The 57,671-nt window shown below is 49.4% G+C and carries 37 protein-coding genes and 1 pseudogene (2 of these 38 cut by a window edge); 16 read left to right on the top strand and 22 right to left on the bottom strand.

Annotated features, from left to right (window positions below; translation table 11 throughout):
• From QZ311_RS04185 to QZ311_RS04170, 4 genes are all read left to right on the top strand, one after another.
• Positions 1 to 466, top strand: partial view of an NADH:ubiquinone reductase (Na(+)-transporting) subunit D gene (locus QZ311_RS04185; RefSeq protein ID WP_297064376.1) — the 3' portion only. 164 nt of this gene lie to the left of the window's left edge; 466 of the gene's 630 nt are visible here — the last part of the coding sequence; its start codon lies off the left edge, out of view; it ends in the stop codon at positions 464 to 466.
• Positions 467 to 504: 38 nt separating this feature from the next.
• Positions 505 to 1,122 (top strand): NADH:ubiquinone reductase (Na(+)-transporting) subunit E, encoded by a 618-nt coding sequence (nqrE, locus tag QZ311_RS04180; RefSeq protein ID WP_297064373.1) that lies wholly within the window; start codon positions 505 to 507, stop codon positions 1,120 to 1,122.
• A gap of 40 nt (positions 1,123 to 1,162) precedes the next feature.
• Entirely contained in the window at positions 1,163 to 2,428 is a 1,266-nt protein-coding gene (gene nqrF, locus QZ311_RS04175) for an NADH:ubiquinone reductase (Na(+)-transporting) subunit F (protein ID WP_123614272.1), read from the top strand.
• A 419-nt stretch (positions 2,429 to 2,847) separates the two neighbouring features.
• Positions 2,848 to 3,453, top strand: a complete 606-nt coding sequence (locus tag QZ311_RS04170) for a TlpA disulfide reductase family protein (RefSeq protein WP_297064368.1) — start codon at positions 2,848 to 2,850, stop codon at positions 3,451 to 3,453.
• A gap of 77 nt (positions 3,454 to 3,530) precedes the next feature.
• Here the strand turns inward: QZ311_RS04170 and QZ311_RS04165 are convergent, their stop codons facing one another.
• The 6 genes from QZ311_RS04165 to QZ311_RS04140 all read right to left on the bottom strand — a co-directional run bounded on the left by QZ311_RS04165 (position 3,531) and on the right by QZ311_RS04140 (position 10,687).
• A complete protein-coding gene (locus QZ311_RS04165; protein WP_297064365.1) occupies positions 3,531 to 4,055 on the bottom strand; it encodes a hypothetical protein in 525 nt (174 codons plus the stop codon).
• A gap of 498 nt (positions 4,056 to 4,553) precedes the next feature.
• Positions 4,554 to 5,153: a nitroreductase family protein gene (locus QZ311_RS04160; protein WP_297064362.1), complete on the bottom strand. Its 600-nt coding sequence runs from the start codon at positions 5,151 to 5,153 to the stop codon at positions 4,554 to 4,556.
• Between the two features lie 18 nt (positions 5,154 to 5,171).
• The gene (locus QZ311_RS04155; RefSeq protein WP_297064359.1) at positions 5,172 to 6,608 is read right to left on the bottom strand and encodes a sialate O-acetylesterase; all 1,437 of its coding nucleotides are present in this window, start codon (positions 6,606 to 6,608) and stop codon (positions 5,172 to 5,174) included.
• A gap of 17 nt (positions 6,609 to 6,625) precedes the next feature.
• On the bottom strand, positions 6,626 to 8,212 hold the full coding sequence (locus tag QZ311_RS04150; protein ID WP_297064357.1) for a glycoside hydrolase family 43 protein: 1,587 nt from the start codon (positions 8,210 to 8,212) through the stop codon (positions 6,626 to 6,628).
• 76 nt (positions 8,213 to 8,288) lie between these two features.
• On the bottom strand, positions 8,289 to 8,621 hold the full coding sequence (locus tag QZ311_RS04145; RefSeq protein WP_297064354.1) for a heavy metal-associated domain-containing protein: 333 nt from the start codon (positions 8,619 to 8,621) through the stop codon (positions 8,289 to 8,291).
• A gap of 38 nt (positions 8,622 to 8,659) precedes the next feature.
• Complete coding sequence (locus tag QZ311_RS04140) at positions 8,660 to 10,687, bottom strand: TonB-dependent receptor (RefSeq protein ID WP_297064349.1); 2,028 nt, start codon at positions 10,685 to 10,687, stop codon at positions 8,660 to 8,662.
• A gap of 333 nt (positions 10,688 to 11,020) precedes the next feature.
• Between QZ311_RS04140 and QZ311_RS04135 the strand changes: the two genes are divergently transcribed.
• The 5 genes from QZ311_RS04135 to QZ311_RS04115 all read left to right on the top strand — a co-directional run bounded on the left by QZ311_RS04135 (position 11,021) and on the right by QZ311_RS04115 (position 21,075).
• On the top strand, positions 11,021 to 13,636 hold the full coding sequence (locus tag QZ311_RS04135) for a zinc-dependent metalloprotease (protein WP_297064345.1): 2,616 nt from the start codon (positions 11,021 to 11,023) through the stop codon (positions 13,634 to 13,636).
• 35 nt (positions 13,637 to 13,671) lie between these two features.
• A complete protein-coding gene (locus QZ311_RS04130) occupies positions 13,672 to 16,731 on the top strand; it encodes a TonB-dependent receptor (protein WP_297064340.1) in 3,060 nt (1,019 codons plus the stop codon).
• 67 nt (positions 16,732 to 16,798) lie between these two features.
• Complete coding sequence (locus QZ311_RS04125; RefSeq protein ID WP_297064337.1) at positions 16,799 to 18,565, top strand: RagB/SusD family nutrient uptake outer membrane protein; 1,767 nt, start codon at positions 16,799 to 16,801, stop codon at positions 18,563 to 18,565.
• A 115-nt stretch (positions 18,566 to 18,680) separates the two neighbouring features.
• Entirely contained in the window at positions 18,681 to 19,595 is a 915-nt protein-coding gene (locus QZ311_RS04120; RefSeq protein WP_297064334.1) for a T9SS type A sorting domain-containing protein, read from the top strand.
• A gap of 28 nt (positions 19,596 to 19,623) precedes the next feature.
• The gene (locus QZ311_RS04115; protein ID WP_297064330.1) at positions 19,624 to 21,075 is read left to right on the top strand and encodes a M6 family metalloprotease domain-containing protein; all 1,452 of its coding nucleotides are present in this window, start codon (positions 19,624 to 19,626) and stop codon (positions 21,073 to 21,075) included.
• 95 nt (positions 21,076 to 21,170) lie between these two features.
• Here the strand turns inward: QZ311_RS04115 and QZ311_RS04110 are convergent, their stop codons facing one another.
• From QZ311_RS04110 to QZ311_RS04070, 9 genes are all read right to left on the bottom strand, one after another.
• On the bottom strand, positions 21,171 to 23,567 hold the full coding sequence (locus tag QZ311_RS04110; protein ID WP_297064327.1) for a TIM-barrel domain-containing protein: 2,397 nt from the start codon (positions 23,565 to 23,567) through the stop codon (positions 21,171 to 21,173).
• Between the two features lie 188 nt (positions 23,568 to 23,755).
• Positions 23,756 to 24,682 (bottom strand): cation diffusion facilitator family transporter, encoded by a 927-nt coding sequence (locus tag QZ311_RS04105; protein ID WP_297064324.1) that lies wholly within the window; start codon positions 24,680 to 24,682, stop codon positions 23,756 to 23,758.
• Positions 24,651 to 25,337 (bottom strand): L-ribulose-5-phosphate 4-epimerase, encoded by a 687-nt coding sequence (locus QZ311_RS04100; RefSeq protein WP_297064320.1) that lies wholly within the window; start codon positions 25,335 to 25,337, stop codon positions 24,651 to 24,653. The genes QZ311_RS04105 and QZ311_RS04100 overlap by 32 nt, the downstream gene beginning before the upstream one ends.
• An 80-nt stretch (positions 25,338 to 25,417) precedes the next feature.
• Positions 25,418 to 25,612: a hypothetical protein gene (locus tag QZ311_RS04095; RefSeq protein WP_123614286.1), complete on the bottom strand. Its 195-nt coding sequence runs from the start codon at positions 25,610 to 25,612 to the stop codon at positions 25,418 to 25,420.
• Between the two features lies 1 nt (position 25,613).
• A complete protein-coding gene (locus QZ311_RS04090) occupies positions 25,614 to 27,827 on the bottom strand; it encodes a peptidase domain-containing ABC transporter (protein WP_297064312.1) in 2,214 nt (737 codons plus the stop codon).
• A 30-nt stretch (positions 27,828 to 27,857) separates the two neighbouring features.
• On the bottom strand, positions 27,858 to 30,185 hold the full coding sequence (locus tag QZ311_RS04085) for an outer membrane beta-barrel family protein (RefSeq protein WP_297064309.1): 2,328 nt from the start codon (positions 30,183 to 30,185) through the stop codon (positions 27,858 to 27,860).
• A gap of 276 nt (positions 30,186 to 30,461) precedes the next feature.
• On the bottom strand, positions 30,462 to 32,150 hold the full coding sequence (locus QZ311_RS04080) for a tetratricopeptide repeat protein (protein WP_297064307.1): 1,689 nt from the start codon (positions 32,148 to 32,150) through the stop codon (positions 30,462 to 30,464).
• Positions 32,151 to 32,342: 192 nt separating this feature from the next.
• Positions 32,343 to 34,415 carry a TonB-dependent receptor gene (locus QZ311_RS04075; RefSeq protein ID WP_297064305.1) on the bottom strand — a complete coding sequence of 691 codons (2,073 nt, stop codon included), beginning with the start codon at positions 34,413 to 34,415 and terminating at the stop codon, positions 32,343 to 32,345.
• 370 nt (positions 34,416 to 34,785) lie between these two features.
• Positions 34,786 to 36,441 carry a hypothetical protein gene (locus QZ311_RS04070; protein ID WP_297064302.1) on the bottom strand — a complete coding sequence of 552 codons (1,656 nt, stop codon included), beginning with the start codon at positions 36,439 to 36,441 and terminating at the stop codon, positions 34,786 to 34,788.
• A gap of 429 nt (positions 36,442 to 36,870) precedes the next feature.
• On the opposite strand from QZ311_RS04070, the gene QZ311_RS04065 reads away from it, so the two are divergent.
• Genes QZ311_RS04065 through QZ311_RS04055 form a run of 3 tightly spaced genes read left to right on the top strand, consistent with a single transcriptional unit; the run spans position 36,871 to position 39,843 of the window.
• Positions 36,871 to 37,803, top strand: coding sequence for an aldo/keto reductase (locus tag QZ311_RS04065; RefSeq protein WP_297064299.1), 933 nt, complete (start codon positions 36,871 to 36,873; stop codon positions 37,801 to 37,803).
• A gap of 37 nt (positions 37,804 to 37,840) precedes the next feature.
• The gene (locus tag QZ311_RS04060) at positions 37,841 to 38,767 is read left to right on the top strand and encodes an amidohydrolase family protein (protein WP_297064296.1); all 927 of its coding nucleotides are present in this window, start codon (positions 37,841 to 37,843) and stop codon (positions 38,765 to 38,767) included.
• A gap of 50 nt (positions 38,768 to 38,817) precedes the next feature.
• On the top strand, positions 38,818 to 39,843 hold the full coding sequence (locus QZ311_RS04055) for a zinc-binding alcohol dehydrogenase family protein (protein WP_297064293.1): 1,026 nt from the start codon (positions 38,818 to 38,820) through the stop codon (positions 39,841 to 39,843).
• Positions 39,844 to 40,046: 203 nt separating this feature from the next.
• On the opposite strand, the gene QZ311_RS04050 is transcribed toward QZ311_RS04055, so the two are convergent.
• On the bottom strand, positions 40,047 to 40,790 hold the full coding sequence (locus QZ311_RS04050; RefSeq protein ID WP_297064290.1) for a hypothetical protein: 744 nt from the start codon (positions 40,788 to 40,790) through the stop codon (positions 40,047 to 40,049).
• A gap of 171 nt (positions 40,791 to 40,961) precedes the next feature.
• Positions 40,962 to 42,068, bottom strand: a pseudogene (locus QZ311_RS12435) (leucine-rich repeat domain-containing protein); the annotation flags it as partial.
• Between the two features lie 1,494 nt (positions 42,069 to 43,562).
• On the opposite strand from QZ311_RS12435, the gene QZ311_RS04045 reads away from it, so the two are divergent.
• Positions 43,563 to 45,980, top strand: coding sequence for a leucine-rich repeat domain-containing protein (locus QZ311_RS04045; protein ID WP_297064288.1), 2,418 nt, complete (start codon positions 43,563 to 43,565; stop codon positions 45,978 to 45,980).
• Positions 45,981 to 46,108: 128 nt separating this feature from the next.
• On the opposite strand, the gene fucP is transcribed toward QZ311_RS04045, so the two are convergent.
• The 5 genes from fucP to QZ311_RS04020 all read right to left on the bottom strand — a co-directional run bounded on the left by fucP (position 46,109) and on the right by QZ311_RS04020 (position 51,565).
• Positions 46,109 to 47,410: an L-fucose:H+ symporter permease gene (gene fucP, locus QZ311_RS04040; RefSeq protein ID WP_297064284.1), complete on the bottom strand. Its 1,302-nt coding sequence runs from the start codon at positions 47,408 to 47,410 to the stop codon at positions 46,109 to 46,111.
• Positions 47,411 to 47,472: 62 nt separating this feature from the next.
• On the bottom strand, positions 47,473 to 47,862 hold the full coding sequence (locus tag QZ311_RS04035; protein WP_297064281.1) for an L-rhamnose mutarotase: 390 nt from the start codon (positions 47,860 to 47,862) through the stop codon (positions 47,473 to 47,475).
• Positions 47,863 to 47,955: 93 nt separating this feature from the next.
• Positions 47,956 to 49,734 carry an L-fucose isomerase gene (gene fucI / locus QZ311_RS04030; RefSeq protein ID WP_297064276.1) on the bottom strand — a complete coding sequence of 593 codons (1,779 nt, stop codon included), beginning with the start codon at positions 49,732 to 49,734 and terminating at the stop codon, positions 47,956 to 47,958.
• A gap of 96 nt (positions 49,735 to 49,830) precedes the next feature.
• Positions 49,831 to 50,523: a vitamin B12 dependent-methionine synthase activation domain-containing protein gene (locus QZ311_RS04025; protein WP_297064273.1), complete on the bottom strand. Its 693-nt coding sequence runs from the start codon at positions 50,521 to 50,523 to the stop codon at positions 49,831 to 49,833.
• A 28-nt stretch (positions 50,524 to 50,551) separates the two neighbouring features.
• Positions 50,552 to 51,565, bottom strand: a complete 1,014-nt coding sequence (locus QZ311_RS04020; protein ID WP_297064270.1) for a uroporphyrinogen decarboxylase family protein — start codon at positions 51,563 to 51,565, stop codon at positions 50,552 to 50,554.
• 159 nt (positions 51,566 to 51,724) lie between these two features.
• On the opposite strand from QZ311_RS04020, the gene QZ311_RS04015 reads away from it, so the two are divergent.
• The 3 genes from QZ311_RS04015 to QZ311_RS04005 form a co-directional block, all read left to right on the top strand.
• Positions 51,725 to 53,566, top strand: a complete 1,842-nt coding sequence (locus QZ311_RS04015; RefSeq protein WP_297064266.1) for a right-handed parallel beta-helix repeat-containing protein — start codon at positions 51,725 to 51,727, stop codon at positions 53,564 to 53,566.
• A gap of 66 nt (positions 53,567 to 53,632) precedes the next feature.
• Positions 53,633 to 55,894 carry an alpha-xylosidase gene (locus QZ311_RS04010; RefSeq protein WP_297064263.1) on the top strand — a complete coding sequence of 754 codons (2,262 nt, stop codon included), beginning with the start codon at positions 53,633 to 53,635 and terminating at the stop codon, positions 55,892 to 55,894.
• A 13-nt stretch (positions 55,895 to 55,907) separates the two neighbouring features.
• Positions 55,908 to 57,671 carry the 5' portion of a homocysteine S-methyltransferase family protein gene (locus tag QZ311_RS04005; protein WP_297064260.1) on the top strand. The gene runs 1,212 nt beyond the window's last position, so 1,764 of the gene's 2,976 nt are visible here — the first part of the coding sequence; it begins with the start codon at positions 55,908 to 55,910; its stop codon lies off the right edge, out of view.

Genomic DNA, 57,671 nt, shown 5'->3' with positions numbered 1-57,671 from the left:
AAATGTCATCATTTCGATTCTCCGCAACACGATTCCGACCAATATCCGCATCATCGTGCAGCTTGTCGTGGTGGCCGGACTCGTGGTCATCGTCGATCAGGTGCTCAAGGCTTTTGCCTACGATGCCGCCAAGCAGCTTTCGGTGTTCATCGGCCTCATCATAACCAACTGTATTCTCATGGGACGTCTTGAAGCGTTCGCGATGGCCAACAAGCCGTGGCCTTCGTTTCTCGACGGAGTTGGCAACGGCATAGGCTATGCCATCATCCTTGTCATCGTCGGTTTCTTCCGCGAGCTTCTTGGCAGCGGAACTCTGCTCGGCTTTCAGGTGATTCCCCAGAGCTTCTATGATGCCGGCTATGTCAACAACGGTCTCATGATTCTTCCGCCGATGGCTCTTATACTCGTGGCTTGCATCATCTGGGTGCAGCGCAGTGTCAACAAGGATCTTCAGGAAGACAATTAATCAACCACATTCGCCCAACGCTCTAAAATTAAACCCAAGTGGAAAATCTGAATATATTCATACGGTCGATTTTTGTCGACAACATGATTTTTGCCTACTTCCTCGGCATGTGCTCGTTTATCGCCGTGTCAAAGAACGTGAAGACCGCTTTTGGCCTTGGTGTTGCAGTGACTTTCATGCTTGTCGTGACGCTTCCGGTCAATTATCTGCTCCAGACCTACGTCCTTAGCGCAGGCGCGCTCACATGGCTCGGGCCCGAGTATGCCGATGTCGACCTCAGCTTCCTGTCGCTCATCATGTTTATCGCTGTCATAGCCTCGATGACACAGCTCGTCGAGATGACGGTCGAGAAATACAGCCCTGCGCTCTATTCGTCGCTCGGCATCTTCCTTCCGCTTATCGCTGTCAACTGTGCCATTCTCGGCGGGTCGCTCTTCATGCAGCAGCGCGACTTCCCGAGCGTCTGGACTGCTGTCTGCGCCGGTGGCGGCTGGGGACTCGGCTGGCTTCTTGCCATTACGGCCATCGCTGCCATCCGTGAGCGCATCGCAACTTATTCCAACATTCCGCGTCCGCTCCGCGGTGTCGGCATCACCTTCATCCTGACTGCCCTTATGGGAATAGCCTTCATGAGCTTCCTCGGCATCAAGATTTGATATTATTAAGCATTCACACAACTATATTATATAATATATCATGTTAACGATACTTTCAGGTGTGAGCATCTTTCTTATCATCACCCTCGCCTTGGTGCTGATACTTCTGCTCGCAAAGAAATATCTTGTCCATTCGGGCAAAGTCAAGATTACGATCAACTCCGACACCGTTGTCGAGGCTGAGTCCGGCAAGACATTGCTTTCGACTCTCGCCGACCAGAATATTTTCCTTTCCTCGGCTTGTGGCGGAAAGGGCAGCTGCGGTCAGTGCAAGTGTCAGGTGTTCAGCGGCGGCGGTGACATTCTCCCGACCGAGAAGGTACACTTTTCGCGCAAACAGCAGCAGGACCACTGGCGTCTTGGCTGTCAGGTGAAAATCAAGGAGGACTGCTCGATAGGCATTCCGGCTTCTGTGCTCGATGTCAAGGAATGGGAATGCGAGGTTATTTCAAACAAAAATGTGGCCACGTTTATCAAGGAGTTCATCGTGGCTCTTCCCGAAGGCGCTCACATGGACTTCATCCCGGGTTCATACGCACAGATTAAGATTCCGACCTATGAGATGGACTATGACAAGGATATCGACAAGGCTTCTATCGGCGACGAGTATCTTCCTTCGTGGGAGAAGTTCGGTCTTTTCGGACTCAAGTGCCGCAACACGGAGACTACCGTCCGTGCCTACTCGATGGCCAACTATCCGGAGGAGGGCGACCGCATCATGCTCACCGTCCGTATAGCCACTCCGCCGTTCAAGCCGAAACCTCAGGTCGGTTTTCAGGATGTCATGCCCGGCATCGCGTCGAGCTACATCTTCACTCTCAAACCGGGCGACAAGGTGCGCATGAGCGGCCCTTACGGAGATTTCCACCCCATTGTCGACTCGAAGGCCGAGATGATGTGGATTGGCGGTGGCGCAGGTATGGCTCCTCTCCGTGCCCAGATTATGTGGCTGACCAAGACCCTCAATACTCGCGACCGCGTGATGAACTATTTCTATGGTGCGCGTGCGCTTAACGAAGTGTTCTATCTCGACGATTTCCTCCAGCTCGAAAAGGACTTCCCCAATTTCAAGTTCCACCTTGCGCTTGACCGTCCCGACCCGGCTGCCGATGCTGCAGGTGTGAAATATACCGCCGGATTCGTTCATCAGGTCATCTACGAGACATACCTCAAGAACCATCCCGAACCGGAGGATATCGAATACTACATGTGTGGCCCCGGCCCGATGAGCGCCGCTGTCAACAAGATGCTCGACGACCTCGGTGTCGATCCTGAATCAGTTCACTACGATAACTTTGGAGGATAATTTCCTCAGAAAGAAATAATTATTGCAAAAAGCGCTGTTGGCTGTTGTCAATGGCGCTTTTTTTGTTGTTCTGACATGTGTTTGCTGCTTTGCGTACGCTGAGTCTATCGGATAAGGTGATATAATACTTTCAAGAAAAAATATAACAAACGATTAAATTTATTAGTCAAACGTTTTGTGATATTAGTCTAAATGGCTATATTTGCGAATCACAAACATTAAACAAAAATTCATTCCACATTTATATATATATGACAACCATGAGAAATTTTATCTTGACGGCTTTATTTATCTTGACTTCATTAGTGGCAGGAAGTCAGAATGCCAACACGTCCGCACCTAAACGACAGAGTTATGTTTATATCCAAGGTCGCTTTTTTAAAGATACTCCAAAAGAACTTATTGGAAAAAGCCATTCGATGTCAAGGTTTAAATATAAGGATATAACAATCTGGCTTAAGGTTTATAATGATTCTTCGGTTCTGTCCGACGACATTTTTGCACAAGCCATACCGCTGAATCAACTGAAAGACGGGGAGGCTATTTTGAAGGAGGCTCGGAGTCGTGAGAAGTTTATGGATCTTCTGTCGTTTAAACGAAGGCTGCCGATTCATGATGGTGACAGATTTCCTGAATTTAAGGCTATGGACATTGATGGGGTAGAGTGCAGCAACAAAGATATAGAAGGCAAGGTGACAGTGCTGAATCTATGGACCTCAACCTGTGGGCCATGCCGTGCAGAGATGCCTGAGCTTTCGACATGGAAAGAACTCTATCCTGATGTGGTGTTCCTGTCTGCTACATACGAAGATGCCGACAAGGCACGGCCTGTAGTGGAAAAACATGGTTTCACATGGCGTCACCTCGTCAATGATACTCTGTTTCTGCGTTGGAACAATGGCAAAGGTTTCCCGATGACCATAGTGGTCGATAAAAACGGACTCATCCGCCGTGCCGTAAATGGAACAAATGAGGAAATCCGTGCCGGCATACTCAAAACTATCGCCGAGTGTGTAAAGGAATAGGCATAGACAATTTTAGGGGCTGTTTTGGCATTAGCTGAAACAGCCTCTGATATAGTTTTGATATGGTTTCCCGGCGTTTATCCTATACGTTTTATTCGTTGGCGCATTGCGCGTTTTTCTTCACGCAGCTCGCGTCGGCGCTGTCGTCGGTTTGGTTGCATTGTTTGCGCCGGTGTGGATAGAGATTCAGCCTCAGGCATTTCCGTATCTTCCCTGCGCATGGCCGTCGCGCCACACATCGCCTTGAGGCTTTCGATAAAACGCGCCTCTTTTTCCTGTAAATTTCTGCGTCGCTGCAAACCGCGGAGGCGCGCTGCTTTGGAGCGAGATAGCGCACGGTCTATTTCCGAACGCAGTAATGTGAAAATCAGCTGTATGTTAGCATTTAGATTCTTTAGATTAACCTTTTCACCGCCTATGTAGCGGTCTATGACACTCATGGCTTCTTTGGCTGTATCCTTGCTGTCAGGCAGAAGCTTGCATGTTTCCGCCACTCTATCGGAAATTGAGGCATAAAAATTTTTTGAGACATTAAGCTTGCTGCTTGTAGTTGATAATGACTGTTTTGCGTGTTTCTGAGAAGTGGTTGCCGTCTTTTTCATAGCTTTTGATGGTTAATTTTGTTTCCGCAACAAAATTAACATCAACCATGCCATAAAAAGGTGCGATAATACAAAAAGGCTTGTGTGATTTTAGAGGGTGTTTAATAACAATAGTTAAAATCTGAGCGAAAGTTTTGAGATGGATATGGCTCTGAATTGAAGGAGCATAGCGTGCTATGTGACTGAAATGAAGAGTCATAGGCACTCAAAACTTTCGGAGGCAATGGTATTGTCTTTTCTTCTGTATGCTGTTTCATGAATAAAAATTTTTAAGCTACCCAAGCCTTGGTGTCTCTTTTGCTAAATTGTTGAAGTTCGTCAGTCGCATAGCGCGCTATGCTCCTTCCTCGCTTACAACAATTTACCTAAAAGATACACCACTCAGATTTTAACTATTGTTATTAAACACCCTCTTAATAAAAGAAAGGGTCGACTCTATTTGAGGAATCGACCTTGATTCAATCAGATAAAAGTTATAAATTGTAATAATGACCGCCTTTAAGGATTGATTATCAGCTCTTCCGTAGGTCGTTTGGGGACTACATGAGTGGAGTCGGGGGTGCGGTAGTAGCGGATGTCGGCGTCATGAGTGCCGTCTGTGTCGGTTAATCGCACTGTTTCGGCAGGATGGCCGAGGGCAAGGACATAGAGAGGCTTGTATTTCTCCGGGAGTTGGAGTGCCGAGATGATTTCTTGGGCATTGAAAGCCTTGATTATGCAGCCGTGGATTCCCAAAGCTGCCGCACCGAGTGTGATGGCTTCGAGTTGCAGTCCGTCGTCGCAAAGACAATTGGTCGTAAGGCTCGTGTCGAGACACTGTATGAGATAGGCACTTGGCCGTTCGCCCGTAGCAGGGCCATCCCAGTCAGTGAGATATCCGGCCCATTTGAGAGTGGGAAATATGGCTTCGCGTTCTTCGGGGGCTGTCACCATGCGGTAGCGGATGGGCTGAAGGTTGCGTGCTGACGGACAATATCGTGTCAACCCGACCAATTCATGCAGTGTCGATTCGGAAATAAGGCGCGACTCGTCAAAACGACGGTAGCTGCGGTCGCTTTTAAGAAGCTCCCTGAGGGATTCGAGGGTGATTTTATCCATTGTTACGTATTTTTTCGATTATTCCCAGTCATCAGTGCGGAAAGGAATCAATGGCAGATAGTTGCCTGCGTGTAAATTTCCCGGTAGGAAATCCCTCCATCCGTAACGCACGGCGACAGGATCGGGAACATTTTTGCTTGACACAACCATTTCGTTTGTCTGCCAGTGAAGCCACACAGAGTCGGCAGGATGGAACACCCGGTCAGCTCCCGCAACTTCAAAACCTTCAATCATATAGTTTCGGCAGATACCGTCCGACGGCGAATCAATCGCCACCCATGCTGCGCCATCCATGAACCGGTGGCTTTTGTAGCGCGGACTTTCTATAGGGAATTGCTTTTTACCATAGGTCTTGTTTAGCGCGAGGTCACACAGACGTTTGCCGACGGCAGCTTTGTCGGCAGGGTGGATATTGAAGCGTTCGTATGGCTCTACAAGGTCATTCGTCGAAATCATCGCGCTGTTGGGAATCATACCGACGGCCTTCCACTGCGCTTCGCGCAACAACGGTGCTTTGCCCTTTTCTGTGGGGTCGCCATACTCGTAGGGAGCGATTTCTACGGCATAGAATGGAATGTCGCCGATGCCGATATCATCGCGCCAGCGCTTTACCATAGCAGCCAGACGCTCGGCATAGGTGTCGTAGGTTGCAACGTTAGAGCATCCCTGATACCAGATTATACCATTGTAGGTATAGTTCTTTATCGGATTGAACATGGCGTTATACATCAGCATCGGACGGTGGTAGTGGACTATCGGTTCGATGTCCTTGGGGTCGAGCGACACGTCGGGATATTTTTCGAGCATGTCGCGGGGAGTCCAGCTTTCGACTTTCGCACCACCGTAGGCTGCGCTTACGATTCCTACAGGCACGTTGAGTACGTCTGACATCCGCTTAGCGAAATGCCATGCAAGCGCGCTGTATTCAGGCGCTGTATCCGGCGAAGGGACAGTCCATGAAGCAGCTACAGTGTCGAGCGGAGTGTAGCTCTGTGTCAGCGGTACAGTGAAAAATCTCACCTTTCCGGCCTCGTCTGATGCCGAGGCTATCTCGTCGTAACCTCCAAGTGTGCAGCAGCCGGGGAAACCCTTCAGCGGCATCTGCATGTTTGACTGTCCCGATGCGAGCCATACTTCACCGATGAGGACATTGTTGATAGTCAGCGGTTCACCGTCGGACAGAGTGATGGTGTAGGGAGTGAAACTTCCTGCCGGAGTCTTGACGGCGAGCGACCATTCGCCTGTGCGGTCGGTTGTGGTGGTGTAGGCTTTGCCGTCCCACGACGGTGTGACGGTGACAGTCGAGCCGGGATCGGCAGTGCCGTATATGCGGGCGTTGGCGTTCTGTTGTAGCACCATATTGTCTGTAATCATAGACGCAGGGCGGACTTTGGCTTTAGTCTCAAAACCCACGGTGCTTAAAATGACGGCAAGTGTGATGATTTGTGTCTTCATTTCTTGGTACTTATGTTTTATTGATTGGTTTGTTCCGGAATATAATCAAAGTGGTTGAATCCGGCCTCGCCATTGCCATCGGGCGATGTTGCGAAAAGACCGATGAATGTGCCTGTGAAACCTCCGGCTGTCTCGGTGGATAGATAGCGTGTGTTCATCGAAGCGATTTTTTCAAATGTTTTGCCTCCGTCAAGTGAATAGAAGAAGGTGTAGGCGCTTGGCTTACCCTCAACGCGTAGTTCCACTTTTGAATCTCTTTCGGATAGAGGAATGGTTTTCTCCACATGTGTCAGCTCGTTGAGCCGGTAGCGGAGAGCAATAGCCCTGTGGCCGTCGGCAGTGCGTGTGAGATAGAGGTCATAGTGCGACGGCTCGGATGCGTAGACGGTCAGACCGGCTTCCATTCCGGGCGTGGCATCTTTGAGCGATACCTCGGTTGATGCGGTGAAACTGATGTGTTGCTGTCGGCGGAGCACCATTGATGGCGACGCGTTGCCGTCGTCGAGTGTCACATCGGTGGCTTTGATATGAAGAGTGCCGTCGGCAAGGCGGTAATTGGTCATGTCGGGATTTCGTAGCCACACCCATTCGTGTCCGAGTGTCGGTGATGTGAAATCATCGCGCTGTGGCTTTTGGCTGACGGGTGAGAGGGGTAGAGTGGCCACGTCCATTTCCAGTCCGATAGTGCCATTTCCGTTGACCACCGGCCATGCGTCCTTGTCCCATCTCACAGGGGCGAGGTATGTTTCGCGCCCAAGCAGATGGTGTGCGCCGTTTTGTTGCCTGAAAGCAAGACAGACGAGCCACCATGAGCCATCGGAGGCTTGGACGAGGTCGGCGTGTCCTGTTCCTTGTATGGGGTTATATTGAGCCTCTCGGTTGAAATGGCATAGTATCGGGTTGGAAGGATTTGGCGTGTAAGGTCCGTCGATGTTACGGCTGCGGGCAATAGTAACGCTGTGCCCCATTTCTGTACCTCCCTCCGCAATGAGGAGGTAATACCACCCATCTTTTTTGTAGATGTGAGGCGCTTCAGGATGGCGGCCACCTGTGCCGTCCCATATCCTTTTACTTTCGGTAAGCTGACGGCCTGTGAGCGGGTCTATCTCACAGAGCCATATCCCTACATCGGGGTTGCTGACCATGTAACATCTGCCGTCCTCGAAATAGAGCGACGGGTCGATGCCTCCCTGCGCCAGCCATACAGGATCGCTCCAGCCTTTTGACGGATCGGTGGTGTGGACAAGGAAATTGCCTTTGTTGGATACATTGGTCGTTATCATGTAGAAGCGGCCATTGTCGTAGCGTATTGTGGGTGCGTAGATTCCACCCCATACATTCGCGCCTTTTAGATTGAGTTGGCTCTCTCTGTCAAGCACGTGACCTATCTGTTGCCAGTTGACGAGGTCTTTGCTCTGGAATATAGGTACGCCGGGAAAATAACAGAAAGATGAGTTGACGAGATAGAAATCGTCGCCGACAGCCACGACCGATGGGTCCGGGTGGAAGCCGGGTATTATCGGGTTTCGGTAGCCGTCGGCGTTTATTGTGAGCCAGCCGGAGGTCAGGAGCAGGCTTGTGAGGAATTTTTGTGATTTATTCATGGGAAATAGGTTTTGATGTCAGGTAAGAAGTTGTTATAGCCGACCGGCCTATGGCTTATCGGCTGTAATGGTTATGCTATTTGACAGTCTTGTTTTCTTCCTTCCGGCCGTCTTCGCATTCAGGGATGAGGGTGGCTGCATAGCCTATTTTCTTGAAACCCTTCTGAATGTTTTCGACATTGGTTTTCTTTGGGTTGAAAGCCACCTTTACAGTCTGGTTGTCCAGAGATGTTTCGATAGATTTGATGCCTTTTTCGAAACGCAGGTTTGATTTGATTTTGTTTTCGCAGTTCTGGCATGACATTTTAGGCATCACATTGAAGATTACTGTCGTGTCGGCCGGAGCTTTTGCGCCGGCGATTACTGCGAGTGATACGAGCATCAGGGCTAATGAGAGGATTCGTTTCATGAGAATGATTTATGAATTTGTTTATATTTTAGGTGTTATTATAGAAATTTTGTGAAATTATATCGGAAACCGGCATAGACCATAGCTCCGTGGATTGGGGCATGGACCATTGTAGCGTCGAAATTCGGCCCCCAAGGATTGGCTGCGTCGATAATCGGGCGTTTCTGCCGGTAGCCTGTCAGGTTTTCGCCTCCGACATAGATGCTCCAGTGGCGGAAATTGCGTGTGAGCTGTGCATTGAGCTGTGCATAGGGATGGTAATATTTCTCCCACGACAGAGAGCCGTCGGCTGTAGTGTATGGTTCGGGATTCCGTCCCTTTCCGTTTAGTGCGCAGGTGATGTCGAGCTGCCATAGCCCCATGTTCGGAGTGTAGCCGAGTGTCAGAAGTCCCTTGTTGCGTGAGGTCAGCGGTTTTTGGCGCATGCCGTCGCCGTAGTTTGCCTGCACGTCTGTCAGACGGTAGGCTGCCGAGAAGTTAAGGTCGGAGAGAATGTTGTAGCTTGCTTCAATCTGAAACGTATGTGAATAAGAACGGCCTCCGAGATTGCCGATTATGGCTGCATGCGGGTCTGTGTCGAGGTCGAGCAGAAGTTGGTCGGTGAAGCGGGTGTAGTAATATTCACCCGAGAGGCTGAGCGAACGGCCGAAAAGACGCAGTGACGAGGTCACGCCTGCCCCGAAATTCCATGCGCTCTCCTGACGGAGATTATCTTCGATGATGAGTGAGCGCGATGAGGCAAGCATGTAGTGATACTCGGCAAGCGGTTGAGGCGAGCGGTAGCCGCGTCCGGCCGAAAGCTGTAGCGAGAGCGGATCCATGATATTGTAGCGGACATGCAGACGCGGGGTGAACATCCAGCCGTAGCGCGAACTGTAGTCTCCGCGCATTCCGGCCATGGCTATCAGTCTGTTGTCGATGTTGAGCGTATATTGTCCGTAAGCGCCTGAGGTCATTTCATGACTGTTGATGTCGGCGGTCTCGGCGTCCGGAGCGTTTGAGGCGCGCAGGTGCTGGCGGTAATTGTCGTAGACCATGCTGAGGCCTGTGGAGAGCGAGTGGAGGTCGTTCCATTTTCGTTCGAACATGGCCGATACGTATGCTTCGCGCTGGATGACATCGTAGAGCTTGCGTCCGTAACCGGCATTCTGGTCGTGGAAGCTCATAGAGGCTATCATGGCCACGTTGCCGTCATTGTCACGGTCGAAGATATAGGCGTTTTTTGTGAAGGCTTCCACACGGCGTGTCGTGATGTCGATAACATACGGATCGGTGTAGTGCTGACCGTGGGCTATCTGTCCGCTTTTTCGCCTTTCGTCAAGATATTTGACAGCTGCCTGAAACACATAGCTTGTTCCGAGATATGCCCATCGGTTCATTCCGGCAAACTGCCGCAGGCGCGGTGAATCGGCAAAACCGTCGTCGTTTTCGTCATGAGTCTTGAATAAGTTTTCTCCGTGGAGGAGTATGCCGGTGCTCCATTTGTCGCCGAGATGTATGTTTCCGTCAAAATTTCCTTCGAGTTTTCCCATATGGTCGGCATAGACGTTGACAGCGAGGCTCGGGTCGAGCTGAGGTTTCTTCATCTCGATGTTTATCTGGCCTGTGATTGACTCATAGCCGTTTTTGACTGAGCTTGCGCCTTTCGATACCTGAATCGACTGCATCCAAGGTCCGGCGATATATCCGAGCCCTAACGGTCCGGCAGCACCGCGGAAGTTGGGAATGTTCTCAGTGAGCATCTGGACGTAGCTGCCCGACAATCCGAGCAGTTTGATCTGGCGTGCTCCGGTGGCAGCGTCGTTGTAGCTGACATCGACAGACGGATTTGTCGTGAAACTTTCTCCAAGATTGCAGCAGGCGGCCCGTTTGAGGTCGGAAGCCGAGATTACTTCCGTGTTTGTCGCGCGTCCACGCAGTTTGCCAAGAGTGCGTCGTTCGGATATGACCACTTCCTGTAATTCAAGTCCGAGTGAGTCAGGTTCTTCGGTTAAAGTTGTGGATTGGCAGTGTAATGAGGCTGTAAAAGAGGTGAATAAAAAGATGGTTTTTAATATTCTGTTCATTGATTTTTGCGAAATTTATTGCGAATTTACGAAAAATCCCGGAGTTAAGGACTTTTGTCCTGCAATCATAAACGATATGATTATTATCATATGGAACAATTGTAAAATATTTTTTTGATAAATAATGATTATGAATGGTTAATTAGTAGCAAATTTCCATCAGAATGTCGAATTTTAACGTTGTTTAACCGTCTTGAATGTGACAAATCTTATAATCTAAGTATCTTTGCAAAAATATATGAATGTAGTAACGACCCGAAAGGGTTACTTTCGGGTATTTCATATGAATTCATTTTGCAAATAAAACTTGTATCAAAGCTAACAATAAATTGTATGAAAAGACGTATTATCGCGCTTATTCCTCTCGTTGCGCCCATGTTGTGTGGCATATTAACGCCTCAGGAAATGTCCGCAAAATCCAAAAAGGTCACTTTGCCCAAAGTGGAGTTGTCAGGAACGGCTAAGGATAGTGCGGATTTCATGAAAAATTTGAAGGACGCCAAGGTTTGCAAGGGTATGTTCAATACTTATTTGGATAAGAAAAACAAACTGTGGTTTGAACTACCCGACAGTGTGCTTGACCATACATATCTTCTGGTGAACCGCGTCAACAGCCTTTCCACCACCAAGGACTATGTGGCCGGACAGATGGCCTGCAATCCGATGCTCATCAGATTCACGCGCGATGACAACAATGTCTATCTTCATCTCATGCAGACGGCTTCGGAAGTTCCGGCAGATGATCCGATAAAGGTCTCGTTTGACAGAAACTTCGTCGATCCCGTACTTAAGGCATTCAAGATTGCCAATAAGAATAAAACCGGAGTGTTCATCGACGTCACTTCATTTTTCGGAGGCAATGAGAAGGTTATTTCTCCCATCAAGGAGGCCAATCCGCTTGCCAAACTCCTTGGAGGCAAGGAGGGAATAAAGGGCACTTTCTATGCCGACGGTTCGTCGGTCGTGTCGGTGAAATCATTCCCTGAAAATGTCGAGATAAAGAGCCGTCTGGCCTACACCACTTCGACTGCGACCCAGCCCTACACTGTGGTTATGTCGCGTTCGATTGTTCGTCTTCCCGATGAGCCGATGGCAATGCGCATCCATGACAACCGTGTGGGCTACTTTTCAGAACTGAAAAACAAGTATTCATCCTCGATGGACGGTGCGAAGCCCTATGAAATCATAACCCGCCACAGACTTGAACCGCGCGATGAGGACCGTGAGGCCTACTTTGCAGGCAAGCTTGTCGAGCCGAAGAAGAAGATTGTCTTTTACGTGGACTCGGCTTTCCCGGAAAAATGGCGTGGTGCGGTCAAGGAGGGTATCGAGTACTGGAACACAGCTTTCGAGGCTGCCGGTTTCAAGAATGCGATAGAAGCACGTGACTATCCTGTCGACGACCCCGATTTCGACCCGGACGACATTCGCTATTCATGTGTGCGCTATTGCGTGACGCCTACTGCCAACGCCATGGGACCGTCGTACACCGACCCACGCACAGGTGAGATTCTCGGCGCTGATGTCATCTGGTATCACAACATCCTTGAACTTGTCCACAACTGGCGTTTCACACAGACAGCGGCTGTCGATCCGCGTGTCCGCACAAAAGTGTTTGCCGATTCGGTCATGTATGAATCGCTGACCTATGTCGCCGCCCACGAAATCGGCCACTGTCTTGGTCTCATGCACAACATGGGAGCTTCCCATTCGTTTACCCTCGACAATCTCCGTGACCCGGAGTTCACTCAGAAACACGGCACTACTCCCTCCATCATGGACTATGCCCGAAACAATTTCGTGGCTCAGCCCGGTGACTTTGAGCGTGGTGTCCGTCTCACGCCTCCCCCTGTCGGAGTCTATGATATCCATGCCATCAACTGGGGCTACCGTCTTATTCCCGGCGCAAAGACTATGGAGGACGAGAAGCCGACTCTCGAAAAATGGATCAGAGAGAAGGACGGCGACAAAATGTATGAGTTCGGTGCGCAGCAGTTCCTCGGACTCATCGACCCGACCGACCAGACCGAAGACCTCGGCAATGACCACCTGAAGGCAGGTGACATGTCGATTTCCAACCTGAAGATTATCATGGATAACTTCGAGGACTGGGCAGGTGATAAGGGCGAGCACTACGAGTCGCTCAGTGACATGTATAAGGCTGTTGTCAGCCAGTATCTCCGTCATGTCGGACATGTCTACCCCTACATAGGCGGTGTTGAGTTCAAGGAAATCCGTCAGGGCATGAACGATGGCGATGCCCGTAACTTCATTCCAAAGGCGCGTCAGCGCGAGGCTATGAAATGGCTTCTCAATCAGGCTCGCACATGCGACTGGCTCACTCCTCCGAGCCTCATGGCCAAATGGGAAGAGCCTTATGAATGGAAAGAGAAAATGCAGCGCAACATCGTGGCTTGTCTGCTCATCTCGACCAATCTGCAGCGCATAAAGGAGGGTGGCCGACTTGACCCTGTCAACAATTATAAGCTTCGCGACTATATGGACGATGCAATTCGTTCGATTTTCGAGGCGACATATAAGGGTAAGGCGCTTGATGCGACCGAACGCAACCTTCAGGCTTCGGCAATCGGCGTTATGACCAACTATTCAGGTCTCAAACCCAAGGAACAGAAAGCGTCTTCATCAAAGTCACTTTCGATAGTCGACGAATTTGCCATGACCCTTGCGGAAAGCACTGTGCCGCAGCTTCCATGTGGCCTCGCTCATCTTGAGACAGCGGCCGATCCCGACGAAGCCCGCTCGTTCCTGAGAATCCTTCTCAACCAGACCGCACTGCCGCTCACTGAGATGCAGCCCATGATGACCGCACGCCTCAAGGAAATCATGAACCTCTATAAGACGAAGCGTGTCTCAGCTCCTGATGCGGACACACGTGATTTCTATGACTATCAGATTCTTGCAATAGGCAAGCTTCTTAAAAACGACTAAATATACGTAAAACCACTTTCTTACATTTCTGTAACATGCGATTATACCTATTGGGCATAATGCTCGCTATTTCCACTGTGGTTCTGTCGGCGCAGACCCGGCCTCTGACAGGCAAGGTGGTTGATGAGAACGACGAAGGTCTTATCGGGGCTACTGTAAAAGTTGAAGGAACGACACAGGTGACAGCTACCGATGTCGAAGGACAGTACACCGTGGCTGTAAAGACCGGCGGTAAGGTGACACTTACTATTTCATATATCGGATATAAAACTGTCTCTGTCGAGGTTGGACCTGACCAGAACAATATTGTCACCAAAATGGAGGTGAATTCCAATGTGATGGATGAGGTGGTTGTCATCGGCTATGGTACTGCCAAGAAACAATCGCTGACTTCATCGGTGGAGACTATCTCGGGTGATGAGCTTATACGTATTCCCGCAATGAACGTTGACCAGACTCTTGCCGGTCAGGTGGCAGGCCTTGGTGTGATGAACACAACAGGCGACCCGTCATCGGCCAAGGAGGCTACGATGAGCATACGCGGCAATACAGGAAACCCGCTTCTCGTAATTGACGGTGTCCCCCGTCTGGGAACCAACACTTCGGATGGCGAAATGCGTCTTAGTGACCTTAACCCTGACGATATCCAGAGCATCTCGATTCTTAAGGATGCCGCTGCCGCCGCTGTCTATGGTGCGCGAGCTGCCAACGGTGTCATCCTCGTCCAGACCAAACGCGGACAGGATACCGGACGTGCGCGTGTCAATTTCCGCGGTCAGTTCAACCTTCAGGAAGCTACCTATCTTCCTGAATTTCTTGACAGCTATAAGTTTGCCGAGCTCTATAACCGTGCGGTCGAAAACACAGGAAGCTCCATATACAAACCCTATGACCTCTCGCTCCTTGATTCAGACCCGAATATCTACGGAAATTCAAATATGCTCGACTACCTTAACAAGTGGGGAAATTCGCAGCGCTACTCACTTTCGGTATCGGGAGGCTCGAAAAGCGTGCGTTATTTTGTGTCGGGCGGTTACACGCGTAACAAAGGCCTTTATTCCAATGTCAGCCGTGACCGATATAATTATTCGGCAAAACTCGACGCTGACCTTTTCAAAGGGCTGACTTTTTCGGTCGACCTTACCGGTTCTGTATCGGAAAACAAGAATTCGAGCTACACCACCATTGATGCTGCCTACAGTTTCTCGCCTCTTCAGGTATTGACGTTTACCGATGGCCGTCTTGCCAGCATTGACGGGTCGAACCCGCTTATCAATGTCTATGGCAACGGTGGCTACAATAAGGTCAACACTGACTACCATACAGTCAACGCAGTGCTGCGCTATTCGATTCCGAAGGTTGACGGACTGCAGGTATATCTCAAAGGGACTATCGATCTTAACCATCAGAACACCACACAGTTTACCAAACCGGTTGCCCTCTATCTCTATGATCAGGAGACCGGAGCTACTACCGTAGACCCCAATACCGTCTATCCGAAAGCAAAAATAAAGATGGAAGACCGCCATCAGACCATCAATAACAAGCTTATCGAAGCCGGTATCAGCTATGACCATACGTTCGGCGGCAAGCATTCGGTGACAGGTCTGGCAGTTGTCAACTATCAGGACTATCACAACAAGTATCTTACCGGACGCAACGACGACATGCCGGGAGAATTCCCTGAAGTCATCGGCAGCACATCAAACGCGTTTCTTTCGGGAAATGAATACTACAGCGAGCGTGCATCGCTCGTAGGCCGTGCCACTTATGGCTATGATTCTCGCTATTTTGCCGAATTCAGTTTCCGTGTCGACGGTTCAACACGCTTCGCTCCTGAAAACCGCTGGGGATTTTTCCCGACAGTCTCGGCTTCGTGGGTTGTTTCAAACGAGCCGTTCTTCAAGAATGTTTCCCCGGAAGTGATGTCGTTTGCCAAACTGCGAGGTTCATACGGTATACTTGGCGACGACGGTAATGCCGCCGACTATGATTATCTCCGTAAATACATATTCTCAATAAACGGTGGCTATCCTATCGGCGGAATATTCGGACCCGGCATCATGACCGAGTCAGGTTCATATCCTAATCCGGATCTCGAGTGGGGTAAATCGAAAGATTTCAATATAGGTGTTGACCTCGGTTTCTGGAACAACCGGTTCTCGATAACCGGCGAGTATTTCGAGCGTCGTCGCTCGAACATGGTCATGGATGCTCCAGCCTATCTTTTCCCGCCGTCTGTCGGCACAGGCGGTTCAGTGCCCAAGGTCAACATCGGTGAGGTGCTCTATCGCGGTTGGGATATTTCACTGAAACATCTCAACACCATCGGTGATTTCCGCTACAACGTGTCAGTCAATCTGTCGCGCGCGACCGATGAGGTCATCGACTATGGCGATGAATCGGCCTATCTGCCCAATCTGCGCCGCAAGGGCAAGAGCTATTCGTCAAGAGCCATATATGAGGCGGCAGGTCTGTTCCAGAGCTATGAGGAGATTGCCGAATGGCCTGTCGATCAGGACGGTTTCGGTAACACGACGCTTGCCCCCGGCGATATCAAGTATCTGGATCAGGATGGCGACGGAGTGCTCACACGCAACGACCGAATATATGTCAAGACCTCTGCGCTCCCCGATTTGAATTTCGGTATCGGCCTCGGAGCTGAGTGGAAAGGAATCTATGTGAATGCACAGTTTCAGGGAGTTGCAGGCTACAATCAGCTCATCAGCGAGCTATATACGCTTGAAAACCGTTCGCTGCAGCGCTTTCAGGACTATCACTATACCAACACATGGACTCCCGAGAATCCGCATGCCGAATATCCGCGCGTGAAATTCTCATCGTCGTCCGACAACAACCGTCTTGAAAGTACGTTCTGGGTGAAGAAATGCAACTTCCTTCGTCTCAAGGCTCTGACTCTCGGCTACCGTTTCCCGTCGAAGATGCTCAGCAAGGCTCATATCTCGACGCTCGACATCGCTCTTCAGGGCGGTAACCTGTTTACCGTTTCTTCGCTCCATAACATGGATCCTGAGTCGCTCAGAGGCTATCCGCTTCAGCGCACATATGGCCTGACAGTGAATTTCGGCTTCTGATTCGGTTTAGAGTGTCATTCAGGATAATTAATATCGACTATAATCAAAGGAAAACTCTCTGATTTATATGAAAATAACGAAATATATAATAGGACTTCTCTTTCTGCCTGTCACGCTTGTGTCGTGTGATGACATTTTTCGTGACGCTCCTAACGACAAGCTGTCAGAGGAAGTCATCTGGGAAAACGAGCGGCTTCTTGACGAATATGTTCTCCCGTGGTACAGAAACATGGACAACGGCTTCCGAACCTATGTCACGACTCTGATGAAAGGTCTTGGCTACGAGTATGAGCCGTGGTATGGCGACCAGCTCACTGTTGGCCGCAGTGACTGGTATCAGGGTGACTATGGCAACATTCTGAAAAGCTCGCAGCAGGACATCACTACGCGTGGCCGTACGGAATGGTTCAAGTATTACACCCAGATTTCCTCCATCAATACTCTGCTTGAAAATGAAAGCCGTCTGCCCGAAAGCATACGGCAGAGAGTATTGGGCGAGGCGCATTTCTTCCGCGCTTATTACTATTACACCATGCTGCGTATGTATGGTGGCGTGCTTCTTATAAAAGAACCGTATAATCCTCTTAAGAATCCTGTCAAATTCCCGCGTGCGTCATACGAAGAGATGGTCCGTTTTATCGCTGACGAGGCTGAGCTTGCCGCATCGCTCCTTGAAGTGACAAACGCGTCGGACAATGTCGGACGTCCCACTCGTGGAACGGCTCTGATGCTCAAAGGCAAGACATTCTTCTGGGCGGCCGGTGAGCACTATCAGAACTGTGAGAAGGATTATCTCGGATTTCTCAACGACCGCTCGGCCGAGATGCTTGATTCGGCGGCATATAACTATGAGCGTGTGATGAAGCTCGGAGTCTACCGTCTTGTCGAGATTGCCGGGACTACCAAGGATGAAGTGGTGGCAGGCTACCGCAACATATTCCTGACAAAGAATTCGGAAGAGTCGATATGGGAAGTGCAGCATGCCGACGACGGCAATTTCTCAAACGCCAACGGTCATAAGCTTGACCGCGAGGCTTCCGCACCCTCGTTTGGCGCTACGACTGCAGCCTATAACCCGACGCAGAACCACGTCGATGAATACCGCATGGCCAACGGCCTTGCAATTACTGATCCGGATTCAGGCTACGACAAGAATAATCCATATGAAGGACGTGACTACCGTTTCTATGCAAATGTGCTCTATGACGGTGCTGAATGGCGCGGCCACACAATGGATCTCCACTACACGACTATTGACGGAAAAGATGTTGCCGGAGAAGACCTGACACCCTACGGAACATCGACCACCGCTTCAGTGTCGCGCACGGGCTACTACATGGCCAAGTTCCTTAACGAACGTCAGAGCATTGACACGGATAATACTTATGCCAGCTCTCAGAACTGCATCATCTGGCGCTATGCCGAGCTGCTGCTTGACATGGCCGAGATTGATTTCAAGAAGGGACGCACGGCCGCTGCTCTTGACAAGGTCAATCAGATTCGCCGACGGGTTAAGATGCCTGAGCTGCAAGCGGTGACATGGGATGACATTTTCAATGAGCGCCGTGTCGAGATGGCATTTGAAAAGACCACCTACTGGGATTTGATTCGCTATAACATCGCCGAGGAAAGGATGACAGGTACTACCAATCCGCTTTATGGGGTGAAGATTGTGGTTAAAGCCGATGGCAGTCGGAAAATGACCAATCCGGTGGTCAACGGACGTAACACTGTGGTGAGATATTTCCGTGCACGTCAGTATTACTGGCCGCTTGACTGGGACGATGTGCGTTACCACGGGATTGAACAGAATCCTGAATGGGTGGAAATGTAATTGACCTCAAGGGTCTTTTAATCGGATAAAAATATTCTGGTTTGCGGGATTGGAGGCTGATAAGGCTTCTATCCCGCCGACCTTTAACAATTCATCATTTATAAAAATTTATTACATGAAGAAATTTTTACTCTCGGCAGCTCTTTGCGCTGCATGTATGACATCGGCTTCTGCTCAGGAGACATTCAACTATTTCGATGCAGTTGATGTGGATGCTAATGGCTGGCTCTGGTTTGACACTCAGGAAAAGATTGACAAGTATGTCGGCTGGGGAAACAAGTATAAGATACAGCTTCAGTCTGCTACATTTGAGAACAGCGAGGGACAGTATGCCGAGCCCGAATGCGATCCCACGGCTATAGGCTGGAATGAGGCCGGTGAGCTTGGCGGTGAAGGTGCGAAGGTCGGAGCTATCATCATTCCCGGCGGTTCTTCAACAAATGGTTCTGATTCGCCTAATGGCGGCGGCATTCTTCTTCAGCTCCCCGACTGCGCTGAATTCGACCTTTTCCTGTCGACCGAGACTGCCCCCATGTGCGTTGGTCTCCTTGGTGCAAAGGGCTGGGTGGAGTCGATTGACTGTGCTACCATCACTACATATATGAAGCTTGCATTCATCAACAGACCGCTTTCAACCAAAACCCAGTATCAGTGGGATAATATTCAGGATATAAGCAACCAGAATACAAATCTTTCTCTTGCAAGCGCCATCGGTGAGAAGGTTACCGCTCTTGTGAGAAACAATACCAAGCGCAATCTCTATGTTCAGGGCATCAAGGTCCGTACTTATACAAATGACAGCTCTGCCGGTATTTCTGACGTGATTGCCGACGGTGGTCTCAACCTGACATTCGACGGTGAGAATGTCAACGCATCGGCCGATGCCACTATCGAAGTGTACGCGCTTTCAGGCGCACGCGTCGCTATGGGCAATGGTGCGTCGCTCGCCATCGGACATCTTGCTTCTGGCGCTTATGTGGTCAAGGCTACAGCCGACTGCGGTATCGCCACCATCAAGATCATACGCTAATAACACAATCTTTTAATATCAAAGAGTCATGAGACAGTTACTTCTCTCACTGTCGCTGCTCGTTGGACTACCCACGTTTGCCGTCCGAAAGATGGCGAACGTGGTTTGTTTTGTCAAGTTCGCCGATCAGGAGGAGGCCGAATGGCAGCACACGCAGGACTATTATGAGGCGATGTTCAATGACAGCGGCAAGGATGCGAATTCGGTTCGCAATTATTTTTCGGACATGAGCTATGGAGCAATGGAGTGGAATTCCGTGATTGTCCCGCTTGTCTATGTCGACAGTCATCCGCGCAACTATTATTGCAAACAGAGTTCCATCAACCCTGACGGCTATGACAACTATGTCGTGGCCTCCTTGCGCGAGCAGACAATGCTCGATGCGCTATGCAAATATGTCGAGTCGTCGGTCCCTGAGGATGCGGAGATTGACTGCGACGGTGACGGCAAGATTGATAATTTTACGGTTATTATCAACGGAAACTCTGAAATCTCAGCTAATTATAATCTGTGGCCTTCAAACCAGCCGTGTCTGTGGACGTCGCCGACCATCCACGGCAAAAAGGTCGGTTATTATCTCAAGGTGTTCGACAAAGCCAACGGATATAAGGCTCTTGAGCCTCAGGAACTGAACACGGGTGTGTTGTGTCACGAGATGATGCACACTCTCAATGCTTTCGACCTTTATAGCAATGGCAAGCTTGAGCCTGTGGGCATCTGGGATCTGATGAGCGACAATCAGAAAGTGCCGCAAGGTCTCAGCGCGTATATCCGTCAGACATATGGCCGTTTCTATGGCAACTGGATTCCGCGCGTCACGGAAATCAGCGAATCGGGGCGCTACATGCTCAGACCTCTTGATTCTGACAGTCCGGAGGATGTGACTTTCAAGATTGTGCCTGATGCCTCGAAAAGCGAGTATTTCATGGTTGAATACCGTGACAAGTCTACACGCTGGGACAGGTCGTTGCCTTATGCCGGTATGCTTGTCTACAGGATTGATCCATCGCGCGAGGGAAATCTGAACGCGAGCAAGTTTGAGATGTATGTGTTCCGTCCGGGTGGTTCTCCGGAAAAGGCCGGGACTATAGCGAAAGCTCCATTGGGTGAGACGACGGGACGCACTTCGTTTGGTGCGGAAGGCGATGCGGACTATCCTTTTTATGCTGATGGCACGCGTGCGCCGTTTTCAATCACTGATGTGGTGACCACTGATGAGGGGATTGAATTTACGCTTAACTTTGAGAGCAGTGCTATCTCTGACATAGTGGCTGATGGCAATCTTCCGGTGTATGACCGTCTGACATCTGTCATTTCAGCTCCCGATGCGCGCCGTGTCGAGATTTTCAATGCGGCAGGAATCTGTGTGGTCAGTGTCGATGTGACATCTGTGAGTGTTGACCGTTTGCCGGCCGGATTGTATTTTGCCCGCGCGACGTATGACGGTGGCAAGGTTGCTACACTTAAGTTCCTGAAATAGTAGTCGGAATTCGTTCCGGTTTTTAGCTTATACAAAAAATGCCTGTGGCCTCGAATTTGGCCACAGGCATTTTTTTGATGGGAAAATTATAGAAATCAACGGATTTCGATGTGGAGAGGATTGGCTACCGTCCATTTAACAGGGATGGAGACAGTGGATGTTGCCTGATCATATTTCCATGCTTTCTTTGAGAGTGTCTTGCCGTCGATGGTTATTTCAGACGGTTTTACATCTGTAAGATGAATCTTGAAGGTCAGTTTTTTCACGTCGGGTGCGCCGGGATATGTGCCCTTGGAGGTCACGTCGATGTTGATGCCCTCGACTGATGCGTCGCCACGGAAGGTGATGAGCGAGTAGGCGTTGTCGGCGAGCGAGGCGGTCGATGAGCGGTCGTCCTCAAACATCTGATATTCGGATTCTCCGAGATAAGGATAGTAGTTGACGGTGTAGGTGTCGGTGCGATAGTCGCCTGTCGATTCCATAGCGTAGTCGGCCTGCGGGATGAACGCTCCGGCGCGGACGAAAAGTGGCAGTACGTCGAGCGGTGCAGGGTAGGTGATGGTGTCGCCTCCGTGATAGAATTTCGACGGGTTGCTGTAGTCGGCCCAGAGTCCGTCGGGGAAAATTACACGTCGCTCTGTCGCTCCCTGAGTCATGACGGGTGCAACAAGGAGGTCGCGTCCCCAGAGATATTCGTCGGTCACGTCGTCATATTTTCCGCTTCCGGCAGAGTAGAAGTTGAGCGGACGTACGAGGGGCTGGCCCTGCGAGGCGTTTTCATAGGCCAGAGTGTAGTTGTAGGGAAGCCAGCGGTAACGCTCGCGGATGAGGGGCAGGATGAAGTCTTGTTGGTCGGGATATTTGTAGGGTTCGGCTGTCGACTGGGCGTGTGTGCGGAGCACTGGGGAGAAAAGTCCGAGCTGAAGCCAGCGCACGTAAAGCTCTGGGTCGTAGGGGTGGTTTTCGTCGATGGCGAAACCGCCGACATCGTGGCTCATGTAGCCGAGTCCGCTCAGACCTGAGTTAAGCATTATTGTGACCTGTGGCTGAAGTCCGCCCCACGAACGCGACACGTCGGTCGACCACGGGAAGACGCTGTAGCGCTGGAGACCAATCGTTCCGCCACGCATCATGGTCATGAGGCGTGTGTCGGGGAATTCTTTTTTGAACATGTCGTAGATGACCTGACTCCAGTCGTTGCCGTAGAGGTTGTGATATTCGCGTGTCGAGAGTCCGTTGGCGTGTATGCCTGTCTCGGGATGTACTTCGGGTTCGCCGAGGTCGCCCCACCATCCGCCTACACCTTCAAGTGTCAGCTGTCTGTAGCGTTCGGAGAGCCAGCGGCGAGTCTCGGGATTGGCCATGTCGAACATGCCGCCTTCGCCTACCCAGATGGTCACTTCCTGCGGGTTGCCTGTGGAATCTTTGAGCAGAAGTCCTTTAGAGGCAAGTTCGTTGTAGTTGGCAAGGCCGTTGGAGTTGCGGAGGATGTAGGGCTGGGAGATGATGACGGTGTTGACACCTTCTTTTTTCAGGTTGGCAAGCATCTTTTTGTGGTCAGGCCACTGGACGGGATCCCATGCGAGACGACCCATGTCCTGCTCCTTGCCATACCAGTAGAGGTCGAGGACTATACCGTCGACCGGGTAACCGGCGCGTTTGAGAGTATCGACCACGCCAACGGTCTCGTCCTGTGTGCGGTAGCCGTATTTCGAAGTGATGTAGCCGAGCGACCAGAATGGCGGCAGGTCCTGACGGCCTGTCAGCGACGAGAGCTGGCGGGTGGCATCGGCAAGTGTCCCCGCTCCGTTGATGAAGTAATAGGAAATCGGCGAGCGTGATTCGGATGTATAGACAATCGGGTTTGACATCACCATCTCTGCTGCCGCGAAGTCGTCGAAGACCACCGAGTAGCCGTTTGACGAGATGAAGAGGGGCATTGTGATGTTCATCTGGCTGATGCGCGGATCGCCTGCGGTGTAGCCGTAGTTCTGGCGGTTGTACATCACGAGTGTGTCGCCTGCAAGATTGAAACTGTGGCCGCGTTCGCCTGCGCCGTAAAATGAGCCTCCGCCCATTGTCGAAAGCGAGATGCTCTGACGTCCTCCTTCAGATGTGCGCAGACCGCCGTCGCTGATGGCTTTGTTCTTTCCGGCGCTGATGTCGACCGCTCCGCTGATGCTGTCGACGCGCACCACGATGCCACCTCGCGTAGTGAGCAGGGCTATGCCGGGGGCTGTGGTGATATTAGTGCCATCGGCTCTTCCGGTGACGACCGATGCTGTCGAGGCCGGGATGGTCTCGCCGGGTGCGAGGTTTGTTACTTTGATGATGTTGTCGCTGATCGCATCGACCACTACCGAACGTCCCGAGGGAGTGGTGATGTCGATGTTGCCACGTTTGTTGCCGGCTGATGCGTCCGTGACAGCGAAATGCGCGGAAACCATGAACGCCAGTGCGCCCATGACCCTTGCAGGAGCTATGAATTTCATAATTTAAGGAATGGTTTTACTGATAAAAAATTACGCTCTACAAATTTAAGCAAAATTATCGGAACAGAGATGCTTCGGATAGTAAAAAAAGATATGGGATTAAGGTTGTAAATGTAGAGTCTGAGTGTGGGTTCTGAGCCGGAAGCGGTGTGTTGTCAGTGAGGCTTTTAGTTGTGTTTCCGTCGCGTTCATTCTGACGGCGGGTTGAATGGCTCGACGTGGATGTTGGTGATTATGTCAGTTCCGAATACACTGCGGAGCGCTTTTTCGACTTCGGTGGCTATGCGGTGGCCTTCGGCTACATTGATGGTGGGGTCGACTTTGATGTGTGAGTCGATGATTACGGAGTGACCGTTGCGGCGTGTGCGCAGACGGTGGTATGTCTTGACTCCGGGGACTGAAGCTATGGTTTCGGCTGCTTTCCTTACCTGATCGGGCGGGAGGGAGCGTTCGAGAAGCTCGTTGACCGACGGGAGTGCAATCTGTATGGCCGACACGGCTATGAAGACTGCGATGACTATCGAGGCCACGGGGTCGAGGATTCGCCACTGTTGGCCGAGAAAGTAGGCTGCGGAAACTCCGATGAGTGTCGCTACAGATGAGATGGCATCGCTGCGATGATGCCATGCGTTGGCTATGAGCGAGCTTGAATTGATGCGTTTCCCGGTATGGATTGTGTAGCGGTAGAGAAATTCCTTTGAGCCGATTGACGCTAAGGCTACTATGATTGTGAATATATCGGGGCGGTCGAGGACTTCGCCGCGAACCGACGACATTATGGAGTCGACACCGGCTATGCCGATTCCGACGGCTACGGCGAGGAGCACGACTGCGATGAGAAGCGAGGCGAATGTCTCGAATTTACCGTGTCCGTATGGATGGCCCGGATCGGCGCTCTTGTAGGCTATGCCGACAAACACGAGCACTATTGCATCGGTGGCGAAGTCGCTGAGAGAGTGGACTCCGTCGGCCACGAGGGCATCACTGTGGCCGATGATGCCGAAAATTATTTTCAGCACCATCAGCACAGCGTTTACCCAGAATCCGACAAGAGTGACGTGGCGGATTGTATGGAGATATGATTTAGTTTTGTCCGTAGTAAGCTCCGGGGCCATGTTTGCGGCTGTAATGCTTTTCGATGAGGAGTGGGTTCATTGAGAGTCCGGGGTTGACACCGTAGGCGATGTAGGCCATCTTGGCTACCTGTTCGAGCACAACGGCATTGTGGACTGCTTCGGCCGGAGTCTTGCCCCATGCAAACGGTCCGTGGTTCTTGACGAGGACGGCGGGGGTGTCCATCGGGTTCATGCCTTCGAAGCGCTTGATGATTACGTTGCCTGTCTCAAGCTCGTAGTCGCCCATGACTTCTTCCTTGGTCATGTCGGCTGTGCAGGGGATGCCGTGGTGGAAATAGTCGGCGTGGGTAGTTCCGATGTTGGGGAGGTCGATGCCGGCCTGCGACCATGCGGTGGCATAGGTGGAATGGGTGTGAACGATTCCGCCGATTTCAGGGAATGCACGGTAGAGCGCGAGGTGGGTGGGGGTGTCGGACGAGGGGCGGAGCTTGCCTTCGACGACGTTGCCGTCGAGGTCGACCACTACCATGTCTTCGGCTTTCATTTCGTCGTAGTCGACACCGCTGGGCTTGATCACAACGAGTTTTGTCTCGGGATCGATGCCGGAGACATTGCCCCATGTGTAGATGACAAGACCGTGTTTCACGAGGTCAAGGTTGGCCCGGAATACTTTTTCTTTTAATTCTTCAAGCATGTCGGTTAAAAAATTGATGGTTATGATTATCCTTTGGATTGTAAAAGTAAGAATAATCGGGATAACATGCAAATAGAAATTCACAACAGGCCGCTGCCGAGAGGTAGAGGGATGAAGTAGAGTACAATGAACAGTATGAGCATGACGGCGATAAGAGTCACGACGCTCCACAGTGTGAGCGAACGAGGGATTTCGCCCAATATCTGCCTGACTTTTTCAGAGCGGATGTCGATGTCGGTCGTTAACCGTGGAGATTTGTCTTTATGGGAGGTCATGTCAGTTTCCGAGTTCGAGCTGATTTTTAACGAGATTGTAATAAGTCCCTCCTAAAGCTATGAGGGATTCGTGAGTGCCTGTTTCGACAATTCGACCGGAGTCGACTACGATTATATGGTCGGCATTGCGGACAGTCGAAAGTCGATGTGCCACGACCACCACAGTGCGTCCGCGATAAAAATCGTCAAGATTGCTGACGATTTCACGCTCGTTTTTCGCGTCAAGAGAATTGGTGGCTTCGTCAAGGAATATGAATTTCGGGTCGCGGTAGACGGCGCGGGCTATAAGTATTCTCTGTGTCTGTCCTTTGCTGAGTCCTACGCCGTCGCGTCCGATACGGGTGTCGTAGCGTAGGGGCAGGCTCATTATATAGTCGTCAATGCAGGCTATGCGGGCGGCGTGGTGCATACGGTCAGTATCGATTTCGTTGTCATCGACGGCTATGTTACGGGCTATTGACTCGGAAAAAATCACACCGTCCTGCATGACCACTCCGCATTGCCGTCGCCACCATTTCAGATTGTAGTCGGCGATGTCGATGCCTGCTATTGATATTTTCCCTTCCGATACGGGATAGTAGCCGAGCATGAGTTTTATCAGGGTTGTTTTTCCGCTTCCGGATGCACCGACAATTGCTGTGACCTTCCCGGCAGGGATGTCAAAGGATATATCATTCAGGACATTGTTGAGTGCGTGAGGGTCATATTTGAATGATACGTTTCGAAGACTGATGGACAATGGGCTGTCTGTTGGAAAAGATTTTGCACTCTCTGTGGCGTTCTCCTCGTTGCGCCCCTCGTGAATTTCATTAATTCGTTCGAGGGATATTTTGACATCCTGTAGTGAATAGATGAAATTCATAAGCTGTTGCACCGGTGAGTTGAGCTGTCCGATGATATATTGCACGGCGAGCATTGCGCCGAGTGTCATCTGTCCGTTGATTACTGCCGTTGCAGCAAATACGGTTATGAGTATGTTTTTGATTTCGTTGATGAAAATACTACCAGCTTCCTGTGTTTGCTGTAGTTTGAGTGATTTCATCTGCACCGTAAACAGGTCGGCTTGCGTGTCTTCCCACTCCCATCGGCGACGGCGTTCACAGTCCTGAAGTTTTATTTCCTGCATCGAAGTGATGAACTGGTAGGTCTTGTTCTGGTTGATTGCCTGTTGCTCAAACAGTTCATAGTCGATGATTTTCCGTCTTTTCAGGAAAGTCGATATCCAGATTCCATAGATTATGCTTCCGATGGAGAATATAATGAAAATCAGCTTGTCGTAGATGAATAGAACTATTCCGAACACCGCGAAACTCAGAAACGTGAACACGACACTCAGAACCTGTCCTGTGAGGAAGGACTGGACACGTGAATGGTCAGACATCCGTTGCATCAGGTCGCCAATTAGTTTTGTGTCGAAAAACGACATCGGGAGTTTCAAAAGTTTTATGAAGAAGTCGCTTAGGAGCGAGATGTTGATGCGCATGGATATGTGGAGCAACAGCCATCGGCGTATGAAGTCGGTGGCCGTCCGCCCGATGACAATCATAAGCTCACCGAGCAGGATGAGCCATATGAGATTTATGTTGCTGTCACGGATGCCACGGTCGACGATTGCCTGTGTGAGAAACGGCAATATTAGCTGCATGACGCAGCCAGCCAACAGTCCGAGTATTATCAGTGCAAAATACTTCTGATAGCGTCTAAGATAAACGGAAAGGAAGCGAAAAGAGCGTCTTCTATTTATGCTTTTCTCCTTTATACATCCGAATTTCTCTGTCGGCTTCATGAGCAGAGCCACTCCACTCCGCTCCCCGTTTTGGTTTTCAGTCTCAGTCTCCGTGCTCAGCCACTTGTGGATGAATTCGTCAGCAGAATAAACGAGCATCCCCTTGGCTGGGTCAGCGATGTGATACCTTTTGCCTCCGTTTGTTATTCCGTGGAGTACTACAAAGTGGTTTTGATTCCAGTGGAGTACTGCGGGAAGTGGCATCTCGCCGAGCTGTCCGAGATTTAGTTTTGCAGCTACGCAGTCAAATCCAAGTTTTCCGGCTGCCTCCGAAATGCCATTGAGTGATACCCCCTGCGTGTTGCAGTGGCAGAAAGAAGATAGAAACTCTGTGGAATACGAAGCGCCATACGCCCGGCAGACCATTGCCAGAGATGCTACTCCGCATTGCATGGAGTCATGCTGTTTTACAAAACACGATTTTTTCAAAATACAGCTATATTTATAATCTCATTAAAATCAGTCAAGCTTTGTACGGCTATTCAAATCATACACCGCCCTTCTCTCTGATTTGGCTCTCGTGGAAATGCCCCAGTTGTATGAAATTCCTAACGAAAAACCACGGCGAAGATATTCATTGCTGAAAGACATTTCAGAATCGCCCATATATTGATGTCCGCGCGTTTTGCCATGTAGCAGGCAGTCTCCTGAAGCTGTCAATGTCCATTGTGGGTTGATTTTCCATGTCAGGCTTGCATTGAAATTCCAATTTGACTTGATATACATGTCGGCGGTTTTTTCCGGTGTTCGGAAAAAGCCATAGATACGTCCAACAAACCGGCTTTCCTTGTCAAATATGAACTGGATGTTTGGACGCAATGTGAAAGTCACGCTGTTCACGCGCGGACGCAACAACGCTAACTCGGATTTTGTTACGGAATTTGCGAACGAGCCTGTAATTGAAAACCGCAACCAGTCCAATTTGGAGTAAGCCCAGTATGTCATAAATCCGAATGTACGGCGGTCTACGGCATTAGCCCATGTTATGACCTGATTATTGTCGTCGTCAATATAATTGATTTCCTTTATGCCGTTGTTATACCATTCGACGTATGGCCCGAATTGGAAAGACTTATAATAATAGGTTAAATCTATCGTATAGTGACGTCCACGCTTCAAATAGGGATTACCCACGCGGTAATAATCCTTGCCGAGATACAGTCTGGCCGGATTGACTGCTGACAGCGTAGGCATAACGATATTATAGTAATAGCCGCCGCGCAGACTTTGGTTATTGTCTATTTTATATGACAGGTAGAGTGAGGGACAAACGACACTGAAATGTCTGTTTATCTTATCCACCTTCACAGGACTTTCGCTTGAAGTATGGAAATACTGATAGCGTAGACCTCCGTAGACGCTCATTTTCGATGAAATGGTGTAGTTACATCTGCCATAAGCATTGATTTCTTTTTCGGTGTAGTTGAATCGGTCTTCACTCTCAGGGAGATTTATTTGATAAAAATCATAGTCGCTTTTTGTTTTGGTGATAATCCCGTTGACTCCAATATCAAGTTTTATTTTTTCTGAGGCTTTAAGTTCGAGATTGGTTTGAGCAGTAAGGTTTGAAGTCCTGATGTTGTCTTTCTGGTCGAGATATGCCTGCGACTCCGCACTGCCTTCCATCAGAGAACGCTCTGTCGGAGACCTCTTGGCAAGATAATCCAGTGTCACAGTCAGTCTGGCCGATTCCGACAGTCGTCCGTCGATGTCCAATGCTCCTGAATATAATTTTGTGTCATCCTTACGCCGACCGACGATTCTCTCGTCGGCAGGAGCATCAGGAGTTTCCGAATATGTATAGAGATGTGACGACTTCTGACGCATCCGCCCTTGGGAATAGTAAGCTGTCAGGCTGAAGTCCCAATTTACATTCGGTTTATACGATATGTCCCACCTTCCCGCAAAATCCATAGGAGACCTCTTTGTCCATGAATCAGCATCACGTACATAGGTGTCAAACGGAACACGGTTTGACTCTGTAAAACCATAGGGACTGATGTCGCCCGACAGATTGAGCGATGTCTGAAATTTATCCCGGCGAAATGTCGTATAGACAGTGGCATCATTACCGGTGTAATCCGACTGCGTGAGTCTATAGGACACACCTCCGCCTAAAAAATCATTTTCCTGTTTTTTGAGCACGATATTCACCACCCCGACATTCTGCCCCAAAGTGTAGCGTGGAGATGGAACGGTCATAATCTCGACCTTGGCCACATTTTTGGACGGATAGGATTTCAATATCATCATGGCATCTTTGATTGTTCCTTTCTGCTCCTTTCCATTGATATAGAACTTTATGCCGTCCTTTCCGGGCATCACAAGCCCCTCCCCGTTGTCGATGATTCCGGGTGCGACACTTACGATGTCGAGCGCATTGGTCGCATAGCTCACAAAACCCGGATCGAAAACAACTTTGTCGCTCATTACCGTAAATGGCTGTTTTATTCCTTTTACAGTAACTTCTCCCAGCCTTGTCGACTCATCCACGGTCATAAAAATCGTGTCACCTTTCAGTTGCGATATGGTCTGAAAGATATTTTCATATCCCACTGCCGATACTTTTATAAATTTCACCTGCTTGGTCTTCGCGTCAAGCAGACGGAATATACCTTGTTCGTCTGTTATAGCTCCGTCGACATATGTGGAATCTGCCGACAGAAACGCTATTGATGCCAGTTCGATAGGATTGCGGTTCTCTTTGTCGGCAACCACAAGCCCGTCAGAGGCAAAAGTGCACAGACCTGCACACATGCAGGCAATTATTAGGTATAGACGTTTCATCTGCATTTCAAACATGGTATTGTTAATTAAAAAATTTGTTTTCGTAAAGGCAAAATTAGTAAATATTAATAAATAAGTATAAGATTGGACGTCTTTTTGATTAGGATTGTTGTGGATGTAATCTTTTGTGTTATAATGCTTTATAAGGTATTTACGAAAATAAATTAGGAGTCCTATCCAATGGTGAATTGTAAATGGCTGTATATTAGATTGATAGACAGTTAATTAAAAATTAAAAGTCTACATCTTCGTGGCAATTGCTTTAAAGCCAGTCTTTTAGCTAAAAATACTTAAATATAGGTGCTTGTTTTCTCCTTCGAAGGTGGTGAATTTTCGTTTGATTCGTTTGCGTCGGTCGTAGGTTGTTGTGATGCGTTCGTCATGGAGAAGGAATGCAATTGATTGGGTTGAAAAACCGAGACAAGTGTAAAGAATGAATAGGCGGTCGGTTTTAATTAATTTGGGAAAATCGACACTGAGTTTTGTCATTATGCCATTGAATTGTAGATTGGCTATATCTTCAAGCTTCTTTATTTTCGCGTCATCATCAGTGAATCCGTTGATAAATGAATTAACTAAATTTACTATTTTCTTACGAGTTGCAGGAGTATCGTTTTCATATAGTCCCTGACATAGATTATTGATTTCGTCAAATCGGTCACTGATAAGATTGGTTATGATTGTGTTAGCTCTGTTTTCGTTTTCTTCAACTGTTATTTTTAGATTTTCTGTGGTTGTTTGCAGTTGTTCCTCTGATTCGCGAAGTTTGTCAATTGTGATGTATAAACTATCGGATACACGGATATACCTGTCGATGGCTGCTTGTTGATTTCTATGATGGCGTATTGCAAAATAGATTATGGTAGCCATCAGAAAGCATACAATTAGAATCGTAAAAATCGAGACAGTCTTTACATATTTAAGTCTTTCTTGAATTATAGAATGTTTATATGAATTATAGTCAATCAGAGCTCCCGATATGTTGCGTTTGCATGAGGAGTATAAAGCTCTATCGGCATCTTTATACATGGCTGTCATCATATCAAAGGCTTTTTGGGTGGAGTCGAGAGCACTATATACTTCATATCCAAGCCAATGATTTATACCCTTTTTTATGTCAGGGATGGATGTAAGTATATCATAAGCCTTGACAGTATCGCCTAAATTGATGCAGGCTAATCCAAAATATGCAGAATCAGATGGATTTGCCTCTGCAGATTCACATACCTTTTGGTAGATATCAAGAGATTTATCATACTCTTTGTTTGAGAAAAGTGAAAGCCCGAGCAGACGGTATGTAGGAATCAACCAAAACTTATCGCCAGTTTTTGCGATAGTATCAAGAAGTTGGCGGGATAGCCTGACGCTCTTCTCATAATCATGGTTATTATGATAGGCGCTTGCAAGGAAAAACAATCCATCGTCGGTAAATGGCCGTCTGCCGGCAAGGAGGAAATTTTCATAGGCTATTTTAGCAAATTCGAGCTCTTCGGAGAAACAGTAGTTGCTGTGGTATATCTGCGAGATGCCACGTGCGGCCATTGCGATATAGAATTTGTCGTCCAGCTCACGGGCGAGGTCGAGGGCTTCGAAATGGGCGGTCAGAGCCGTGGCGTAGGATTTCAGTTCCAGACGGACGTCGCCGAGATAGTAGTGAGCGAGCATGCGGTGGCGCGTGTCGGAAGTGCCGTCGAAATAATCAGCCGTCTGTCTGATAAGAGAGTCGGAAGGGATTGGAATGAAGTTTTTGCTCCGGGCCTGAGTGATGAGCAGGGAGTGGAGCGCACGGGAGTGTTCCGAGCGCAGGTCGGAAGGTCTGATTGACTGGAGGATTACGAGGGCTGAGTCAGGAGCATCGGCCATGATGTCCTCGGCTTCGGCAAGGCGACGGTCAGTCTCCGCTCCACACGCGGCGACAACGATTGCAAGAATAAATATGACGATTAAGGTTTGTATCTTTGACATTTTGCACTGATTGATGTGGAAATCCAATATCAAAGTTAAGTGGTTTTAAGGATAAATACAAATGGCATGGCAATAAAATTCAGTCAGACAGGTAAATTGGCAAAACACGACGCGATGCGGAATTGCATTGCGTCGTGTTGTTTTATGAACGGGAAACTGACGGACATCGGTCAGTGGGATTGGTCCGGATGGCTATTTGGTGTCGACAGTCTCCTCATAGTCCTGTGTTCCAACAGCGATATTTGTCTTGACCTGCTTGCCTCCACGGAAGAACCACCTGAGGTTCACACCGACGGCATATTCCGGATTGGTATAGTGGAGAGTGACAGTCGTCCCGTTTGTCCGGCGGTCAAGTTTACGTCGTTTTGAGACCGGGGTGAAATTCACACCAACTTCAAGGTCATTGTTAAGGAAAAGTTTGGAGATATTGCCCTGAACTTTGTAGACAGTGTGATATGTGCGGTCAAGACTGTGGAAAGTCGGTTCTAAGTCGGCGTTGAGAGATGCGTTCCATCCTTTTTTGAAGGAGAATGAGTTGTTGAGTATGTACATGTGACGGAATCTGGTCTTGTCGTAGTGGACATTTCCGATGGTTACATCCTCAGGGTTGAGCGAGAAGCGTGTGATGAATTTGAGTCGCCACGGTTTGAGCGGCTTTACGTTTAGTTCAGCGCGCAGTGCCCACGACTGTTCGCCGTCGTAGTTCACGGGTTTGGTATAGAAGACATTTTCGTTGTTGGCATCGGCGAAAGTCTCCCATGTAATGGCGTTGTTGTCGTAGAAATACGATGCGTTGAGGTTGAGAAGATTGTTGAAAAGGTTGACTCCGGCCATGACAAAATGCTCTGTTGTCGCTTTGAGGTCGGGATTTCCGACGCTGTAGTTATAGGCATCTTCCCATCTCACCAATGATGATATGGCGCTGTAAGGAATTTTGTCGAGAACGTGTTTGTAGCTTATTGAAAATGAGTGCTTGTTGCCTGCTCCGAATGGATACATCACCTGAACGGTCGGATTGATTGCCCACTGAGTGTTTTTTGTCCTCTCGCTGCCGTCGAGAGGCTCATATTCGATTTTGTTGAGCATCCAGTTAAGTCCGGCGCTGTAGCGCAGCTGGCCGAATGCGCCGCGCAAAGAGGCAAATGCCATTGGCGAGAGGCCTTTTGTGTTGGTTGAGATGTCAGATGTGTCGAAACGGTCAGAGGTCAGGTATTTGTCGGGACGATAGTGGATTGAGATAATCTTGGCAGACACACCGCCGTTGAACGCCATTGTCCGGTTGATCGGGAGGTCGACATAGGCGTAGGTTTCCCACATGTTGGTTGTGTTTTTGTAGTGAAATACACTTGATTCGACCGGTTGTGTGAGAAAAAGTTGGTTGGCTCGGCCGATGTGGCTGAAATAGTCGCCCATGACAGTCAGTGTAAGCCCTTTGTCGTTGAGCTGTGAATTGAATTTCAGCGTGCCTTCCTGAGAGGTGATGGAATATCGTTGGTTGATACTCTGGTTGGCCTCGTCGGCTTTTGTGAGTGAATTACTTCGCAGATGTTGGGAAGCCACATAGTAGCTTGCTGCGAGATAGGTCCGTTTATTGAAATCGTAGGTCAGACTGAGACGGTTGTGAGGGGTTGCATTGTGGCTGTCGGTCATCTCGTTCATGTGGGTTGTTTCTGACTGAGAGGTGATTGTCTGAGCCTGCCACTCTTTGAAGCGTGTCCAGCTTGCCGAAGCGTAGTCATAGAAGCTGACTTTGCCATAGCGTCCGTTGATTACTCCGTAAAGCGATTCCTTTGACATGCCGATACGGCGGATGGCTTGTGCGTTTCCTCCAAGCGAGCCTGTGAAACCTCCTTCCGGTGGCCGGCGAAGGGTAATCCAGATTGAACCTCCAACCTGAGAGGTGTTCTGGTTAGCTCCGCTGAGATATCTCACCTCGACTTTGTCAATCATGTTGGCCGGTATGTTGTCGAGCTCTGAATAATTGTTGATTTTGAGGCCGTCAACATAGATTTCGCTGACGCCAAATCCGTTTATTTTTAAAGTCTTTGATTCATAGGAGATTGATGGCAGGAGTTTGAGTGCGTCGATAGCCGGCTTTCCTTTGGTGATGTCTGATCCATTGAGATTGACCACATAGCCGTCGGCCTTCTGTATGGTCCGCGAGGCGATTACAGTCACCTCGTTGAGCTGTTCCGAGCTTTCTTGTGAGTATGAAGTAGCTGTAAAAAAACAGATACTTAAGAATACGATTAGGATTCGTGACATGTTTTGGTTTGGATTAGTGTAGATGAGTAATATTATTAATATCTTAGATTCATTTACATATTAATTGAATGCAAAACGGTATAGTATTCTGATAGTGATGGAGAGATGGTTGGTTTCATGTTTATAGATGTGATTTCTTAGTCACAAATTTATGGAGTTTTGCACTTTTCAGCAAGCTTGAAGTGTGTAATAAATTAGGAGTCGTGATTGCTTAATTTTCATTAAATCAATGACTTATAATGGAGATTTTTAGATAAATTAGGACTCCAAGTTTAATCGATTATATAATATGTTGGTTATTAGCGGTTTAAATTGACTTAATAGAGCGTTGAACGGTTTGTAGACGTGAAATGTGTTGTAAAATAGTATGTTAGCTAAATATATCAAGGTACATATCCCTGTTTTCTCCTTCAAACGCTAAGAATTTTCGTTTGATTCGTTTGCGTCGGTCGTAGGTTGTAGTGATGCGTTCGTCGCGTAGAAGGAATGCAATGGTATTTGTCGAGAATCCGAGTCGGGAGTATAGGATAAACAGTCTGTCGGTCTCGATTAGTTTTGGAAAATCGAGCTTTAGTTTTGTCATAATGCCATTGAAGTGTTTGTTGGCATATTCTTCAAGCCAAGCATTTTTTTGAGGGTTTTCCAGATACTCCCGAATAAATGCCTCAATTTCTTGGGATGCCTTTTTCCGGCTTTTAGTCGAATTATGTTCAATCAGTTTCTGGCAGATGGCATCGATATCGTTAAATCTTTCCGCCAGAAGGCTGGAGATTAAGCTTTTTGAATTTTTATCGTTTTCCTTTAAATCTGATTCGGAGTCCTGAAGATTCTTTATGATTGCCCTTAACTCGTTGCCGGTGTCGATGTTGTGGCGAATCAGTTCCTGTTGCCGGTGGCTGTGTCGGATGGAGAAATGTATTATTAGCAAAATGATGAATGCCGATCCGAGTATTACGCACCACATAACAGCTTGCGAAAATTTTAAGTTGGCCTTTGCAATTGCCTCCCTGTTTTCTTTATAATCAATCAAAGAACCTGAAAGATTCTGTTTGCATATCGAGCGCAATACGCTGTCGGTATCAGAGTTAAGTGCTTTCATCATCTCAAGGGCCTTTGCTGTGGAGTCGATAGCGAAATACACACTATATCTTAGCCAATGGTCTTGGTTTGAATTTGTCGTAGGCAGAGATTGCATGATTTCATAGGCTTCTCTTATGTTGCCAAGTCGAATGAGAGAGACACCTAAATATGTGGAGTCGGAATGATTTGCGTCGGGAAACTCACATACAAGACGATAATATTTTTCAGATTCATGAAAATCATTGATGGCGAAATGGGATAGTCCAAGAAGGCGTAAGGTTTGTGGTTTCCAGAACGTATCATTTGTTTTGGATATAGTGTCGAGAAGCTGATGCGACAGGCGTATGCTATTTTGATAATCACCATTGTTATGATAGGCACTTGCCAAGAAGTAAAGTCCATCGTCGGTAAATGGCCGTTTGCCTGCAAGGAGGAAATTTTCATATGCGATTTTCGCAAATTCCAGCTCTTCGGTATTTAGATAGTTGTGGTGGTATATCTGCGATATTCCACGTGCGGCCATTGCGATATAGAATTTGTCGTCCAGCTCACGGGCGAGGTCGAGAGCTTCGAAATGGGCGGTCAGAGCCGGGGCGTAGGATTTCAGCTCCAGACGGACGTCGCCGAGATAGTAGTGAGCGAGCATGCGGTGGCGCGTGTCGGAAGTGCCGTCGAAATAATCGGCCGTCTGTCTGATAAGAGAGTCGGAAGGGATTGGAATGAAGTTTTTGCTCCGGGCCTGAGTGATGAGCAGGGAGTGGAGCGCACGGGAGTGTTCCGAGCGCAGGTCGGAAGGTCTGATTGACTGGAGGATTACGAGGGCTGAGTCGGGAGCATCGGCCATGATGTCCTCGGCTTCGGCAAGGCGACGGTCGGTCTCCGCACCACACGCGGCGACAACGATTGCAAGAATAAATATGACGGTTAAGGTTTGTATCTTTGACATTTTGCACTGAGTGATGGTGAAATCCAACATCAAAGTTAAGTGATTTTAAGAATAAATACAAATGTCATGAGTAAAATATTAAGTTAATAGTTTGGAAACTAACTCTGTGTTGAGTGGTGGAAAATGGATGGGCGGAGAATCGACGGGGCTATTAGCTTGCGGGAGGCATGATGGCATCAACAGCGAAGGAGCGGTGCTGACGGGTGATGATCCGGGGGTGACTTATTGTAGGTTTGATGGAAACCGGTCGTCGTCGCTGCGTGGCTGCAATCGGTCGTGGCGACAATCCTAAAATCAAAACATACTGAAACTTCCATTGATTAAACTTTAGTTGGAAAACATGGCCTGATTATGCGGATTTTTTGTAATTTTGCGAGGAAAACGGCATCGAAATGCCGTCACCTTAACAATTCACTTATCAATCAGGACATGGAATATCATGAAATAGGCAAAACCGGCATGAAGGTGTCGGCTCTCAGCTTCGGCGCATCGTCGCTCGGAGCAGTTTTCCACGACATCAACGAGCCCCGCGCCATTGAGGCAGTGCATGTGGCAGTCGACGGAGGGATGAACTTCATCGATGTGTCGCCATACTATGGTCACTATAAGGCTGAGACAGTGCTCGGCAAGGCTCTGCGCGAGATTCCCCGCGAAAAGTATTATCTCTCGACCAAAGTGGGCCGTTATGGAAAAGACGGTGTCAACACTTGGGACTATTCTGGCCGTCGCGCGACCGAGAGCGTCTATGAAAGCATGGAGCGCCTCGGCATCGACCATATCGACCTCATCAATGTCCACGACATCGAGTTTGCCGACCTCAACCAAGTGGTCGGCGAAACCCTCCCGGCGCTCGTCGAGCTGCGCGACAAAGGCATCGTAGGCCATGTTGGCATCACTGACCTTCAGCCTGAAAATATCAAGTGGGTTCTCGACCACACTCCCGAGGGAATGGTTGAGACAATCATGAATTTCTGCCACTATGCGCTCAACGACGACATGATTCTCGACTATCTCGACTTTTTCGAGGAAAAAGGTGTCGGTGTCATCAGCGCCTCGCCCCTGTCGATGGGTCTGCTTTCGCAGCGCGGAGTGCCTGCGTGGCATCCCGCTCCGAAGCCCCTCGTCGAAGCCTGCCGCAAGGCGGCCGAACACTGCGCCTCGAAGGGTTATCCCATCGAGAAGCTTGCCGTGCAGTATGCAGTCAGCAATCCCCGCATCGCCACTACGCTCTTCTCGTCGGCCAACCCCGACAACGTCCGCCGCAACCTCGAATTTGTCGAAGAGCCGATGGACGAGACTCTCGTCAATGAAGTGCGCGAGATTATAGGCGACCAGATGAGAGTGCGCTGGAAAAACTCATAAACCCATAGAGCCGTTTTCTTTACACCTTTTGTATAATATGGAACATTTCATAATCGACGCCCACTCTCACCTGTGGCTGCGTCAGGACACGGTGGTCAACGGTCGCCGCATCAGTCCGCTCCCCAACGGCCGTGCCGATTTCATGGGCGAGGAGCGCCAGATGCTTCCCCCGTTCATGATTGACGGTCGCAACACAGCCGAGGTCTTTCTCTCGAACATGGACTATGCACAGGTGGCCGCCGCTGTGGTCGTGCAGGAGTTTATCGACGGCGAGCAGAACGAATATCTTGCAGAAGTTGCGCGCCGTTACCCCGACCGCTTCTTTGTCAACGGCATGTGTGAGTTCCGTGAGCCGGGCTTTCTTCCGCAGGCCATCGGTCTGATGGATGCCGGTTTCCGCGGTCTTGCCATCCCTGCCCACCGTCTTCCGCTTGAGGACGGGAAGCGCGTGTGGCTCAACTCGCCCGAGATGATGGAGCTTTTCAAGGAGATGGAGCGCCGTGGGGTGATTCTCTCCATCACACTTGCCGACGGCGACATGCAGGTGGGCGAGATGAAGGAGGTCATCGAGGAGTGTCCCGGTCTCAAAGTGGCTGTCGGCCATTTCGGGATGGTCACCACCGAAGGCTGGATGGAGCAGATAAAGCTCGCGCGGGCAGCGAATGTCATGGTCGAGGCCGGAGGCATCACATGGCTTTTCAACTCGGAGTTCTACCCCTTCCCCTCGGCTGTCAGGGCCATTAAGGAAGCCGCCGACGCCGTCGGCATGGACAAGCTGATGTGGGGTTCGGACTATCCCCGCACCATAACTGCCATCACCTATCGCATGTCGTATGATTTCATCACCAAGTCCAAGGAGCTGACCGACGAGGAAAAACATCTTTTCCTTGGCGACAATGCCATGCGTTTCTATGGCTTCAGGAATCTCCCCGTCCTTCCGTATGTCAAAAACATGTCGGAATGACGAGCTTTGTCAGAAAACACAGAAGATAAATTCAAAAAAACATAACGAAAATGCAGTCTGTAAAAATTGTAGCCCCCGGCCGTGTGGTTGTCGAGGAGCAGCCGATGCCCGTCGTTGGGCCCGATGATGTGCTTGTCAAGATTCACTATGTAGGATTCTGCGGTTCGGACCTCAACACTTTCCGTGGCAAGAACCCTATGGCTATCGATCAGGTGATTCCCGGTCATGAAATCGGAGGCACTGTCGAGGAAGTGGGCTCAAACGTCCCCGCAGGACTTTTTGAAAAAGGCATGAGCGTGACCGTCAATCCCTACACTGCTTGTGGCAAATGTTCATCCTGCCGTCGCGGACGTCCCAATGCCTGCCGTCACAACGAGACTCTCGGTGTGCAGCGCCACGGAGCGATGTCTGACTACATCGCTGTGCCTTGGTCGAAAATCATCCCCGCTCAGGGTCTGACTCCGCGTGAATGTGCGCTTGTCGAGCCGATGAGCGTCGGTTTCCATGCCGTTGACCGCGGACAGGTGACCGATATCGACACCGTAGCCGTCATCGGATGCGGCATGATCGGTCTTGGTGCTATCGTGCGCGCGTCGCTGCGCGGTGCGACAGTCATCGCCATCGACCTCGACGACGAGAAGCTTGCGCTTGCCCGCGAACTCGGTGCGACATATTCGATCAATTCGGCTACGATGAATCTTGCCGACGAGCTTAACCGTCTGACCGACGGCAACGGCCCTGACGTAGTGATTGAGGCCGTAGGCTCGCCGTTCACCTATGTTGCCGCTGTAGACAATGTGGCCTTCTGCGGACGTGTGGTCTGCATCGGATATGCAAAGGACGATGTGTCGTTCCACACGAAACTCTTCGTTCAGAAGGAGCTTGATATCCGTGGTTCGCGCAACGCGATGCCCAACGATTTCGCTGCCGTAATCCGCTATTTCCTTGCCGGCGGTCGCGACAACGCCGAGAAGCTGATTTCCGACACCGTGTCTCCGGCTCAGGCAGGCGAAGCCCTCGAAAAGTGGAGCGCCAACCCCGGAAAGGTATTCAGAATTCTTGTGAAGTTTGCTTGATTAATCCCCCCAGGCGGCGTAAGTTATTTCCCGATACAGAGCTTGCCTCGTTAGTAGAAGGGGATGGTCTCTTCACTATGTAGGAGGCACGGATGGAGAGAATAAAACGCCGATTGTCCGAAATAAAAAAGTGCCGTGGCGTGTTGATGTCTGATTGACATCCGCACGCCACGGTTGCTATTATAAGGTGGTGTCAACGGAGATTAGTAGTGTATCTTGTAGGTCTTGGCGGGAGTCTGTATGAGGTAGATTCCGTGGTTGTAGAGACGGAGGGTGTCGCCGCTGCCTGACGAGGTGATGCGGTCGACGAGCTGGCCTCCGACGGAGTAGGCGCTGACAGTCTGGCCTGCTTCAAGGCCCTCGATGGTCACAAGACCGTCGGCATCTACATAGACTTTGACTGCCGAGGCATCGAGACCGATATTCTCAACTGCCGAGTTGACGTTTTCAAAGGTCACGCGGAGTTCGGAGTTTCGTGTGATGGCAGGGGTGGTGTAGCGGTTGTCGTCTGTCAGGGATGCGGTCACGTCGCTGCCGTTGAATCTCACGTTGTTAATCTGCCATCCCTCTTCGGGGGTGATGAAGCATGAGAATGTGTCGCGTTTTTCAATCTCCACGTCTACCGACCCGCCGACAGCCATGAAAAGCGACAGTCTGACGGGATTTTCGGCAAACTCGGCGCTGACCGTGTAGTTGGCATTGAGATTCTTGATGGTATAGCTGCCGTCGGACATCTCAGAGGTGACATCCTCGCCGTTGATAAGCAGTGATTTGAGGTGGTAACCGTTGTTGGGGGTGGCCGTGATGGTTATTTCAGAGTTCATGGCAAATTCCATCAGAGTTTTGGGCTTTTCGCCGTTGACGCTAAGGTTGCCTCCGAACGTGGATGAAGGGAAGGTAATCTGATAGTTAAGGTTGTCGGGCATGTCCACCTCCTCTATTGCCATGAATTTATTCCAATAATAGTTGGCTTTATACGAATCTCCACTTCCTTTAGGAACATATAGTGTACAGCTATTCCCCTCAGGGATAACAGTTTGAATTGTCCATGAATCTGAAACATAATTCGGAACTACTGCGCGATGCAAATGGATTTTATTTAAAGCACCGACAAAAGAACGATTGTGTACAGTGTTAAGTTGATGATATAGTGTAATTTCTTTTAGAGAAGAACAGCCTTGCAGAACGTTTGAACCAATCTCAGTTAAGCTGTGTGGAAATATTAATTCAGTCAGATTTTCACAACTGGTAAAAGCATAATCATTAATTTTTAAAATTCCTTCCGGTATAGTAAGCTTTGTAAGATTATGACAATAGCTAAATGTATGATCGTTAATAGTCGTAACCTTTGGCGGAAATTTAAAGTCTACAATGCCGGAATATTCGAAGCAATAGCCGCCAATAAATTCTACACTTTCAGGTAAATTTACTCGTGAAAGAAGTTTACAGCCACTAAAAGCGCGAACTCCTATTTTTTCAATTCCACCTGGGATTGTAACTTTTGTCAAATTTATACAGCTTTCACAAATCTCGGTTGGTAGTTCTGACATTCCATTTGAAAATGTAATGGATTCAAGTTTGGCACACTTAGCGAAGCAAGAACTACCGATTGATTTAATGTTATTAGGGAGAATTATGTTTTTGAGAGTGGTCTCTGAGAAACAACGGTCTCCGATAGTGGTAAGTGTCGATGGGAAACTGACCTCTTGAAGGCTTTTAAGTCCGTAAAATAGACATCCAATTGATTCTACTCCTTCTTCAAATGTTACCTTCCTTGTTTTACTAGATGTCAAACTGACTCCCAGAGCATTATCACCTACGGTCTTAACATTGCCGGGTATGGTAATTTCTTCCAGATTGTGACAAGAAAATGTATATGTAGCTAATTGACTTATGGTTTTCGGAATACGTAATGATTTTATAGGTGCATTATGAAATGCATAAGTTCCGATTTCCAAGATTCCGTCGGGGAGAACACAGTTTGTCAGTAACGTTGATTGGAATGCATACGAGCGTATGTATTTCAGAGCTGCCGGATAGTTGACCTCTGCAAGCTGGCTGCCGGAGAAAGCATAGTTTTGGATATCCTCGATGGTTTCGGGCAGTTTTATTGACTGGGTCTTTGCTGCTTTGAAAGAGTTGTAGCCAATGATTGTCACGGTGTATGTATTGCCTTCATAGGTGACTTCCTGAGGAATTTCTACGGAAAGGGCGGTGTATTCCATCGGGCCATAAGTGACGGTGACTGTTTTGCCGTCGGGGTTGATGTTGTAGTAAATGTCGACACCGGTGTCGGTCTTGAGTGAGAAATCGTATGCCGAGGCGAGTTGCGGGCTGATGATAACGGCAAGCAGACAGACGAATCCCTGAAGCAAACGCTGTGAGATGAATTGGTTTAGTTTCATTTTAGTTGAATTTGGGGGTTCTGGTGGTAAAAATAAGTTCTGGTGTTTAAATTGATATGTAAGCATTATGCGATACGTATGTTTATTGCCTCCGTCATCCATATCCTGTTTGTAGGGACGCTTTTTAAAGCGTCCACAGCAGTCTATATGGAACGTATATGGAGGAATAGGCAGGTGATAATCATTGGATTATCCGGAACGGGGAATGTGACGGTGTTGGAATATCCGGTGTCGGTGGGGATTAATGACATGGCGATGTGGACGCTTTAAAAAGTGTCCCTACAAACTAAATGGGGGATAGTGGCTGATGTTGACTGATGTGTGGTTTTACTCCTTTCTGTCCCGCAGTCCCGTGGAGACATTTATGTGGGTATATAAACAGAGGACGTGGAACTGATATGTCCACGTCCTAAAGTGAAGGTGCTAGGAAAACCTTTGAGAACAGATGTGGAAATAACAGCCCCACGCGTATGCGCGGAGACCATTACGCCATCTCTTATTCTCGTGATTGAAAGTTTCCTAGGCTTTTCACTTATAAGATGAAGACATAACGCCTCTGATATGTTACGAAAAAAAATGCAGGTGGGCAACGCTCTCGCGCATTGCTCTGCACAAAAATAAGTATTAAATCTGAAAAACGGAAGCGCCGCAATGAAAAATTTTTGTCATTGCGGCGCTTGTCGGATTGTGTTATCGAATATGTATCTAATCGCTTGTCCTGACTTGGATGTCATTGTTTCGGAAACCGATTTTTTTTATTAGATAGAAAATTATGGTAAAGAATTTAAAATCACGCAAAGGCTTAAAAAATATACTTGTGCCTACAGTCAGATGGCGTGACTGTGGGAATGAGTTTTTTGTTTTTTGCCATATTGTTTCTGTTTTTCGGAATTAATCATTACATTTGCGACAGACAACTGCTGAGGCGGTTGCCGGATTTGATACATATCAGAGGCGTTATGTCTTCATCTTGTTGTGAAAAGCCTAGGAAACTTTAATCACCATAATGTAAACAAGAGTTGGCGTAATGGTCTCCACGCATAATGCGTGGGGCTGTTATTCCCACATCTGTTTACAAAGGTTTTTCCTAGCACCTTCACATAGGACGTGGCATATCAGTTCCACGTTTCTGCATATTTATAACTCCATGTTTCGACGGAACTGCGTGACGGAAAGGTAGTAGCATAATTGTAGCGTTTTTTTACATCCAAGTGATTTATATTCTGTTTGAGCTTTGGATGTGAATGCGTGAAATAATAAAAATGATTCTTGTTGTAGCTTAAGTAACTTATTTCTAACTAAACCGCATTCATCATGAAATTAAACCGATTATTACAACGTTTGTGTTGCAGTGCTTTGGGTCTGTCTGCTTTGATGGCATTCTCCACTTCGGTATCTGCCTATGATTTTTCATCACAAGACCGTAATGGGATAGAGATTTTCTATAATATCAACCCCGACGGCAAAACAGTCACCGTGACTTATGGCAGTGAAAAGTATAATACAGATGTCATATCTGTTCCTGAAAACGTTACCAATGATGGAACGACATACACTGTCACTGCAATTGGAAACAAAGCATTCGAGAGTTCAAAAATTAAAGGTATTTCTTTGCCGAATTCAATTACGGAAATACAGCAATATGCTTTTTATCTCAGCTCTGTTGAGAGCATTAATTATCCAAGCAGTCTGAAATATGTTCGCTTACGTGCTTTTGAGGGTACTCAGATTACTAATGGTATTCTTCCGGATGGACTTTCTATTATTGAGGATGGTGCATTTGCTAAAACTAAAATAAATGTGCTCAGTCTTCCAAAAACACTTAAGGAAATAGGCTCTTCTGCGTTTGGTTCATGTTATAATATTGCAGAAGTAACAATTCCCGGTAGTGTTAAAGTTGTCAGGTCATCGGCATTTTCTTCATGTAGAGACTTAAAAAAAGTAATCATAGAAGAGGGGGTTGAGGAACTTGAAAATGGAGTCTTTGCTGGTGGAACTACAGGCAATAGCTTGGAAGAAGTCGTTTTTCCTTCAACGTTAACCAAAATAGGAAGTTCATGTTTTTATAGTAGCAAAATAAAGGATGTAGTTTTGCCAAATACAATAAAAGAGATTGGTAGTAGTTGTTTCCGGTCTTCTAGTAAGATGGAATCAATCACATTCTCATCAGGCATGGAAGAAATTCCAAATGATGTTTGTAGAGAATGTAGTAAATTAATAAAAGTAAACATTCCTGAGGGTATCACGAAGATTAGTAGTAATGCGTTTTCGTCCACCCCAGTGCTTTCTCACATAACTATCCCTGAAAGTGTCACAGAAATAGGTATTGGTTTATTTAGCGCATCCGGTATTGTAGATTTTAAATTTCCCAAAAATTTGACATATATCAGTGATGAGATGTTTAATGCATGTAATAACCTGACGGAAATTACTATTCCTGAAACAATAAAAAATATCGGCAATAGAGCTTTTAGAAGTTGTGGAAGTTTGAAAATAGTCTCATTGTCTGACTCGCTTGAATCTTTAGGGGAATATGCTTTCTATGGGTGTTCGAGTTTAGAGGAAATCAATATTCCGTCTAAATTGAATAAACTTGGAAAATATACATTCTATTCTTGCAAAAGTCTGACAAAAGTGCTGATTCCGGAAGGTGTTAAAGAAATCGATAGCGATGCTTTTAGTGATTGTACTAATCTTGCCGAGTTGAAATTGCCTAAGACACTCGAAAAGATAGGCTCTTCATTTATTAGTGGATGTGAGAATATCAGAGAATTGACAATCTATCATCAGGCCGGAAATATTGCTCAGTGTGCTTTCAAAGATTGTATAAATCTTGAAAAGTTACACTTACATAGGGCTGTAGTGCCAACCGCGCATATTATAACTATCCCCGGATCTCCTGTAATTCCGGCTGATAATAACTGCACACTCTACGTACCAAAAGGAAGTGCAGAGACATATCGTACGACTCAATACTGGAATACGTTCAAGGCCATTGAAGAAGAAGAAATAACAGAGGAGTTGAACTATCAGCTCTCGTTCCATTCGTCAATTTCCGGCGGAAGCCTGACAGTCAACGGTGAGAAAACCAAGAATGTGATGGAATTTGCAATGAATTCCAATATTGTGATAACGGCAGAACCTAAAAATGGTTATCACCTTGCTGCACTAATGCTTAACGGAAAAGACGTGACCTCTGAAATGACCGATGGAAGCTATATTATCGAAAAGCTTGATGCGAACTATGTTGTCGATGCGGAGTTTGCTGAAAATCCGGTAAAACTTTCGCTTTTCATGGCAGTTGGCGGATCGGTTGATGTTGAAATCGAGAAAAGAGCCACATTCTCATGTGCTATTACACCTGAGGACGGCTGGAAAGTCAACACCTTGACTTTCAATGGTCGAGATGTCACCGCCGAGCTTACCGACGGCAACCGCTATACAACGCCCGCGCTCACCGGCGATTCGGAACTCCGTGTGACCTTTGAAAACATAAATTCATCGGTCGAAAATATCGGGGTCAATGCCACATCGACCAAGGTATATGTCGATAGAAGCGGACTGGTTACTATCGAAGGAATCGAAAGCGGAACTGTCATCAGCGCCTACGCGGTCAACGGTCAGCTGATGGAACGTGTCACTTCGTCAGGCGACATGGCCACCATACAGCTTTGCCAGCATGGAATCTATCTGATACAGACCCCTGTAAAGACCTATAAAATCCACTATTGATACGGACACACTACTGATTCTCGACAGTCTTCCATAAAAAGGAGGCCGTCAATCGAAAAATACCCCTGCCACGAGATTGCTGTGGCAGGGGTAAATTATGTCTGATTCCGATATTTGCAGTGTCGGGCTTAGTCGCGGGCGCGGCGGAGACCGTAGACGATTATGACGAGGAAGCAGATGAGGGGTAGAGTAAATGAGAGATTGACCGCCGGGAAGTTTCCGATAGTCCCGCAGTCGATGATGCTTGCCTGAAGCGGCGGAAGCACCGAACCTCCGAGGATGGCCATAATCAGACCGGCCGCACCGAACTTGGCGTCTTCACCGAGGCCGTTGAGGGCTATGCCATAGATGGTCGGGAACATGAGCGACATACATGCCGACACGCCGACGAGGCAGTAGATGCCCATGCGGTCCTGAAATAGAATGACACCTGCTGTCAGGATGGCCGCCGCTATGGCGAGGACTGCAAGGAGCTTGCCTGCGTTGACGTAGCGCAGGAGGTAGGTGCAGACAAAACGGCTGCAGCAGAAGATGACCATGGCGATGATGTTGTATTTCTGCGACAGCACTTCTGCGGTCTTTTCGTCCATGCCTTCGAGCATGAACACACGTGTGCCATACTGGATGATGAACGTCCAGCACATGATCTGCGCGCCGACATAGAAGAACTGTGCGATTACACCCTCGCGGTAGCGGCTGATGGAGAATATGCGCTTGAGGGTTGAGAAGAAGCGGATGTCGTGTGACTCGTCGCCGTTGTGAGGCATGCGCATCATGGCGATTACGGCAAACATCAGCAGCACGACAACGCCGATTATGAGGTATGGGGTGATGAGCACCATCAGGTCGGCATCGCGTATGGCCTCGAATTCTGCATCGCTCAGTGCGGCGCGTGCTTCGGTCTCAAGCGGGTTGAGCTTTGCCTGAATGAATGTCATGGCGACCCACATGCCCATCAGCGAGCCGACGGGGTTGAACGACTGGGCCATGTTGAGACGCCGTGTGGCCGTCTCTTCCGAACCCATTGCCAGAATGTAGGGGTTGCAGCTTGTCTCAAGGAATGAAAGTCCGCATGTCAGGATAAAGTAGGCTATAAGGAAGGGGTAGTAGCTTCCGGTGAGCATCGCGGGATAGAAGAGGAATGCGCCGACAGCGTAGAGCCCAAGGCCGGTGAGCACGCCTGCTTTGTAGGAAAAGCGACGGATAAACATCGCAGCCGGGAATGCCATTGCGAAATATCCTCCGTAGAAAGCAACCTGAACGAGTGTGCCGTCGGTCACGCTCATGCGGAATATTTTTGAAAATGCCTTTACCATGGGGTTGGTGATGTCGTTGGCAAATCCCCATAAAGCAAAGCAGCTCGTGATCAGTATGAACGGCACGAGATAGTTGATGCCATTGAAGCGAAGGAGTGATTGATTCTCTTTCATCGGTGATTGAAGTAGGTCTTTTTTGATATTAAGGTAAGAAATCAGTTGTTTTGAGTCGATGTTCAGTCATAGAGATGAAACACCCGTTCCATCGGCTGCCATTTTTCGGCTGACGACGCTCCGGGGGCTGCTACCTGAAAAATCGACATGTAGTCTTCCCATTCCTGCTGGCGCGGGAGGGTTGCGAGGCGTGTCATCGCGGCTTCGAGGTCGAGGTCGGCCGGAGCTTCGAGAATCATCATCAGGCGCGTCCCGCGGAGATAGATGTCCATCTCGAGAATTCCGACTTCCTTTATTCCGGCAAGGATTTCGGGCCAGAAATTCTCTTCGGCATGCCGTTTGCGGTATTCTTTGATAAGTTCAGGGTCATCTTTGAGGTCAAGTGTGCGGCAATATCTTCTGACCGGGACTTTATATTCCCTCATGAGATAGCCGGTTTCTTTGTTTTCCATAGGGAGAAATATGTTTTTAGTAAGAAGGGATTTTGCAGAGTGTCATCCGAGTGACATGCTACTGCAAAATCCCTTTCTATGACGAAACGTTAATTACTTATAGATAGGACCGTAGGTTGCACATGCGCGGTAGTCGGCTCCTTCCTTGTCCATTCCGAACGCATTCCATGCAGCGGGACGGAAAATCTTATCGTCCTCTACGTTGTGCATGCAGACGGGGATGCGGAGGATTGAAGCGAGTGTGATGAGGTCAGCACCGATGTGGCCGTAGGAGATTGCGCCGTGGTTTGCTCCCCAGTTGTTCATCACTGAGTAGACATCCTTGAATGCGTCGCGGTCGGGGCAGAGACGGGGCACGAACCAAGTTGTGGGCCATGTCGGGTCAGTGCGCATGTCGAGCACCTTCATGATTTCGGGGTCTACGTCAGCTGTCCATCCTTCTGCAATCTGGAGCACCGGGCCGAGGCCTTTGACGAGGTTGAGTCGCATCATGGTCACGGGCATGCCGCCTTTTGTGAGGAAGTTTGACGAGAAGCCGCCGCCACGGAAGTAGTCGCGGTCAGCGGGATACCATGTGGTAGCGCCGAGACATTTTTCAACATCGCTGTCGGTCATTTCCCATGGCTGTTTCATCACAGGGTTGCCTTCAGCGTCAGCTCCCTGTCCTGTTCCGTCGAGGGTGGTAGCACCGGAGTTGATGAGGTGGATCATACCGTCGGCGGCACGGCCTGTAAGTTCCTTGCCGGTCACACGCTTCACTGCTTCGGGGCTCCAGTATGTGCGGACATCGCTGAAGAACTGTGCGCGGTTAGTCAGAAGGTGGCCGAAAAGCATTGCGATGCCGTTGCAGCAGTCGTTTTCGGTTGCGAATACAAATGCCTCGCGGATACCGTTCCAGTCAAACGATGTGTTGAGGAGCGCTTCGGAGAAATCACCGTTGGGATAGAAGTCGGTCCACTGGCGCTGTCCCTGAAAACCTCCGGCGATTGCATTGTGGCCGAGGGCTTCTTCGAGGAAGCCCATTTCGCGGAGCTTGGGATTGCCTTGCATGAGGTCGCGTATGATGAGGGTCATCTTCACCACGAATTCCCAGTCGGCATCTTTTTCCTCACGGGTCTTTTTCTTTTCAGGACGATTCTTGAAATCCTCGCCTTCGCGTGGCTTGCAGTATTTTTCGGTCCATGCCATTGCCTTCTCATATTCCTCGTGGTCATAGATGCCGAGGGTGATGCGGCGTGCGACTTCGGTCATGTCGACCTGTTCGGCGCGGATTCCGAGGTATTCCTGAAGGAAATCAGGATTTACGATTGAACCGGCGATACCCATTGAGACAGAACCTACCGAAAGATATGACTTGCCTCTCATGAGGGCTACGGCGAGGGCTGCGCGGGTGAAGCGGAGGAGTTTTTCAGCTACGTCGGCAGGGATTGAGTTGTCGTCGAGGTCCTGCACGTCATGTCCGTAGATGCCGAATGCGGGAAGTCCCTTCTGGGCGTGTGCGGCGAGCACGGCTGCGAGATACACAGCTCCGGGGCGCTCTGTGCCGTTGAATCCCCATACGGCCTTCGGCCAGTGAGGGTGCATGTCCATTGTCTCAGAGCCGTAACACCAGCATGATGTCACTGAGATGGTTGCGCCTACGCCTTCGCGTTCGAACTTTTCCGCACATGCAGCCGCTTCTGACACACGACCTATGGTTGTGTCGGAGATTACGCATTCTACCGGCGAACCGTCGGGGTAACGGAGGTTGGCGGATATAAGGTCGGCCACTGCTTTGGCCAGATTCATTGTTTTGTCTTCAAGACTTTCGCGGATACCTCCCTGACGAGCGTCAATGGTGGGACGGATACCGATTTTAGGATAAGTGTTCATGATACTGAAATTATATTTCTTGGTTTTTGTTGACTTATTATCTTTACGGATATTGTGTATGGTGTGCAAATCTACATAAAAAAACTGACAACGCCTTTATTTATGCGACGGAATTTTGCGTTTGTAGCACTGTTTGAAGTCGCACAGTCCGCATGAGTATTCCAGCTTCCTGACGTTTTCCCCAAGACCGATGACTCCGCTGACAGATTTTATTGGGGTCATCAGGCTTGATGAAGATAGCGTCACACCACATGGTTTCTCATCGGGAAAGAGCCTGAACAGTTCCTGCTGTCCGCTGACGTGCCAGCCGCAGTAGCCGGGACTGAAACGGTTGGTGTGTCGCCATCCCGACGGGTCAAGGAGGCGTTGAAGTTCCTCTTCCATGCGGTCGGCTGCTTTTTCGGCGATTACACTGCCTATCGCGTCGGCAATGAACACCTTCACCATGTCGCCGTCGGCCATAAGAGCGTGCTGGAACTCTTCGAACTCCATTCCGGCTGTGGCTATGAAGAATGTGTAGCGTGACGATCCGCGCAACTGCCGGCTGATAATGCGTCCGATGGAGAATTCCCTTCCCATTACGGTAAGGGTGCTGTGGTCGTTGTCAAGTTGGCCGTCCGTGACAAAAAAACAGAATCCGGGACGAACGAATCCTGCTACGCGTGCAATCATCTCGTCGGTTTCGCCGACGGTCATAGCGTCCGGTTCAGCCGTGCCATAGCCCATCTGCTCATAGATTTCAGACGGTTCGATGGCAAGGTCGTTGAAACTTAGCTCGCGTTTGATCATTGGACGGTTCTGATTATGTTTTTTCGCTTTATGAGTTTTTGTTATTATATGCGTCAAGCGCTTCGAAAAACGCGTCGATGTTTGCGAACGGAGTGTGGGGAGGAGTGTCGCAACCGCTCGACAGGACGAAGTTTGGATAGTCGCTCATGCGTCCGAGCAATTCGGCTGTTGCCGCGCGCATCTCATCCGGAGTGGCTTCCTTGAATGCCGAAACCGGGTCGAGGTTGCCCATTGCGAGGGCCGTGGGAGGAATCTCGCGGATCACTTCGGCCATGTCGCATTTGTTACCGAAATGATATGCTCCCGAGCCGGTGGCAGCCATTGCCTTGGTGCAGTGGCCGGTGTTTCCGCAGTTGTGGAGTATGACTGTGAAATAATCGTCCTGCACCTGATCGACTATCTGTCTTACATAGTCCGACGAAAAGCGCGTGCAGTCTTCGTCCGACATGAGTCCTGCAGCCGGTTCGGCCATCACGACACCGTTGACACCTGTTTCCTTCAGAGCCTTGCAGTAACGGAGTATGTATTCCGTACATTTCGAGAGGAGCGAATGTGCGGCTTCGGGATTCTGATAGATGAGAATCATGATTTCCGACATGTCGTAGAGTCGTCCGGCGAGAGAGAAAGGTCCGATACATCCGGCAAGCACAGGGCGGTCGGTTATCGTGCGTGCAGCTAGAAGGTTGGCTTTGATGTATTCAGGCACTCGCCCGGCGCGGAGCGACGGGACTTTAAGTCGTTCAATATCCTCAGGCGAGTTGAGCATGTGGCCTATGACAGCCGGGACTTCATTCTCAGGAAACGAGATTTCAGCGCCGAAAGCCTCGGCCTCGACCGTAAGATCCATTATGACGGTAGCGGCTGCCGTGGGATATTTCTTAGCCAGCGCCTCTATCGCTTTGTGGTGTACATTTCCGTCGCTCACGGCCCGGAGGACGGTTTCACCTATTATTTCAATTCCCGGATGAGTCATGACAGGTATCGCAGCCACATCTTTACGCTCGATAATGTCCTGCATCCAGCGGGTCATATTAATTTTCATGGTTTGTTACAATATGTTGTAGTCACATGTTTTTGATTTCCGGTTGCAAATATACTTCTTTTCAGCTGAATTCTCTATAAATATTTTTCAAATTCATTGAGAATTTGTACTTTTGTCATACATTATGTAAGAATATAGTTTAGGGCTAAACAAAATACCATGAGATTTTTAAATCTACTTATAACTTTAGTACTTGCGTCGTCGATGGTATCACATGCAGGTAATATCTACGTATCGGCATCCAAAGGTGACGATACTGCTTCCGGGACGGTCGCCGAACCGTTGAAGTCGGTAGGCGAAGCGTTGAAACGTGCACGCGAATGGCGACGTCTTAACGCCAAGGAAGCTGCCGGCGACATAAGGATAATCCTTGATGGTGGTGTCTATCGTCAGGGAACTCCGCTTTTTTTACGTCCCGAGGACAGTGGCACTCCTGAATCAGTCACCGTAATCTGTGCGCCTGAAGGAGAGACGGCGGTCATTAGCGGAGGTCTGGAGGTCAAAGGCTGGACCAAGGGATGTGACGATCCGCGTGTCGCAGGTCATCTGCGTGACAAAATCTGGGTGGCTGAAGCTCCGCTGTCTGGCAACCGCATTGTCGAGACCCGCCAGCTCTATGTCAACGGTCGCAAGGCACAGCGCGCTTCGCAGTTCGCGCCCGGAGTGATGGAACGCATGGTTGATTTCAATACTTCCGACCGCACTATAACAGTCCCCACTCCCGGTATTGACCTTTCGGCCGCACGCCAGCTCGAAATGTTCGTGCATCAGCGTTGGGCCATAGCGACACTCAGGGTTAAAGATATGGTTTCCGACGGCAAAGGCAACACGGTTGTTTCATTCCACGACCCCGAAAGCCGTCTGGAATTCGACCACCCGTGGCCTCAGCCCGTGATTGGAGGCGAACGTGGAAATTCATCATTTTTCTTTGCCAATGCGCTTGAGCTGCTCGACACACCCGGAGAATGGTATCAGGACTATCCTTCGGGACGCATCTACTACTATCCCGAGGAGTCCGATGGCGACATGAACAGTTCGGAGGTGACAATTCCACTGCTTGAGACAATTGTCGCTGTCGAAGGAAGCCGTGAGCGCAATGTCGGCAATATCCGTTTTGAGAATGTCGGATTCGAGCATGCTGCATGGCTGCGCCCGTCGGTCGAAGGCCACGTGACATTGCAGGGCGGTTTCCGGCTGCTCGATGCCTATAAGCTCCATATACCCGGTCTGCCTGAAAAGGCCGAACTTGAGAATCAGGCTTGGATAGCGCGCCCGGAGGCTGCAATCACAGTAAGCCATGCGAGCAATATAGATTTCAAGGACTGTTCATTCCGTCATCTCGGTGCTACGGGACTTGACTATGTGACCGCAGTCAGTGATTCGGAGGTTTCCGGCTGCTTGTTTGAGGATATAGGTGGCACAGCCTTGCAGATGGGCGCTTTCCCCGATGGAGGATTCGAGACCCATGTCCCCTATATCCCTGCCGTGGCCGGTGATATATGTCGCAACATCAATGTGAAATCCAACATTGTCCGCGACGCTACCAATGAGGACTGGGGATGTGTCGGTATTGGCGCTGGCTATGTGAGGGATGTCACGATAGCCGACAACGAAGTCTCCCATCTGAATTATTCAGGCATCTGCGTGGGGTGGGGGTGGACTCCGCTTGAAAGCGGCATGTCAAACAACCGCATCACCGGCAACCATGTGCACCATTTTGCCGCACAGCTCTATGATGCCGGAGGTATCTACACGCTCTCGAATCAACCCGGCTCGGTGATCAGTGGCAACCGTATTGACAATCTCATCGACGCACCCTATGCCACCAACCACCGTGCGTTCTATATATATTTCGACGAGGCCACCGACGGCTATACAGTCGACGGCAATCACTGCCCCGACCCGGAATTCGGCTACAACCGTCCCGGACCGAAACTCGTCGTGGGTGACAACGGCCCTCACATCGAGCCGAAACTCAACCTGCCCGGAAAGCGGGATTGACATTATGATTATTTCTGCAATTGCGACATACATATTTAGGAAAAGTAACAACGATAATAATCAAAGATGAAACCTACGAATTATCATTTATTTGATTTTCTTGATTTTGACATAGATTTAAAGCGCGACGAATCGCTATGGAAGGCTTGCAGCCCGACAGCGGTCAATGTCAAGGACGGCGATGTCCTTGTAACCGTTCCGTTTCAGAAGCAGCAGCTTGCCAACGATATGGCGGCCGATGAATCAGCCCCGCGCGAGAACCATACACTTATCATAAGGCAATACGGCCCTAAGATCACACGTGTGTTCATGGGCTTCGGAGACATCGAGATGTCCGACGATTCCGAGATGCTCATGCTCAGCGAGCGTGTTGCCAAAATGCCCCTCGATGCGAAATTTAATGATGGCGAGTGGATTATATCGACAGCCGATGGTGTCCGCCGCGCGGTCATCAATCTGCGCGAGCCGCTCCTCGACCGCTGGAGCACACTGCTGCCCGATCCGCAGGAGACTCTTGACCTCCGCCTCTATCCTGACGGAAAGCGTGAAGTTCGTCTCGCGGCCTACGACCATTTCTCGCCTCCACGCTACGATGCTCTCCCTCTTGCCTATTGCAAGCTCGACGGTGAGAAGGAGCGTGCGACTCTTTCGTTTGAATGCAAGCCCGATGAATGTTTCGGCGGCACAGGCGAGCGATTCGCCAAGATGGACCTCAGTGGCCAGACCTTCTTCCTCAAGAATCAGGACGGACAGGGTGTCAACAATCGCCGCACCTATAAGAACATTCCGTTCTATGTGTCGAGCCGCATGTATGGCACATTCTATCACACCACTTCTTGGTGCAAGCTCTCGCTTGCCGGGCATTCGACACGCTCGGTGCAGTTCATGAGCGATCAGGCGCTTGTCGATGCCTTTGTCATCGGCGGCGATTCGATAGAGGAGATTATCAGGGGCTACCGCGACCTCACGGGCTATCCTACCATGCCGCCGCTCTGGAGTTTCGGTGTGTGGATGAGCCGTATGACATATTTCAGCGCTGATGAGGTCGACGGTATATGCGACCGCCTGCGTGATGAGCATTATCCATGCGATGTGATACATCTCGATACAGGATGGTTCCGCACCGACTGGCTCTGCGAGTGGAAATTCAATCCTGAGCGTTTCCCCGATCCCGAAGGATTCCTGCGCGGATTACGTGACAAAGGATTCCGTGTGTCACTGTGGCAGCTACCCTACGTGGCCAAGGATGCCGAACAGATTGACGAGGCACGCGAAAACGACTATATAGCACCCCTTACCAAGCAGCAGGCGTCGGAGGGCTCGAACTTCTCGGCTCTTGACTATGCCGGAACGATTGATTTCACCTATCCCGCCGCTACAGAGTGGTATAAAGGTCTGCTCAAGGAGCTTCTTGACATGGGTGTGGTGTGCATTAAGACCGATTTCGGTGAAAACATCCACATGGATGCCATCTATAAAGGTATGAAACCGGAGCTTCTCAACAATCTCTATGCGCTCCTCTATCAGAAGGCTGCCTATGAGATTACGAAGGATGTGACCGGCGACGGTATTGTATGGGCGCGTGCCGCATGGGCCGGATGTCAGCGCTATCCTCTCCACTGGGGTGGCGACTCATGCAGCTCATGGGACGGTCTGGCCGGTTCGCTGAAGGGCGGATTGCATTTTGGTCTGTCGGGCTTTGCTTTCTGGAGTCACGACGTTCCGGGCTTCCATTCGCTGCCCAACTTCATGAACTCCGTGGTTGACGATGATGTCTATGTGCGCTGGACACAGTTTGGCGTATTCTCGTCGCATATCCGCTATCACGGCACAAGCAAGCGCGAGCCGTGGCACTATCCGGCGATAGCCCCGATTGTGAAAAAGTGGTGGAAGCTGCGCTACGGACTCATTCCTTATATCTACGCCGAGAGCGAGCGCGCCACTGTCAGCGGTTCGACACTCGTGCAGGCCTTGATATTCCATCATCCCGATGACCGTACCTGCCGTCACATCGACGATGAGTATTATTTCGGCGACAGCTTCCTCGTCGCTCCAGTGATGAACTCCGAGAACCGCCGCGACATCTATCTGCCCGAAGGCAAGTGGGTTGACTTCTTCAGCGGTGAGGTTATCGACGGAGGCCGCTGGCTCAAGGATGTGGAAGTCCCGCTCGATGAGATGCCAGTCTATGTGAAGTATGGCAGCGATATTCCGTTCTATCCCGAAGCCGTCGACTGCACCGACCAAATGGACATGGCGAAGACCATAAGCATCCATGTCGACGAGAATTTCAAGGGAATCTGGAACGAAAAACTTTTCAACGAATAAAATCCGCCTATCAATGAATACATGGAAAGAAAATCTTGAGGAAACCAAACAGCACTACATTGACTGGTGGAATCACAAAGGAATTGTTCTCAACATGTGGGAGCATTTTCAGGAAGGTGTGAAGCCTCACGCCGATATTCCTGCACCGGCAGCTCCTATAGACCTCAATCAGAAATGGTTTGACCCGAAGTGGCGTGCCGAATATCTCGACTGGTATGTGGCACACAGTTCGCTGAAGGCCGACATCCTCCCTGTGGCCAACACTCAGCTTGGCCCGGGTTCGCTCGCGGCGATACTCGGCGGAGTGTTCGAGGGTGGACCTGATACAATCTGGATTCATCCCGACCCAAATTATACCGACGAGCTGAAGTTTGACGAAAACCATCCCAACTGGCTTCTCCACAAGGAGCTTCTCAAAGCTTGCAAGGCTAAGGCTCAGGGCCACTATTATGTCGGTATGCCTGACCTTATGGAAGGACTCGATGTGCTTGCCGCCATCAAGGGCACTGACAAGGTGCTTCTCGACACTGTGATGCAGCCCGATGTGCTTGAGCGCCAGATGCAGCAGATCAACGACATATATTTCCGTGTCTACGACGAACTCTACGACATAATCCGCGAAGGCGACGAAATGGCTTTCTGCTACTTCTCGTCGTGGGCCCCGGGTAGGATGTCGAAACTCCAGAGCGACATATCGACCATGATAAGTGTCGATGACTACCGCCGCTTCGTGCAGCCGTTCATCCGCCAGCAGTGTCAGCGGATTGACTACACTCTCTATCATCTCGACGGTGTGGGTGCGCTCCATCATCTCCCGGCGCTTCTTGAGGTCGAGGAACTCAACGCAATCCAGTGGACTCCCGGTGTCGGTGAGCCTCAGGGCGGCTCACCGAAATGGTATGACCTCTATCGCCGTATCCTTGACGGCGGTAAGAGCATTATGGCCTGCTGGGTGACTCTCGACGAGCTGAAACCGCTTCTTGACAACATCGGAGGCAACGGCGTGCACCTCGAAATGGATTTCCACAATGAGGCCGAAGTCGAGCAGGCGATGAAGATAGTTGAGGAATACCGTTACCGCCCGGCTGCAAGACGCGATGATACGGATGTGATGAAGCTTACGTCAGATGGTCAGTTTGATGCTGACGCTGAGGTTGAGCGTATCATTGATAAAGTTGAAAGTGAGGCTCTTGAAGCTGACGGAACTTCAGCACTCGCGATAGATGAGGAATCTCCTCTGGTCAAGGCGATGGAAAGACGTGTGCTCGTGCTTGACGGTGCGATGGGGACGATGATACAGTCCTACGGCCTTACAGAGAATGATTTCAGAGGTGAGAGGTTCAGTGACCACGGATGTGCCTTGCGAGGCAACAATGACCTGCTGTCGATAACAAGACCTGACGTAATCCGTGAGATTCACCGCAGGTATCTCGACGCCGGAGCTGATATAATAAGCACCGACACGTTCAATGCCCAGCGTATTTCGATGGCCGATTTCAGGCTCGATGGAATATGCCGTGAAATAAATCTCTCAGCCGCCCGCATCGCGCGTGAGCTGGCTGATGAATATACACGCAAGACTCCGTGGAAGCCACGTTTCGTTGCCGGCTCAATCGGTCCGACAAGCAAGACCTGCTCGCTGAATTCTGAAAGCGTGCAGCCCGGATGGGCCACTTTCAGCTACGACATACTTCTTGAAGCATACGAGGAGCAGGCTTCGGCTCTTATCGAAGGTGGGGTTGACGTTCTTCTCATAGAGACCATTTTTGATGTCAAG

Origin of the sequence: uncultured Duncaniella sp., from assembly GCF_910578445.1 — a bacterium.
GTDB lineage: Bacteria > Bacteroidota > Bacteroidia > Bacteroidales > Muribaculaceae > Duncaniella.
This window is presented reverse-complemented; position numbering and strand designations above follow the sequence as displayed.

Bases quoted from the DNA above. Each gene is read 5' to 3' on its own strand.
- QZ311_RS04110 (WP_297064327.1), bottom strand. From the start codon at position 23,567: ATGAAATTCATAGCTCCTGCAAGGGTCATGGGCGCACTGGCGTTCATG.
- QZ311_RS04065 (WP_297064299.1), top strand. From the start codon at position 36,871: ATGGAATATCATGAAATAGGCAAAACCGGCATGAAGGTGTCGGCTCTC.
- nqrF (WP_123614272.1), top strand. From the start codon at position 1,163: ATGTTAACGATACTTTCAGGTGTGAGCATCTTTCTTATCATCACCCTC.
- QZ311_RS04115 (WP_297064330.1), top strand. From the start codon at position 19,624: ATGAGACAGTTACTTCTCTCACTGTCGCTGCTCGTTGGACTACCCACG.
- QZ311_RS04105 (WP_297064324.1), bottom strand. From the start codon at position 24,682: ATGGCCCCGGAGCTTACTACGGACAAAACTAAATCATATCTCCATACA.
- QZ311_RS04050 (WP_297064290.1), bottom strand. From the start codon at position 40,790: ATGGCAATAGAGGAGGTGGACATGCCCGACAACCTTAACTATCAGATT.
- QZ311_RS04150 (WP_297064357.1), bottom strand. From the start codon at position 8,212: ATGAATAAATCACAAAAATTCCTCACAAGCCTGCTCCTGACCTCCGGC.
- QZ311_RS04085 (WP_297064309.1), bottom strand. From the start codon at position 30,185: ATGAAACGTCTATACCTAATAATTGCCTGCATGTGTGCAGGTCTGTGC.
- QZ311_RS04140 (WP_297064349.1), bottom strand. From the start codon at position 10,687: ATGAACAGAATATTAAAAACCATCTTTTTATTCACCTCTTTTACAGCC.
- QZ311_RS04035 (WP_297064281.1), bottom strand. From the start codon at position 47,862: ATGGAAAACAAAGAAACCGGCTATCTCATGAGGGAATATAAAGTCCCG.
- QZ311_RS04015 (WP_297064266.1), top strand. From the start codon at position 51,725: ATGAGATTTTTAAATCTACTTATAACTTTAGTACTTGCGTCGTCGATG.
- QZ311_RS04125 (WP_297064337.1), top strand. From the start codon at position 16,799: ATGAAAATAACGAAATATATAATAGGACTTCTCTTTCTGCCTGTCACG.
- fucI (WP_297064276.1), bottom strand. From the start codon at position 49,734: ATGAACACTTATCCTAAAATCGGTATCCGTCCCACCATTGACGCTCGT.
- QZ311_RS04055 (WP_297064293.1), top strand. From the start codon at position 38,818: ATGCAGTCTGTAAAAATTGTAGCCCCCGGCCGTGTGGTTGTCGAGGAG.
- QZ311_RS04020 (WP_297064270.1), bottom strand. From the start codon at position 51,565: ATGAAAATTAATATGACCCGCTGGATGCAGGACATTATCGAGCGTAAA.
- QZ311_RS04170 (WP_297064368.1), top strand. From the start codon at position 2,848: ATGTCAAGGTTTAAATATAAGGATATAACAATCTGGCTTAAGGTTTAT.
- QZ311_RS04135 (WP_297064345.1), top strand. From the start codon at position 11,021: ATGAAAAGACGTATTATCGCGCTTATTCCTCTCGTTGCGCCCATGTTG.
- QZ311_RS04060 (WP_297064296.1), top strand. From the start codon at position 37,841: ATGGAACATTTCATAATCGACGCCCACTCTCACCTGTGGCTGCGTCAG.
- QZ311_RS04165 (WP_297064365.1), bottom strand. From the start codon at position 4,055: ATGAAAAAGACGGCAACCACTTCTCAGAAACACGCAAAACAGTCATTA.
- QZ311_RS04070 (WP_297064302.1), bottom strand. From the start codon at position 36,441: ATGTCAAAGATACAAACCTTAACCGTCATATTTATTCTTGCAATCGTT.
- QZ311_RS04160 (WP_297064362.1), bottom strand. From the start codon at position 5,153: ATGGATAAAATCACCCTCGAATCCCTCAGGGAGCTTCTTAAAAGCGAC.
- QZ311_RS04045 (WP_297064288.1), top strand. From the start codon at position 43,563: ATGAAATTAAACCGATTATTACAACGTTTGTGTTGCAGTGCTTTGGGT.
- QZ311_RS04100 (WP_297064320.1), bottom strand. From the start codon at position 25,337: ATGCTTGAAGAATTAAAAGAAAAAGTATTCCGGGCCAACCTTGACCTC.
- QZ311_RS04145 (WP_297064354.1), bottom strand. From the start codon at position 8,621: ATGAAACGAATCCTCTCATTAGCCCTGATGCTCGTATCACTCGCAGTA.
- QZ311_RS04010 (WP_297064263.1), top strand. From the start codon at position 53,633: ATGAAACCTACGAATTATCATTTATTTGATTTTCTTGATTTTGACATA.
- QZ311_RS04080 (WP_297064307.1), bottom strand. From the start codon at position 32,150: ATGTCAAAGATACAAACCTTAATCGTCATATTTATTCTTGCAATCGTT.
- QZ311_RS04095 (WP_123614286.1), bottom strand. From the start codon at position 25,612: ATGACCTCCCATAAAGACAAATCTCCACGGTTAACGACCGACATCGAC.
- QZ311_RS04120 (WP_297064334.1), top strand. From the start codon at position 18,681: ATGAAGAAATTTTTACTCTCGGCAGCTCTTTGCGCTGCATGTATGACA.
- QZ311_RS04155 (WP_297064359.1), bottom strand. From the start codon at position 6,608: ATGAAGACACAAATCATCACACTTGCCGTCATTTTAAGCACCGTGGGT.
- QZ311_RS04025 (WP_297064273.1), bottom strand. From the start codon at position 50,523: ATGATCAAACGCGAGCTAAGTTTCAACGACCTTGCCATCGAACCGTCT.
- QZ311_RS04130 (WP_297064340.1), top strand. From the start codon at position 13,672: ATGCGATTATACCTATTGGGCATAATGCTCGCTATTTCCACTGTGGTT.
- QZ311_RS04075 (WP_297064305.1), bottom strand. From the start codon at position 34,415: ATGTCACGAATCCTAATCGTATTCTTAAGTATCTGTTTTTTTACAGCT.
- fucP (WP_297064284.1), bottom strand. From the start codon at position 47,410: ATGAAAGAGAATCAATCACTCCTTCGCTTCAATGGCATCAACTATCTC.